Source organism: Acidocella aromatica (assembly GCF_014201825.1).
GTDB lineage: Bacteria > Pseudomonadota > Alphaproteobacteria > Acetobacterales > Acetobacteraceae > Acidocella > Acidocella aromatica.
In genome coordinates, this window is record NZ_JACHFJ010000001.1 from 445,559 (window position 1) to 503,229 (window position 57,671).

Consider the following 57,671-nt stretch of genomic DNA (forward strand, 5'->3'; position numbering starts at 1 on the left):
GCGGAGGCCACCTCGGCCACCAGCGAGATCTGCGCGCTCTGGCGGGCATAGACGTCGCTCAAATAGGTCTCCTGCGCCGCCTTGGCCTTGCTGCGGATATTGCCGAACAGGTCGAGCTCCCAGGAGACCGCGCCAACGCCAAGGCTGTATTCGCGCAGATCACTGGCGGCGGAGGTGCTGCCCTGGCTGAAGTCCATCCCGGCCGGGGTATGGGTACGGTCGAGTCCGGCGGTGGCGTCAAGCGTGGGGAACAGGCTGGCACGGGAGGAGAGATACTGCGCTTGGGCCGCTTGCACATTCAGTATGGAAACACGCAGATCCCGATTATTCTGCAAGCTGAGCGCGATGAGCTGCTGCAACGCCGGGTCGGTGAAGAAATCCCGCCAGCCGAGATTCGCGGCAGCGGGGCCCTTGGCGCCGCTATCGGCCACCGGGTATTGCGCCGCCACCGGCAAAGCCGGGCGATGGTAGTCGGGGATGAAGCTGCACCCGGTGAGCCCGATCAGGGCCGTGCCGAGTGCCGCCAGACGGCGGATATTCATGCGTTGCCTCCCGCCGGCGCGTCGTCGTCCGGCTTGCGCGGCTGTACCTTGAAGAACTTCAGCACGCCGATAAAGAACACCGGCACGAAGAAAATAGCCAGCACCGTGGCGGTGACCATGCCACCCACCACGGCCGTGCCAATGGCGACGCGGCTGGACGCCCCCGCCCCGGTGGCGATGGCCAGCGGAAAAGTGCCGAAGACGAAGGCGATGGACGTCATCAGAATCGGGCGCAGGCGCTCCTGCGCCGCGTGCAGCGCCGCCTGCGCCAGGGTCTCCCCCTGCTCGTAGAACGCCTTGGCGAACTCCACGATCAGGATGGCGTTCTTCGTCGCCAGCCCCATGGTGGTGAGCAGGCCCACCTGGAAATACACGTCGTTGGCGAGACCGCGCAGCAGCGTGGCCATGATGGCGCCGAGAATGCCGAGCGGCACCACCATCATCACCGCCGCCGGGATCGCCCAGCTTTCATACAGCGCCGCGAGGCAGAGCAGCACCACCACCACCGAGATGGCGTAAAGCCGGCCGGTCTGCGCCCCCGCCTTCACCTGCTCATAGGAGAGGCCGGTCCACTCCATGTTCACCCCCGGCGGCAGCTTTGCCACCAACTTCTGGATTTCGGCCATGGCGGCGCCGCTGCTCACGCCTGGCGCGGGCTGGCCCTGGATCTCAAAGGCGTTCTGGCCGTTATAGGTCTCCACCTTCTCCGGCCCAGTGGTCCAGCTACCGGAAACGAAGGCGTCGAACGGCACCATATTGCTGTTGCTGTTGCGCACATACCAGAGCCCGAGGTCGGAAGGCAGCATGCGCGAGTCCACCGCGCCCTGCACATACACATGCTTCACGCGCCCCTGATACATGAACTGGTTCACATATTCCGAGGCCAGCGCGCCCTGGATGGTGGTGTTGACGTCACTGATCGACAGGCCCAGCGCCTCGGCCTTCTCGCGGTCCACGTTGAGCTGGAATTGCGGCGCATCATCCAGACCGTTGGGGCGCACGGCGGTGAGGAGCTTGTCCTGCATCGCCATGCCCAGGAACTGGTTGCGCGCGGCCAGGAAGTCCTGGTGGCTGAGATTGCCGACGTTTTCCAGCTCCAGGTCGAAGCCCGTGGCATTACCCAGTTCCAGCACCGGCGGGGGCTGGAAGACGATGATCCGCGCATCGCGGCTCCCGGCGAAATGCGCGTTCACCCGCGCCGCCAGGGCGGAGACGGACTGCCATGCATCCGGGCGCTGGTCCCAGGGCTGCATGCGGATCACCGCCAAGCCCTGACTCTGCTCCTGCCCGGCAAAGTTGAAGCCGGCGACTGTGAACACCGCCTTGAGGATGGAACCGTCATTCTTCTGCAGGTAGTCGCGCAACTGCTTGTTCACCGCGGTGGTCTGCGCGGCGGTGGAGCCGGGCGGCAGAATGATCTGGCCGTACAGCATGCCCTGGTCCTCATCGGGGAGGAAGCCCGTGGGCATCTTGCTGAAGAGCAGCACGGCAAGTCCGGTGATGATGATGAACCCCACCATGGACCAGCGCAGGCGCCGCGCCATGTGGCCAACGCCGCTAAGATAGCGCCGGCGCGTGGCGTCGAACCCGCGGTTGAACCAGCCGGCGAAGCCCTTAGCGCCGTGCGAGCCATCCGCCGCCGGGGGCTTGAGCAGTGTGGCGCACAAGGCCGGGGTGAAGATCAGCGCCACCAGCACCGAGAGCGTCATCGCCGTGATGATGGTGACGGAGAATTGCCGGTAGATCACGCCCGTGGAGCCGCCGAAGAAGGCCATGGGCAGGAACACCGCCGAAAGCACCAGGGCGATGCCGACCAGCGCGCCGGAGATTTCGTCCATCGACTGGCGCGCCGCCTCCTTGGGCGACAGTCCGCGCTCGTGCATCAGCCGGTCCACGTTCTCCACCACCACGATGGCGTCGTCCACCAGCAGGCCCACGGCCAGCACCATGGCGAGCATGGTGAGCGTGTTGATGGAGTAATGCATCGCGGAGAGCACGATGAACGTGCCCAACAGCACCACCGGCACGGCGATGGTGGGGATCAACGTGGCGCGGAAATTCTGCAGGAAGATCAGCATCACCACGAAGACCAGGGCGATGGCCTCAAGCAGCGTCTTCAGCACTTCCTCGATGGAGAGGAGGATGTAGGGCTCGGTGTCCATCGGGTAGATCACCTTGAGCCCCGGCGGCAGGTTCTTGGCCAGCACGTCCACCTCGGCCTTCACCGCCGCCTCGGTGGTGAGCTGGTTGGCGCCCGGCGCCAGCTTCAGCGCCAAACCGCTGACGGGCTCGCCATGCGTGAACTTCGCGACGATGGAATAGCTGTCCGCGCCCAACTCCACGCGGGCGACATCCTTCAGGCGCACCTGCGCGCCGCTCTGCTCCACCTTGAGCAGGATATTCTCGAATTGCTGCGGCGACTCGAAGCGCGCAGGGCCGATGATCGTGGCATCCAGCCGCTGCTCTCCGGTGGCGGGCAGCCCGCCTAGCTCGCCCGCCGGAACCTGCACGTTCTGTTCCGCGACGGCGTTCACAACATCGGGGACGGTTAGGCCGTAATTATACAGCTTGCCCGGATCGACCCATATGCGCATCGCGTATTCCGAACCGAACTGCACGTAATCGCCAACGCCGGGAATGCGCGTCAACGAATCGCGCATCTTCGAGGCGATGTAGTCGGAGATGTCGTAGGAGGACATGCTGCCATCGGTGGAGACCACGCCGATGATGAGCATATAGTTCTTCGTCGCCTTGACGACCCGCAACCCCTGGCTTGAAACTTCGCTGGGCAGGTTCGGCTCGGCCAAAGAGAGCTTGTTCTGCACCTGCACCTGGGCGATGTTCGGGTCCGTGCCTTGCACGAAGGTGAGATCGACCTCGAACGCGCCGCTGGATTGCGTGCTGGCGGAGATATATTCCAGCCCATCCAGCCCGTTCATCTGTTGCAGGATCGGGCGGACCACCGTGTCCGTCACCGTTTGCGCCGAAGCACCGGCATAGGTGCCGGTGATGGCAATCTGCGGCGGCGCGATGCTCGGATATTGCGCGATGGCCATCGTCACCGCCGCGATGGCGCCGCCGAGCATGAGAATGAGCGCCAGCACCCAGGCGAAAACCGGGCGGTCGATAAAGAAGCGTGACATAAGCTGGTTCCGCCTTCGGGTTCAGTTACCGCCGCCGGACGCGGCGCTGAGGTCTTCGGCCACGGGGGTGATGGTCATGCCGGGCTGCACGTTGAGCAGGTTGTCCACCACCACGCGGTCTCCGGGGGCGAGCCCGCCATTCACCACCCAGTTCTGGCCGATGGCCGGACCGGTCTGGATCACGCGCTGCGAGACCTTGTTATCCTTGTCCACCACCAGCACCGTGGCGTCGCCATGGGTATTGTGGGAGACGGCCACCTGCGGCACCAGGATGCCCTGGGTGTTCACGCCCTCCACCAGCTCGGCATGCGCGTACATGCCCGGCAGCAGCAGATGCTGCGGGTTGGCGAAGATGGCGCGCAGCATCACCGTGCCGGTGCTCTCATCGGCATAAACCTGCGAGAATTCCAGCTTGCCGGTGAGCGGGTAGGTGCTGCCATCCTCAAGCTGCAACTTCACTGTCGCGGTGCCGTCGCCCTGGGTTTGCAGCTGGCCAGAGGCCATCTCCTGCTTCAGGCGCAGCAGCGTGGCGGTGGGCTGGTTCACGTCCACATAGATCGGGTCGAGCGTCGTCACCGTGGCCAGGGCGTCGGTCTGGCCGTCGGTGACCAGCGCGCCCTCGGTATAGCTGGAGGCGCCGATGGTGCCGGTGATGGGCGAAAGCACCTTGGTGTAGCGCAGATTGACCTGGGCGGATTCAACCGCCGCCTTGGCGGTGGCGATGTCGGCCTTCGCCTCCAGCGCCGCGGCCAACGCATCGTCGTAATCCTGCTGGCTCACAGCCTGGGCGGCGGCCAGGGGCTTGTAGCGCTCGGCCTTCGCGTTGTCGGTGGCCAGGGCCGCCTCGGCGTGGGCGAGCTGGGCCACGGCGGCATCGTAGGTGGCCTGATAGGGGGCGGGGTCGATCTGGTAGAGTTGCTGGCCCGCCTTCACCTCGCTTCCCTCCACGAACATGCGCTTGAGGATCACGCCATTCACCTGCGGGCGGACCTGGGCGATCATTACCGAGGAGGTGCGGCCCGGCAGATCCGTGGTGCGGGTGACGGGCTGGGTATGCACGGTGATCACCCCCGCCTGCACCGGCGGCGGCGGCGGCGGTTGCTTCTTGCCGCACCCGGCCAGCGCCGCGAGCCCAAGTAGCCCCGCCACCGCGATTTCCCTACCGCTCCGCGGCATGCGGAGCATTTTCGGCGCAGCAAAAAAACGGGGTGAAGCAACCCTGGCCCAAAGAGACATGTACTTATCCGGAATATTATGGTACTTGATGGTACCATTATCTGGAGGACACGCAAGAAATGTCAAGATGGTTGGCCGGAACACATCGTAACCAAGCCTGTTTTTAGCCCAGATGACACAATGCACCGAACGCAAGCGCGGCAGGCCGAAGACCGCGCCGGACGACCAGCAGCGCGCCTGCATCGTGGAAACCGCGCGCCAGCTCTTCGTGTCCAACGGCTATGGCCGGACCACGACCGAGGATATCGCCACTGCCTGCCATATCTCCAAGCAAACGCTCTACCGCCTGTTCGAAGGCAAATGCGGACTGTTCACCGCCGTGGTGGAGGCGCACCGGCAGGCGATGCTGGATTTGCAGGAGAGCTACCACACCCTCCCCTTGCCCGAGGCGCTGGAGAAGGTGTTCCGCATCGACATCGACGACGAGGCCGACCGCGAGCGCATGGCACTAATCCAGCTCGCGCGGCTGGAGGCCCCGCAATTCCCAGAGCTCGCGGCCATTACCCACCAATACGGGCGGGACAAACTGCAAGCAGAGCTGGCCGAGTGGCTGCGCTATCATTGTGAGCGCGGCGACATCGTCAGCAGCGACCCGGCAAGTGCGGCCAGCATGCTCATGGACATGGTTTTTGGCCCGATGGTCAGCCGGACGGTGGCGGGCATCAAGTGGCCCTGCGGCGATGAGCGCAAAGCCCATATCCGCCGCTGCATCAACCTGTTCCTCTATGGCGCCTGCCCGCGCTGAGGCGGCTTAAGCCGCCTCGAACAACTCCCGCCCGATATAACCGCCAGGGCGCACCCCCGGCGGACAGGCGAACACCGCGCTGCTGACATGGGTGGTGAACTGGTTCAGCGCATCCATCTTCGAGAGCTTGTCGAAAATGGGCATGAAGCCGGTGCGCGGGTCCTGCTGGTAAGCCTGGAAGAACAGCCCGGCATCATACTCGATGCCCTGGTGCCAGGGCGGCCAACGCTCGGCGGTGAAATTGGCGCCGTCGTTATAAGAGTAGGAACGGCGCAGGATCTGCGCGCCGTCGTTATTCGCGGCGGCGGCCAGGCGGGCGTGAGCGGTCTCGGGGATCACATAATCGCCATTGGCGTCGGTGGCGTTGAAATCCGGCGTGTCGAACTCATGCCGGCCGCCGAGCGGCGCGCCCGAGGCCTTCTCGCGCCCGAAGGTCTTTTCCTGGAAGGCGACCTGCATGCGGTCCCAGTGCTCGAGCGCGATGCGGATGCGCCGTGCCACCATATAGCTGCCGCCCTGCATCCAGCCCGGCTGGGTAACCCATACCGCCTTGTCCATCGCGGCTCCGGCGGGATTCATGGTGCCGTCCTTGAAGCCCATGAGGTTGCGCGGCGTGCCGGGCGATTGGCGCGCGGTGGCAAAGCCGCTCTGCACCCATTTGAGCTGCACGGCGCCATAGCCCAGCCTTGCCAGCTGGCGCACGGCGTGGAATGCGACCTGGGCATCGTTGGCGCAGGCCTGGACGCAGAGCGCCCCGCCGGAAATGCCGGGCACAAGCTGATCGCCAGGATAGCGCGGCAGATCCACCAGCGCGGCCGGGCGCTTGGCGGCCAAGCCATAGCGATCCTGCCCGTTCTGGACGAACAATTCCGGCCCAAAACCAAAGGTCAGGGTGAGGCCGGAAGGCGGCAGGCCATCGGCCTCGCCGCTATCCCCCGCCTGCACGGGCTGCCCGGCGGTGAGCCGGGCCGAGGCGTCGGTCCAACTCTTCAGCAGCGCCACGACATCCTCACGCTTCGTCGCCACAAGGTCGAACGAGGCGAAATACAGCTGATCCTGCATCGGCGTGGTGATGCCCGCCTGATGCGCGCCATGGAACGGCACGGTCTGCGCCGCCACGGGGGCGGCGATGGCGGCAGTGGCGAGGCCTCCAGCCACGCCCCCCGCCAGACCGAAAAACGTGCGGCGCGAGGCCCCAGATGAATTGGCGCCGCTCACCGCGCCTCGGCGATCGTGTTCACATCGTCCTCCACATAGTAAAAACCCTTGCCATCCGGGGCCAGCGCGAGGCCAAACAGATCGCCGCTGCCTGGCGGGGTCTGCGCCTCATCCTTGTCGATCCACTGCGCCCCGACCTGCTTGCCACTCACGGGGTCTATCTCGACCGCCTGGCCATTCAGCCCATTCACCGTCAGCAGATTGCCGTTGGGTGCCGTGGCCAACGCCAACGGGCGCTTGAGCAGCCCGTCCTGCATCACCACCGTGCCGGTGCCGGCGCTATCCGTGCGGGTCGCGGCATTGGGGATGGAGACGATGCGGTTGCCGATGGCGTCCGAGACATACAGCTCGCCGTTCTTGCCCAGGGCCAAACCGGTCGGGCCGACCAGGAACACGCTGGCATCGGCCTGCGCGCCAAAGCCGTTGGCAATGACGGTGCGGCTGGCCACCTGCGGTTTGCCTCCAGCAGGGATGCTAAGATTCAGTCGCAGCACGGTGGCGGTGTTCTGCACTGGCTGACCAGGCACGCCGATGCCGAACCCGGCATTGCTGAGGAACAGGATGGCGGTCTCGCCATTGTCGATCCAGGCCATGTTGCCCCACGGGTCGGCGATGTCCGGCCCGGTGATGGTGTCGGCCACCTTGCCCGAGGAATCGAGCACGACCAGGCAGCCTTTGCCCAATGTCTTGGTCGTTCCATCGGTGCTCGGCGCGCTGCCCACAATCACCCAGCCGGATTTCAGCATCACCATCGCGGTGGAAAGGCCAATGCCGCCAGGGCAGCCCGGCAAATCGTGCGGGATGGTGGCGAAGGTGGTGAGCTTGCCGGTCGAGGGCCGGTAATCGACGATGGTGCTGCCCGTGCCCTGGAAATTGCCCTGGTTGTTGAAATTATCGACGAGGACGTCCCCCACCTGCACGGAGCCCGCGGAAACCGGCGCCACCAGAATTGCATAGGGGTTCTGGTCGCCATTGGCGGGCTCGGTCGAGGTCAGCACATGATGCTTGTGCAGCGTCCCAAGAAACCCCGAGCCGCCGCCCTGCTCCGCCGCCGCAGCCGGAGCCGCCAGCGTCAGGCAGGAGAGCGCCGCCAGGGTCTTGAATGTCGTATGCTTTATCATGGTGCAGCCTTTCCTATGCCGTCAAAATTGTTAATGCAACTCATTCGCATTATCTGGGTAAAAAGAGGTTCTTTCAGTCCATCGGGTAGGTCATCACCGGCCCTTCCACCGTGACCCAGACCTTGCCACCCCGCTCCGGTACCGCATGGCCGCAGATACGGGCCGAGACCGCCGCCTCGGCAGCCTCCAGGCGCAGCGCCACCATCGCATCCGGGCCGTAATAGGTGATGTCCGCCACATCGGCCCGCGCTGCCTCCGGCATGGGTGCGGTAGAAAGTCGGATCTGCTCGGGGCGCAGCATAACCCGCACCGCGCCCAAGGCAGCGGGCGCGGCCAGGGGAAATACGCCCAGCGCCGTATGGGCCGAGCCGCCCAAGGCTTGGCCAGGGAGGAAAACCGCCTCCCCCACGAAGGCCGCCAGTTCCGGCGTGGCCGGGCGGCGGTACAGTTCCATCGGCACGCTAAGCTGCGCCAGCACGCCGCGCTGCATCACCCCCACGCGGCTGCCCATCGCCAGCGCCTCGGGCTGATCATGCGTCACCAGAATCGCGGTGGCATTGGCGGCGCACAGGGCGCTGGCCACGGCGGCGCGGGTTTCGGCGCGCAAACCTGCATCTAGGGCGGAGAAGGGTTCATCGAGCAGCAACATGCGCGGATGCGGAGCCAAGGCGCGGGCCAGGGCCACCCGCTGCTGCTCTCCGCCCGAAAGCTGCTGCGGCGCGCGGTTGGCGTAATGCTCGGGCAGGCCGACAAGTTCCAGCAACTCGGCCACCCGCGCCTTGGCCCGGCGCTGCGCGCGCGGCAGGCCGAACACGATGTTCTCCGCCACGGAGAGATGCGGGAAAAGCGCCCCCTCCTGCGCCACATAGCCGATGCCCCGGCGCTCGGGGGGGAGGCTCTGGCGGCCATCCGCGAGCAGATGCCCATCCAGCCGGATAGTACCGGAATCTGGGCGCAAGAACCCGGCGATCAGCCGCAGCAGCGTGGTCTTGCCGCTGCCCGAAGCACCGAGAATGGCCACCAGCTCGCCCGCCGCGACGCTGAAATTGATCCCGCGCAGCACCGGGATGGCGGCGAAATTCTTGTCCAGGCCGGAGATGTTAAGTTCAGACATGATCTTTAAGCCTCCACCCGCGAGGCCCCGAAACGCTGCGCCAACAGCCAAGAGGCGCTCATGGAGAGCAGCGCCGTGGCGGCGGCATAAGGAGCGGCGGCGGCAAAGGCGATGGTCGAGGTATCGGCCCAGATCTGCGTCGCCAGCGTGTGGGTGCCGATCGGCGCCAGCAGCAGCGTGGCGGTGAGTTCGGTGGACACGCCGATGAACACCATGGCGGCGGCGGCCCCCAGTCCGGCGGCGGTCAATGGCAGGGTGATGCGCCAGAGCACGGCGAAACCGTTGAGCCCGAGCGTGCGCCCGGCTTCCTCCAGCCGCTGCTGCGCCTGGGACAAAGCGGCACGCACACTCACCAGCGCCACCGGCAGAAACAGAATGGCATAGGCGAAGAGCAGCGACAGACGGCTCTGATACAGCGGGTGCAGATGATGCACGGTGAGCGAGATAAGCGCCAGCGCCACCACGATGCCCGGCACGCTCTGGCCGAGATAGGCGCAGCGCTCGACCAGCGCCACCGCCCAGCCATGATGCCGCGCCGCCAGCAACGCCAAAGGCAGCGCCAGCAGCAGCGTCAGCACCGCACCTTCCAGCCCCAGCCCCACGGAACTCCAAAGCGACAAGAGCAGATCCGTCCACGCCCCGCCCGCCACCGTGTTGGCGGCGCTGTTGGCGCGGGTCAACCAAAAGCCGATCACGCCCAGCGGCACGCCGGTGGAAATGAGCGCAAACAGCACCAGCCCCGGCAGGGCCACATGCCGCCAGCGCCCCAGCGGATAACGCGCCGCACTCCGCCGCGCCCCGCGCGCGAGGCGGCCATAGCGCGCCGTGCCGCGCACAAGCTGCTCGGCGGCTAGGCAGGCAATGCAGAGCAGCACCAACACCATGGCCAGCAAGGCGGGCTCGGCACCGGAAAACCCGGTGCGGTAAAGGGCGTAGATGGCTGTGGTAAAGGTGCGGAATCGCAACAATGCGAAGGCGCCGAACTCCACCAGCGTGTTGGCCGCCACCAGCAGCATGCCGCCCAGCAGGGCCGGGCGTAGCTGCGGCAACACCACACGCCAGAAGATGGCGCACGGGGAGAGCCCCAGCGTACGCGCGGTTTCCTCCAGCGCCGGGTCCATCTCGCGCAATGCCGCCGCCACAGGCAGGTACACCAGCGGATAATAGGCGATGGTCACGACCAGCAGCGCCCCCCCGAAGGTGGCGAAGGCGGAACTCATGGAAAGCCAAGCATAGCTGCTGATGAAGGAGGGGATGGAGAGCGGCACTACCATCAGCGGCGCCCATACGCGCCGCCCCGGCACATCCATGCGCTCCATCAGCCACGCCGCCGCCGTGCCGATGACGGCGCACAAGCCCGTCACGCAGGCAATCAGCAGCAGCGTGTTCACCAGCAACTCGCCCACAAGCGGCCGCCAGAGGAGCATCACAGCCCTGCCCCAGCCAATGCTGGCGGCGTTGAACGCCGTTACCGCCAGCGGCAGCAGCACGAGGAGAGACACCGCCCCGGCCGCCAGCAGCAAAGCCGGGCGGGGGGCGTCCTCATGCGCCGTCATGTTGGCCAGGGCAGACACGGATCAGATCAGCCCGGCCTGTTGCAGCAACTGCCCGGCTTCCTGGTCGTCGCCCAGGTCGGACGGCGCGATGGCGGGAGGCTGCAACTCGCTGAACGGGGTGAGCTGGGCGTTGGGGGCGATGCCGGGACGCAGCGGGTATTCGAAGTCGATCTCGCTCTTGCCCAGCAGCTCCTGCGCCTTGGGGCCGGCGAGGAAGGCGAGGAATTTCTGCGCCTCGGCTTGATTCTTCGAGGATTTCAGCACCGCGGCACCAGAGACGTTGACCAGACCGCCGACATCGCCGTTGCGGAAGTGGTAGAGTTTGCTGTCGATCTTGCTGGCACCCAGCTCGGTGCGCAGGCGGTACCAGTAGTAGTTGTTGATGAGGCCGGAGGCGACATCGCCATGCGCCACGGCGGCGGCAACGCCCTCGTCGTCGTCATAGATCTTGGCGTTGTCCTTCAGCCCCTTCAGCCAGGCGAGCGTGGCCTCGGTGCCGTGGAGCTTGGTCATGGCGCTCACCAGGGGGAGGAAATCGCCGTCGCTGGGGGCGACGCCGATTTTGCCCTTCCATTGCGGCTTGGCGAAGTCGAGCAGCGAGACTGGGAGTTCCGCATCATTGAGCTTGGCGGGGTTGTAGGCCAGCACGTTCTCGCGGGCCAGCAGACCGAGCCAGTTGCCATCGGCGGCGCTGTATTTGGCCGGGACCAGGGCCAGCGTGGCGGTAGCAACCGGGGCGAGCAGGCCCTTTTCGTCCAGCAGGTTCAGCTCGGGCGAGTTCTCAGTGAAGAACACATCGGCTGGGGAGTCCGCACCTTCCTGGATGAGCTGGTTGGCGATATCCGGCCCCTCCCCTTCATGGAGCAGCACCTTGATCCCCGTCTCCTTGGTGAATTCGGCGGCCAGCATGGCGTCCACCTGCGGGTGCTGGGCGCTGTAAACCGTGAGCGGCACGGATTGCGCAAAGGCGGGACCAGAGGCCAGAACCACCACGCCAGCCGCGGCGGCGAGCAGGAAACGGGACTTCATCACGATGCACTCCTTCATGCAAATGCGAATTATTCGCAGTACGAAGGCGCGGTGGTACGGAGAATGACGGAGTAAGTCAAGGGGGGGTGATCGTGGAGGGCTAACTTGGCGGGATTTCGCCGGTCGAATTTTGGTAAATCCCGGCCCTGTAGCCAACTCAGTTCAACCGCTGTGCTCCTAATCACGCCTTCTCTGACGACAAAGAGCTTTAGTACGTGTCACCATTATTAGAATCTGCTATTAGAGCACATCATAAATTGAAATAGAATTGTCTCTGCCATGAACATGAAGAAGGATACTCGACGCCAGCATCATGTATGGCGCAGCTACCTTGAAGCGTGGAGCACGAATCAGACCATTTTTTGTTTAATGGACAGTCTGATTTTTCCGTCGAACGTTAGTGGAGTAGGAGTAGAAAGGGATTTCTATAAGCTCTCGCCCTTAACCAGTACTGACATTCAAGGCATTCGATGGCTTTTTGAAGGCAAGATGCATCCAAGTGGGAAGCGCGTGCGGGAGAATTTTCTAACTGCCTTTGGCTTCCCTGGGTGGCTGCTTTCCAACCCGCCGCCGCATCTGGCAGGAAACGCCAAATATGAAGCCCAATTACGGCATCAGATCATTAATGTCGAGGAAGATTGGCACGCCGCTCTCGAGAACAAAATGACGCCAGTCATCGCTGCCCTCCGAAGGCGCGAGACATCCGTCTATACTGACGACAAAGAGTGCATCCCATTTCTGCATTTCCTATGCTTGCAGATGTTGCGTACAAAGGGAGTGCGCGACAAAATTGCTGCACGAACAAGCGAAATGAATGGGTTTAGCATCGTACGTTGCTGGAATATTCTCCGACATATTTTTGCTGTGAATGCAGGACTTAGCCTCTACCTAGAACGAAAAAAGCGTTCTCTTTTGTTGTTAGAAAATAACACGGACGTCCCATTCATAACCGGCGATCAGCCTGTCGTTAATCTCTTTTCAAATTCTGCCTCCGACAAGCCGCCAGAACTATTCGCTCCCTATTATCCACTCAACCCATCTACCGCGCTTATCATCGATGAGGTGGAACATAGATGCGGCTATACCAGCGGCTCGACCTCAGTTGAGCAAGTCAGGACCCTAAATAGACGAATTAGGGAGGCATCGTATCGTCAGGTATTTAGCAATTCAAAGGAAGTTCTTCAGGACATAATTGCCTCTTCGTAAACACAAAAAATACTCATTAGATATATCACTTAGAGCCATTTTCCATGCCTGCACGTCTGTTGCAAGAGGGAGCTTTGTAGTTCACCAACGCCGACAGTGGGACGAAACCAAAATCGAGACACTACCAAATCGATGCAACAATCGCCTGAGCAGGTTGGCTGGTCAACAAGACCACAGTCTCATTCTCGGCAATCAGGCAATCATCCATCGCCAGAGCAACGATCTCATCATCACTCAGCACCTCACAACCACCAGACAAACACAAGACAAACCCAGCAGAAACGGAAACCTGCTCCCCCGCCGCCAGCTCCACGCGCCGCACCTCGTGACGAAAAGCCCCGCGCCTTGTCATCACGTTCAAATCCGTCACCGCACCGCCCAGCAAAGCCGCACTGGCGGGGGCATCACCCGGAAAACGCAACGGCGCGCTTTCCGGGGTAAGGAGATGCTCCACGCCATCGACAGTGAGGCGGAAGCCCACGCCCTCCAGCACCGTCAGCGTGCGCTCGATGCCGGGGAAGCTGGAGAACGGGCCATCCGCCGCCACGCGCGCCATGCTCAGCCGCCAGCCGAAATCCTCCAGCCCTGCCCCGCGCGGGAACACGGCGATCTCCGCCGTCTCCCCGCCGCCATTCTTCCAGGGCATGGATCTGAACGCATCGCGCTTAAGGCGGCGCATGGTCAGCCGAGAATCCCCGGCAGATCCAGCCCCTTTTCGCGCGCGCAGGTGAGCGCGATGTCGTAGCCCGCATCGGCATGGCGCATCACGCCGGTGGCGGGGTCGTTCCACAGCACGCGCTCCAGCCGCTTGGCGGCCTCTGGCGTGCCATCGGCGCAGATGACCATGCCCGCATGCTGGGAGAAGCCCATGCCCACGCCGCCGCCATGGTGCAGCGAAACCCAGGTGGCGCCCGAGGCGCAGTTGAGCAGCGCGTTCAGCAGCGGCCAGTCGGAGACGGCGTCGGACCCGTCGCGCATGGCCTCGGTCTCGCGGTTGGGCGAGGCGACGGAGCCGGAGTCGAGATGGTCGCGCCCGATGACGATGGGGGCGGAGAGTTCGCCCGAGGCCACCATCTCGTTGAAGGCGAGGCCCAGGCGGTGGCGGTCACCCAGCCCCACCCAGCAGATGCGCGCTGGCAGGCCCTGGAAGGCGATGCGCTCCTTGGCCATGTCCAGCCAGTTATGCAAATGCTTGTTGTCGGGCAGCAGCTCCTTCACCTTGGCGTCGGTCTTGTAGATATCCTCCGGGTCGCCCGAGAGCGCCGCCCAGCGGAACGGGCCGATGCCCTCGCAGAAGAGCGGGCGGATATAGGCGGGCACGAAGCCGGGGAAGGCGAAGGCGTCCGCCACACCTTCCTCGAAGGCGCGCTGGCGGATGTTGTTGCCGTAATCGAAGGTCGGCACGCCGAGCGCGTGGAAACCGAGCATCGCCTTCACATGTTCGGCCATCGAGGCACGGGCGGCCTTTTCCACGGCAGCCGGGTCGCTCTCGCGCTTGGCTTCCCACTCGGCAACGGTCCAGCCCGCGGGCAGATAGCCGTTCACCGGGTCATGCGCCGAGGTCTGGTCGGTGAGCATGTCCGGCTTGATGCCGCGACGGAGCAGCTCGGGCAGGATTTCCGCCGCGTTGCCCAGCAGGCCGACGGAAACAGGCTTCTTCTCGGCGCAGGAGCGTTCGATGATCGCCAGCGCCTCGTCCAGCGTGTCGGCGCGCTGATCGACATAGCGGGTCTTCAGCCGCATCTCGATGCGGCTGGCCTGGCACTCGATGGCCAAACATGAAGCGCCCGCCATCGTCGCCGCCAGAGGCTGCGCGCCGCCCATGCCGCCAAGCCCGGCGGTGAGCGCCCATTTGCCGGAAAGATCGCCCCCGTAATGGCGGCGTCCGGCCTCGACGAAGGTTTCGTAAGTGCCCTGCACGATGCCCTGGGTGCCGATATAGATCCACGAGCCAGCGGTCATCTGGCCGTACATCATCAGGCCCTTGCGATCCAGCTCGTTGAAATGCGCCCAGTTGGCCCAGTTCGGCACGAGGTTGGAGTTGGCAATGAGCACGCGCGGGGCATCGGGGTGGGTGCGGAACACGCCGACGGGCTTGCCGGATTGCACGAGCAAGGTCTCATCCGCTTCCAGCCGCTTGAGCGTGGAGACGATACGGTCATAGCTCTCCCAATCGCGCGCCGCGCGGCCGATGCCGCCATACACCACCAGCTCCTCCGGACGTTCGGCCACCATCGGGTCGAGATTATTCATCAGCATCCGCAGCGGCGCCTCGGTGAGCCAGGATTTGGCGGAGAGTTCCGCACCGTGCGGGGCGCGGATGACACGGGCATTGTCGAGACGCGTCATGGGCAGAGTCCTTTCAGGATGTCCTGCAAAACCGGCAGGATGGGAGCGGAAGGATTGAAAGCGGTGGGCCAGTTTTCCGGCGTGGGCGCGGCGGGCTCATCCATATAGCCGCGCATGGCGAGCTCCATCTGGATGGCATGCACGCCGTTCTGGGGCTGGCCGTAATGACGGGTGATCCAGCCGCCCTTGAAACGCCCGTTCAGCACCCAGGAGAAACCGGAACGGGCGCAAATCACTTCGACGCGCGCTTGATAGTTTGGCGCGCAGGAGGCCCCGCCATTGGTGCCGATGTTGAATTGCGGCAGCTCATCTGGAAACAGACGCGGGATTTGGCTGCGAATGGAGTGGCAGTCATAGAGCACAATGTTGTCGTGCCTTGCCCGCAGGCGGGTGATCTCGTCTTCCAATGCCGCGTGATAGGGGCGGAAATAATGCTGCACGCGCCTTGCGGTTTCCGCTTCGTCCGGCGGAATGGCGGCGTAGAGCGGCTCTCCGCCGAAACTCTCAACGGGGCAAAGCCCGGTGGTGGCTTGCCCCGGATAGAGCGAGGCGCCGGAGGGATCGCGGTTGAGGTCGATGATTGCGCGGGAGATATTGGCGGCGATGATGGTGGCGTCCAGCGTCTCGGCGAAGGCGTAGAGCGTGGGGATATGCCAGTCGGCATCCTTGCGCGCCAGCCAGTCCGAGATAAAAACGCCTGCAAACTCCTTGGGGATTTCGGTGCCCGCATGGGGCATCGAAAGGATCAGCGGCGCATTGCCCCGGCGCAGGGTGAAGAGGCTCATGCCAACCCCGGCAGGGTAGGCTCGTCCAGCGCGCCCCCGGCCAGCAGGGCGATGGCGGCGTCGATATCGGGGGCGAAATAACGGTCGTCGTCGAGATGCGGCACCTTGGCGCGCAGCGTGGCGCGGGCTTGCTCCAGCGGCGCGGAGGACGGCATCGGCCAAAAATCGCAGCCTTGCGCCGCCGCCAGCCACTCAATGGCCAGCACCGCGCGCAGATTGTCGTTCATCTCGGCAAGGCGGCGCGCGCCATGCGCGGCCATGGAGACGTGATCCTCCTGATTGGCTGAGGTGGGGATGGAATCCACCGAAGCCGGGAAGGCGCGCGTCTTGTTCTCGGAGACCAAAGCCGCAGCCGTGACCTGCGGAATCATGAAGCCGGAATTCAGCCCAGGCTTGGGCGTAAGAAAGGCGGGCAGGCCCGAAAGTGCCGGGTCCACCAGCATGGCGAGGCGGCGTTCCGCCAGCGAGCCGATCTCGCACACCGCCATGGCGATCATATCCGCCGCGAAGGCCACGGGCTCGGCGTGGAAATTACCGCCCGAGAGCGCCTCGGTGGGGTTGGTGAAGATCAGCGGGTTGTCGGTCACACCATTGGCTTCCGTCTCCAGCGTGGCGGCGGCTTGGCGCAGCACGTCCAGCACCGCACCCATCACCTGCGGCTGGCAGCGCAGGCAATACGGGTCTTGTACACGCGGGTCGTCCGCCCGGTGCGAGGCGCGGATGGCGCTGCCCGCCATGAGGTTGCGCAGCGCCTCGGCCACTTCCGCCTGCCCCTTATGGCGGCGCACGGCGTGGATGCGCGGGTCGAATGGCGCGTCGGTGCCCTTGGCGGCATCGGTGGAGAGCGCGCCGGTGATCAGCCCGGCGCGGAACAGACGCTCGGCTTCGAACAGCCCGGCGAGCGCGTTGGCGGTGGAGAATTGCGTGCCGTTGAGCAAGGCCAGCCCCTCCTTGGGGCCAAGCTCCAGCGGGGTGAGACCGGCCTCGGCAAGCGCCTGAGTTGCAGGCACGCGCTGGCCGTTGACGAAGAACGCGCCAACGCCCAGCATCGCGGCGGTCATATGCGCCAGCGGCGCGAGATCGCCCGATGCACCCACCGATCCCTGCGCCGGCACCACGGGGATCAGGTCTTTTTCCAAAAGTACGGCCAGCATGTGCACCGTTTCCACCCGCACGCCGGATGCCCCTTGCCCCAGCGAGCCGAGCTTCAGCGCCATCATCAGCCGCGCGATGGCAACCGGCATGGCCGGGCCAACACCCGCCGCGTGCGAAAACACGAGATTGCGTTGCAGCGTGGCTAGATCGTCAAGCGCGATGCGCACCGTAGCCAGCTTACCGAAGCCGGTATTGATGCCATAGGCAGGCTCGTTACGGGAAAGAATCTCCTGCACCGCCGCCGCACCCGCCGCGATGGCGGGCAGCGCGGCATCATCCAGCGTCAGCGCCGCACCGCGATAGATCGCACGCCATTGCGCCAGGCTGATATCGCCGGGGGTGAATTTCATGAGGCACTCCAGATTCGTTTATAAAGCGGATTAAAGCCAAGCCGGTAAACCAGTTCGGCAGGTTGTTCGATATCCCAGATCGCCAGATGGCATTTCGCCCCCGCCCGCAGCACGCCGACATCATCGCGCCCCAGTGCGGCGGCGGCGTGGCGTGTGACACCGAGTAGACACTCGGTGACGGTGAGACGGAACTGCGTGGCGGCCATGTTCATCGCCAGTAGCAGCGAGAACATGGGCGAGGTGCCGGGGTTGAGATCGGTGGAGACGGCCATGCGCACGCCATATTGGCGCAGCGCCGCGATCGGCGGCAGGCGCGTCTCGCGCAGCATAAAGAACGCGCCGGGCAGCAGCACCGCAACAGTTCCGGCCTCGGCCATGGCGCGCGCGCCATCTTCATCGGTACATTCTAGATGATCGGCTGAAAGTGCATGATGGCGCGCAGCCAGGGCGGCTCCATGCAGGTTGGAAAGCTGGTCGGCATGCAGCTTCACCCGCAATCCGGCCTTGGCAGCTGCGGCGAACACCATTTCGGTCTCAGCTGGAGAAAAAGCAATACTCTCGCAAAACGCATCCACCGCGTCGGCCAGATGATGTTTGGCCACATGCGGTATCATCTCCTCGCAAAGCAGACGCAAATATTCCGTGCGCGGGCAATCCGGCGGGACGCTGTGTGCGCCGAGAAAAGTCCTGGAAATATCAGCGGTATTACCAAGACCATAGGCAACTTCGAGGCATTTATACTCGGCTTCGGGCGCAAGCCCGTAGCCGGATTTGACCTCTATTGTCGTCACCCCCTCGGCCAGCAGCGGGGCAAGACGCTTGCGGGCCAGCATGTCCAACTCGGCGGGGGAAGCGGCGCGGGTGGCTCGCATGGTGCCGAGAATGCCACCGCCCTTGCGGGCGATCTCCTCGTAGCTCGCCCCCTCCAGCCGCGCCTCGAACTCCGCCGCGCGCTCACCCGCATAAACCAGATGCGTATGGCAATCGATCAGCCCCGGCGTGATCCAGCGATTTTCGCAATCAACCACCTCGTCCGCCGCCATCTCCTTCGCTGGACCAGCATAGACAATCCGCCCTTTCTCCTCAGCCACCATGCCGTTCTCGACCACGCCGAGACCGGGCAGCTCGGGATTCATCGTGGCAAGATGGGCATGGGTGAAAACGCGCATCGCAAGTTCGGCCTTGGCGGATGGAGTGCTTCAGTTGTATATACAATATCGGAGATCGACAGGAGCTGTCCAGTGCCAGATGCATATTTGTTCCGCCACGCTTTACTGCCAACCGGCTGGACCGAGAATGTGCGGCTGATTGTCGAGAATGGCGTGATCGCCAACCTGGAAACCAAGATGCCGGGCGGCAAGGAGATCGCACTACCGGGCATGCCCAATCTGCACAGCCACGCCTTCCAACGCGCCATGGCCGGGCATGTGGAACGCCGGGGCACGGGGCAGGATAGTTTCTGGACGTGGCGGACACTGATGTACAAGCTCGCCCTCTCGATGTCCCCAGAGGATGTGGAAGCGGCGGCGACGCTTGCCTTTATCGAGATGCTTGAAGGCGGTTTCACCTCCGTTGCCGAGTTCCATTATCTGCACCACGCGCCCGATGGCACGCCCTATGCCGATATCGGCGAGATGGCGGCGCGCATCGCCGCGGCGGCGGAAGCGGTGGGGATCGAACTGCTGCTACTGCCCGTGTTCTACGCCCATGCTGGTTTCGGCGGCACAGCGCCCGCGCCCGAGCAGCGGCGCTTCCTCTCCTCGCTCGACAATTACACCAAACTTTACGAGCGCTGCGCTGCACTAGCTCCTTCCGGTGTTGCACCGCACTCGTTGCGCGCGGCCACATTGCCCGAGGTGAAGGCGCTGGCGGAACTGGCTGGCGGTAGGCCGGTGCACATCCATATCGCCGAGCAGACTGCCGAAGTTGACGCCTGCATCAGCTTCTCCGGTCAGCGCCCGGTGGAATATCTGTTGGCCAACGCGCCGGTCGGGCCGAACTGGTGCCTTGTGCATGGCACGCACATCACGCCGCAGGAGGGTGCCGCGATGGCGGCGGCAAACGCGGTTGCCGGGCTGTGCCCGATCACCGAGGCCAATCTGGGCGACGGCATTTTCCCCATCCAGCATTTCTCCGGCGCCTGGGGCGTGGGGTCGGATTCCAATGTGCTCATCGACGCCGCACGCGAATTGCAGATGCTGGAATATTCCCAGCGCCTTGCCCAACGCGCCCGCAACGTCATGGCCTCGCCCGCGGCACCCTGCACCGCCACCGCCTTGTATCAGGCCGCCGTGGCGGGCGGAGCGCAGGCGCTGGGGCTGCAAGGCGGGCTGCGCCCTGGCGCACCGGCCAGCTTTGTCACGCTCTCGGGCGAGAACCCCGAACTTGCCCTTTCCCAATCCGTATTCTGCGCCCGCCAGCCTGCGGTGCGCGGCGTGTGGGTGAATGGCCGTCAGGTTGTGGAAGATGGCCGCCACGCCCTTGCACAAACCACCCGGCTGCGGTTTGACACTATGATGGACCGATTGATCTGAGATGAACACGAAACCACCCAAACTCTACGAGCAGGTGAAGACCTATCTGCTGGAAGGCATCGCCGCGGGACGCTGGACCGAGGGCGGCAAGATCCCTTCCGAATTCGAGCTGATGGAAACGCTCGGCGCCTCGCGCATGACGGTGCATCGGGCACTGCGTGAAATGTCGGCCGACGGTTTGCTGCTGCGCGTGCAGGGTGTGGGCACCTTCGTGCAGCCCCGTGCCCCGCGCGCCACACTGCTGGAGGTGTATGACATCGCCGAGGATATCCAGGCTCGCGGCCATACGCACCGGGCCGAGGTGCTGCGGCTGGAGGCTCTGCGCGCCGACGTTGCCCTCGCCACCGAGTTCCGCCTCTCACCACGCGGACGGATTTTTTATTCCGAGATCGTGCATTACGAGAACGACGACGCCGTGCAGCTGGAGGAACGCTTCGTCTCGCCGGATTTCGCGCCGGGCTATCTGAAGCAGGATTTCACCGCCATCACCACCAACCGCTACCTGCAATCCATCGCCCCTCCAATGGAGGTGGAACACATCATCCACGCCATCACACCCGACGCACATATCCAGGCGCGGCTGAATGTGGGGGTGCACGAACCATGCCTGCGCCTGCTGCGCCGCACCTGGGCGGAGAGCGGCCCGGCCACGCGCTCGGTGCTGACGCATCCAGGCAGCCGATACTCGCTGGGCAGCCGCTACCGCCCGGCCAACTGGTCGCCCAAGCCCGGCTGAAGCGCCGCCAGGAACGGGGCGGTGAGGTCGATGGCGGCGGGGGCGTCCACCGGCGCGGAGCCCGCCATCATCGCCACAGCGAAGCCAATGGCCGAGGACACCGGGTTGTGCCGCCCCATCCCAGCGCACAGGTCCATCACCAGCGTGGGACAAAGGAATAGTGCGAGGCGCAGAACCTCCCGCCAATCCTCGGGCAACATGTCACGCGTATGCAGCGTGTTCAGGAACGGACGCCAGAATCGCTCCGCCTTCACCTCCAGCAACGCCCGGCGCAGCGCCGTCGGCGCCCAGTCAGTCTCGATATGCAGAGCGCCATTCTCAACCCGCACGCTGGCCTTGTAGCGCGAAGCTGTCTCCTCCGGGTCGTACAACCAAAACGGATGCGCCAACATGTTGTGGAAGGTGGACTTCACCTCGGCCAGCAGCGAGGGCACGTTCTCACCCGCGAAGGCAGGGTCGAAAAATACCAGCCCGTCCAGCGTATCCCACACATTGGCGTTATGCGCGTCGCCATGCGCGGTCACGCCGCCCGCATCAGCCAAGCGCAGCGGGTTCAGCCGTTCCGCCGCACGGACGAACAGCTTGTCCAGCGTATGACGGTAGCGCGCGCCGTTGATGACGAAGGGCAATGCGGCGAAGTCTTCCCAAGGCAGCGTCAGGCCGGGGAGGTCCACGCTCTGACGGAGATAGAAGCGCTTGTAGCGCCCGCCGGGGAAGTGCCCGTCATCGACTAGCCTGTTATGGAAAAGCTGGTGCAGCGGCTCGGCGGCGGCCTGTTCGGGCGTGATGACGTGCAGCGTGCGTTGGGCCACTGCCAGCAACGCCTCGTCCAGCCCGGCCTCGGCGGCCAGGGCGCGGGGGCTGGTTTCGCCCAAGGCGTCCAAGGCGCGCAGCGTGTCGGCAAAGCGCGGTTCATGGCGGCGGCGATAGACGAGGATCTGCTCGCCCGGCAGGCGCGAGACATGCGCAGGCATGTCCACCGGCAACCCGGCGGCGGCCAGCAGCCCGGCGCGGTAATACTCGCCGGCCATCGTCTCCTCGCCGTCCTCCTGGTGGAATTTGAAGAAGAACTCATCGCCCCCGGCAGAGAAAAACCCGTTCAGCGAGTTCAGGCTGTACTGGTCACTGTTGATGCGCAAGCCTTGCGCATCCAGCCCGAACAGATCTGCCAGCAGCGCCACCACGCCTGCCACAGCCTCGTCGATCCGCCCCGCGGCCGCGAGTTGGCGCAGCGCCGCCGTGCGGCTCTCAGATACTGGCAAGATACCCGCCATCGACATACAACACCTGCCCCGTGATGTAGGAGGACGCGGGACTGCACAGGAACACCGCCGCCCCGGCCAGGTCCTCCAGCTCGCCGAAGCGCGCCAGCGGGATCTTCGCCAGCATGGCCTTGGCCCAGGCCTCGTTCTCGTAGAACACTTCCGTCATGCTGGTGCGGAAATAGCCCGGCCCGATGCCGTTCACGCGGATGCCCAAGGGTGCCCATTCCGCCGCCAGCGCGCGGGTCACGCCCACCAGCCCGGATTTGGAAGCACCATAAGGTGCTGCGGTCGGCACCCCGACCTCGGAGGTAAGCGAGCAGAGATTCAGGATCGCCCCGCCCTTGGACATCATCCGCGCCGCCGCCTGGGCGCAGAAGAACGCGCCCTTGAGGTTGGTGTTGAGGATCTTGTCCCACAGCGCCTCGTCCACATCGAGCGACGGGCAGACATCCTCGACCCCGGCATTGTTCACTAGAATGTCGAGGGTCGGCGTCATCCCGGCCAGGGCGGCGAAGCACTCGGCCACGGCGGCGGGGGTGGAGACATCCAGCTTCACCGCCGTGGCAGCATAGCCAGCCTCACGCAGCCCCGCCGCCACGGTCTCCAGCGCCACGAGATCGCGCCCCGCGCAGAACACCTCCGCCCCCGCCTCGGCCAGCGCCAAAGCCAGCGCCCGGCCAATGCCGCGCGAGGCCCCCGTGACCAAAGCCTTGCGTCCCGCCAGCGAGAAACGGTTCATGCCAATGCCTCCAAAGCCGCATCGAGCGCGGTGAGGAACATCTCCTGCATCGCCTCAGTCCCCACGCTCACCCGGAACCAGCTTTCGTAACCCGGCTCGGTCCAGGGTTTCACGATCACGCCACGCGAGAGCAGCACCTCGGCCAGTGCCGTGGCCGGGTGCTTCGTGGAGACATACAGGAAATTCGCCGCCGAGGGGGCGCAGCGCAGGCCGCGCGCCTCCAGGGCTTCACGCAAAGCGGCACGGTTTTGCAGCGTCTGCGCCACCACGTAGGCCAGATGCGCGTCATCCCCCAGCGCCGCCAGCGCCGCGCGCTGCGCCGCCACATTCACCGGAAAGGGTGTTCGCACCTTGTTGAGCTGCCCAGCCAGGGCCGCCGAACTCGCCATCGCATAGCCCACGCGCAACCCCGCCAGCCCATAGGCCTTGGAGAACGTCCGCAGCACCAGCCAGGGGCGCTCCTGCGCCGCCAGCAGGCGCAGGCTATCCGGATAGCCCGGCTCATGGCGGGCATATTCGTAATAGGCTTCATCCAGCACCAGCAGCGCGTCTTTGGGCGCGGCGTCGATCAGCGCGGCCAGCCCCGCCTCATCCAGCAGGCAGCCCACGGGGTTGGAGGGGTTGGATATCATCACCACCCGCGCCCCCTGCCCCAAGGTCTCGCGCCAAGCCGGGACATCAAACTCCAGCACGCCGGTGACGGGGATCTTGCGCACATGCGCGCCCATCATCAGCGGGTAGATCTCATGCAGCCCGAAGCACGGCCCCAGCGTGAGCACCGTGCTGCCAGGGGTGAGGAAGGCCTCGGCGATCATCTCGATGATATGTTCGGAGCCGTTGCCGCAGATAATCCGCTCCGCCGCCACACCCGTGCGCGCGGCCAGAGCCTCGCGCAGCGGAGCGCAACTCGCATCGGGGTAGAGCCATGTCTCGGCGCTCAGGCCCGCCAGCGCCTCGCCCACAGCGGGGCTCGGGCCCCAGGGGTTCTCGTTGCTGCCGAGCTTGGCAACCTGGGTAAGCCCGTAGCGGGCGCGCACGGCGGCCTCGCCCAGCCCGGCATTGTAGAGCGGCATCGCGGCCAGTTCGGGCCGCGCCAGTGCCGCGCTCATTTGGCCAGCAGCTTATCGCGCAAGGGCGAGACAGCACGGGCATGGCCGTCGAACCCCTCATAGCTGGCGAAGCGGTGCGCGTGTTTGGCCAGCGCCGGATAGGCGGCACTGGTGACATGCGCGATGGAGGCGCGCTTCATATAATCGAACACGCAGAGCGGTGAGCCGGTGCGCGCCGCGCCATTGGTGGGCAGTACGGCGTTGGGGCCGAGCAGGTAATTGCCAAGCGTCACCGGCGTATAACGGCCGAGCAGAATCTCGCCCGCATTACGTATCTGCCCGAGCGTGGCGAAAGGCTCGGCGGTGAGGATCTCCAGATGCTCCGGCGCGTAGCCGTTCACGAACTCCACGGCGGTGGCGAAATCCTTGACCAGCACGATGCCGCCATGCGGGCCGCACAGCACGGCGCGGGAAAAGCCCGCGCGCTTTTCGTCCATCTCGGCCCAGTAGCCGGGCAGAGCGGCGCGGGCTTCCTCGGCCACGCGGGCGCTGTTGGTGACGAGGTAAGCCGAGGAATCCGGCCCGTGCTCGGATTCGATGATGAGATCGAGCGCCGCCAGCGCACCATCTGCGCTGTCATCGGCCAAAATCAGCGCCTCGGACGGACCGGCCGGGGTGCCGGGGTCGATCACCTGCGCCAGCAGCCGCTTGGCCGCCACCACATAAGGGCTGCCAGGGCCGACGATCTTCTCGCATCTCGGCACGGTCGGCGTGCCATAGGCCACCGCCGCCACCCCCTGCGCGCCGCCACATTTGTAAATCTCGGTCACGCCGATCAGCTTGGCCGCCACCAGCGTCCCGGCATCCACGCGGCCATCCGGCCCCGGCGGGGTGATGATGACCACGCGCTTCACCCCCGCCACAATCGCCGGGATGCAGGTCATGTTCACGACGCTCGGGAACGCGCCCTTGCCGCGCGGCACGTAGCAGGCCACGGAATCGATGGGCAGCATGCGGTCGCCCGTCCACACCCCGGGGCTAATCTCCTTCATCCACATTTCCTCGGGCTTCTGGGCCTCGTGGAAGCGGCGGATATTGTCGATGGCCAGCTTCAGCGTCTCGATCATTTCAGGATCGAAGCTGGCGAAGGCGGTCTCGAACTCCTCCTCGGTGGCGCGCAGCGTCATGCTGTCCGCCGTCACGCCGTCGAACGCCTTGGCGAAGCGCAGCAGCGCCGCATCCCCTTCCTCGCGTACCGCCACGATGATCGGCTCCACCTTGGCCATGATGCCGGAGAGATCCGTCTCGGTGCGGCGGTACAGCGCGGGCGGAATCACGCCCGTCATACGCAGGTCGATGAAGTTGACGCTCTCGGTCATGGGCAATCCTTCAGGCTTCGTCGGAGACAAGATCTTCGCGGATGGTGGCGAGCACGCGCTTCTGCAGCGCCATGAATTCCGGCGTGGAGATGATCTCCTGCGTGCGCGGGCGCGGTAGATCGACCTTGAACTCGGTCTTGATCCGCCCCGGCCCCACCGTCATCGCCACGATGCGGTCTGAGAGATACACCGCCTCCTCGACATCATGCGTGACGAACAGCACGGTCAGCTTGTGCTGCTCCCACACGCGGGTGAGGAGCGTCTGCATCTCGTGGCGGGTCATCGCGTCCAGCGCGCCGAAGGGCTCGTCCATCAGCAGCACTTTCGGGCGGTAGGAGAGCGCGCGCGCAATCGCCACGCGCTGCTTCATCCCGCCGGAGAGTTCATGCGGATAGGAATCCGCGAACTTGGCAAGCCGCACCAGGGCCAGATGCTCATCGGCGATGCGCCTGCATTCCGCCCCCTTATGTCCCGCCGCCTTCAGCGCGAACTCGATATTCTTGCGCGCGGTGAGCCAGGGCAGCAGCGTATAGGACTGAAACACCACGCCGCGATCCAGCCCCGGCCCGGTCATCGGCGCGCCATCCACCAGAATGTCGCCCTCATCGTAATCCAGCAGCCCGGCCACGATGGAGAGCAACGTGCTCTTGCCGCAGCCCGACACCCCCACCAGCGAGACGAACTCATTCTCCCGCAAGGTCAGCGAGACATCCGAAAGTGCCCGTGTGCGCTTGAAGCTTTTGTTGACGCTCTTAATCTCTAATTTCGGCGCCATAATCAGCCACGCCTCTTCGCATAGGGGAACAGCACACGCTCCAGCGCCTTCATCATCTGGTCGCAGAGCAGGCCAAGCACACCGAGCACCAGGATATAGCCGATGGTCACGTCGGTCTCGAAATAACGCTGCGAGACGGTGATGCGGTAGCCAAGCCCGCTATCGGCGGCTACCAATTCGGCCACCACCAGCCAGGTCCAGGCCCAGCCGAAGGTGATGCGCAGCGTGTCCCAGATCCCCGGCAGGGCGGAGGGGATAACGATCTTCATCTGCAATTTGAGTTCAGAAAGCCCCAGCGTACGCCCCAGCCCGATGAAATCCGGCGGCACGCGCTTCACATTGTCCATCACCATCAGCACCTGCTGGAAGAACGTGCCGATCCAGATGATCAGGAATTTCTGCAAATCCGTGGTGCCCGCCCATAGAATGGTGAGCGGCAGGAACGCCACCACCGGCATGTAGCGGATGAAATCGGCCAGCGGCTCAAGGGCCGCCTCCCAAAACCGGCTGGTGCCGATGAGTACGCCGATGGGCACGGCCATTGCCGAGGCGATGACGAACCCCGCCACCACGCGATAGACCGAGACCTCGACATCGCCCCAGAGCGTGCCGTCCAACGCCAAACCGGCGAGCTTGTCCCAGATCGCCCCTGGTGCTGGCAGGAAAAGCGGCGGCACCAGCCCGGCGCTGGTCACTGCCCACCAGATGGCGAGCAGGACCAGGAACACCGAGGCTGAGATGACAAGATACGTGCCCCGCCCGATCTCTCCACCCGTGGTGAAGAGACCGCGCCAGAGCGCCTTGGCTTTACTGCGCCGCATTGAGGAAATCGGCGTCCAGAACCTGAGCGGGGGTAACCGGCTTGGTCACGAGCCCGGCCTGCGTGGCGGCCTTCAGCACGTCGTTGAAGGTCTTGTCGCGGAATGCGCCGTTAAACGCCTCACGGGCGGCGGGCACGGTGTAGTAGGTCACGCCGTCGAAGGCCGTGTTCAGGCTGGCGAGGTCGGAGCTCACCGATTTGGCGATGATCGCGCGGCCATCGGCAGTGTTGGCGTTGTAGTAGGTGATCGCATCCTGCCAGGAACGCACCAGCGCCAGGATCTGGCCGGGATGCTCCTTGATCATCTTGTCGCTGACGATCAGCACATCCGAAATCAGGCCCGGATTCACGCCCGCCGTGAACAGGCGGTGATAGCCCTTTCCGGCGGCAAGCGCTGCGGAGATGTACGGCTCATACGTCACGGCCACGGGCACGCGGCCCGCCAGCATGGCGCTGCCGGCGCTGTCGGCGGGCATGGGCACCTTGGTCACGTCGCTCATGCTCATGCCGGCCTGGGCCAGCGCGTAGTGCAGCAGCACGTCGGAGGTGGAGCCCTCCTCATACGCCACCTGCTTGCCCTTGAGCTGGGCGATGCTGGTGATGGAGGACGGGGCGAGAATGGCGTCGGCGGTGTTGGAGAAATCCATCAGCAGCACGGCCTTCACCGGCAGCCCGGCGGAGACCATGGCCATAGCGGTGTTGGTGGAGACGCAAGCGGCATCGACCTTGCCACCGGCCATGGCGGCGTTCAGCTCCTTATCCTCGTCGAAATTGACGAGGGTGACATCCTTCAGCCCTTCCTTGGCGAAGAAGCCTTTATCCTGCGCCACCGCCCACTGGCCGTAGCCGAGCCAGGGCTCCAGCGCGATCTTCACCGGGCCGGGCTCGGGCGTGGTGGGGATGGTGGCGGCGCGAGACTGCGCTCCCGCGAACAGCGAACCCGCCAGAGCGAGCGAAAGAAGCAAGCGTTTCTTCAACATGAATAACCTCCTGTTACCTTTCACGGGGCGTTTTCGGCGCTGCTCATCTTTTTGGCGCAACCCGCGATGCGCCCTGTCCATACGCCCGCATTGCAGCAGTTCCTAGTATCCGGGTCAACGTGTTTGTATATACAATAGGCATGTATGTATATACATCTTGCTTGCCACGGCAAGCTGCCGCTTTTATGGTCATGCGCATGAAAGCTGTCCGCCTGCATGGCATCGCCGATCTGCGTTACGAGGACATCGAAGCCCCCGGCGAGGCCGGCAGCCTGAAAACCCTGGTGCGCCCCTGACCATGCTCCTGCTCAACACCGAGGACGCCCGCGCCGCCGCCCAGCGCCGCCTGCCGCGCATTTTCTTCGACTACATCGACGGCGCGGCCTCCACCGAAGCCACCGCCCGCGCCAACGAGGCCGATTTCGCCCGCTGGCGGCTGGAGCAGCGGGTGATGACCGGCGCGCCCAAGCCGAACCTCGCCACAACCTTCCTGGGCGAGACGCACGGCCTGCCCTTCATGCTCGGGCCGGTCGGGTTTCTTGGGCTGTATCGGGGCAATGGTGAGGTGCAGGCCGCCCGCGCCGCCGCAGCAGCCGGGGTGCCGTTCTGCCTCTCCAGCTTCTCTATCGCCTCTATCAACCGCGTAGCGCGCGAGGCTCCGGGGCGGAACATGTTCCAGCTCTATGTCCTCACCGACCGCGCCTTGGGTGCCGAGATGCTCGCCGCCGCGCGCCAGGCCGGAGTGGAGACGATCTTCCTCACCGTGGATTGCGCCATCACCGGCATCCGCGAGCGCGATGTGCGCAACGGCTTCCGCAGCCTCACCAGCCTCACCCCCAGCCTGCTGGCGCGCCTCGCCCGCAAGCCTGGCTGGTGCCTGGATATGCTGCGCCACGGCAAACCGAGAGTGGAGGCCCTGGCCACCCACCCGGAATTCGGCAACTCCGTGCTGGCCCAGGCGGCGGCCCTCTCCAGTCGCATCGACCAGAGCCTAAGCTGGGACGACCTCGCCTGGGTGCGGGAGAACTGGCCAGGCAAGCTGGTGGTGAAGGGCTTGCTCTGCGCCGATGACGCCCGCCGCGCGGCTGATGCGGGCGTCTCCGCCATTGTCATCTCCAACCATGGCGGCCGCCAGCTCGATGGCGCCAGTTCCACCATCGACCGCCTGCCCGAGATCGCCGCCGCGGCACATGGGCTGGAACTGCTCATCGATAGCGGCTTCCGCCGGGGCGCGGATATCGTGAAGGCGCTGGCGCTGGGGGCCTCCGGCGTGCTGCTCGGGCGCGCCTATGCCTACGCCCTGGCGGCCAATGGCGGGACGGGGGTGAACCAGATCATCTCTGCCCTGAAAGCGGAGATAGAAATCGCTTTGGCGCTGATGGGCTGCCCCGACATCCCCACCCTACGCGCTGACGGCGCCCGCTACGTGCGCCCAGCCTGAGGCCCGCCGCCCCAGCAGATGGCACAGCGCCTGGGTCATCGGCGCGCGATTGAGGGTGTAGAAATGGAATTGCCGCACGCCCTCTTCATATAGCCCACGACACAGACCCGCCGCCGCCATCGCCGCGACCAGCGGGCGCATCTGCGGGTTGTCGTCCAGCCCGTCCAGCAGGCGGTCCAGCGCCGGGGGGATTTGCGTGCCGCATTGGGCGGCGAATTTGCGCGTCTGCGCCGCGTTGGCGATGGGCAGGATACCCGGCACCAGCTCCGCCGATATCCCTGCTGCCGCCGCACGGTCGCGGAAGCGCAGAAACACCTCCGGCGAGAAGAAGAATTGCGTGATGGCGCGGTCCGCCCCGGCGTCGATCTTGGCTTTCAGATTGTCGAGATCAGCCTGCACGCTCGGTGAATCCGGGTGGCATTCCGGGTAAGCGGCCACCGAGATCTCAAACGGAGCGAGGCGCTTGAGCGCCTCCGTCAGCTCCGTGGCATTGGCGAAGCCGTCTGGGTGCGGGGTGAAGCGCCCCGCGCCCGCCGGCGGATCGCCGCGCAGCGCCACGATATGCCGCACGCCCGCTGCCCAATAGCCGCGCGCGATGTCCAAAATCTCCTCTCGGCTCGCCCCCACGCAGGTAAGATGCGCCGCAGCGTTCAACCCGGCCTCATGCACCAAGCGTGAGACCGCCGCGTGGGTACGCTCGCGCGTGGTGCCGCCAGCGCCGTAAGTCACCGAGACGAAACGCGGGCGCAGCGGGGCCAAGGCCTGCACCGTCTCCCATAATTCGGCGTCCATCTTCTCCGTCTTGGGCGGAAAGAACTCGAAGGACAAAGCGAGATCGTCCGCCGGGGGGAGAGGGGTGATCTGGTTCATGGGGATATCCTCGGTTAGTCGGTGGCGGGCTTGCGGCCCAGCCAGAGTTTCACGGTCAGCTCGCCGCCCTCCAGGGCGCGGACGGCTTCGGTAGTCAGGTTGGCGGCGACGAACCAATGCGCCATCTGCTCATCGGAAAAGCCGAGCCGCACATGGGCATGACGCGAGCGCAGTTCCTCGCGCTCATGCGGGGCGAAATCCACCACCAGCAGCCGTCCGCCAGGGGCAAGCAGGCGTGCGGCCTCGGCCAACGCCGCCTCGGGCAGTTGCGCGTAATGCAGTACCTGGTGCAGCAGCACGGTGTCGGCGGCGCCATCGGGCAGCGCCAGCCCGTACATGTCGCCCTGGCGCAGTTCCACATGCTCCAGCCCCTTGGCCGCCAGCTTGGCGCGGGCGAGGCGCAGCATCTCCGGGCTGCGGTCGATACCCGTGGCACCGAGGGCCTGGGGCGCAAAGAGTTCCAGCATGCGCCCGGTGCCAGTGCCGATATCGACGAGCCTGCCAATCGGCGCATCGGCCAGCAATGCGGTGATCGCCGCCTCTACATCGCTCTCGGCCACGTAGAGCGAGCGCATCTCGTCCCAGGACCCGGCATGGGCGTTGAAATAAGCCTCGGCGGCGCGAGCGCGGTCGGCTTGCACGGCGGAGAGGCGGGCTTGGTCGGCCACCGTCCAAGGGTCGGGCGGGCCTTGCGCGGCCCAGGCATCGATGGCGGCCAGCAGCGGGCGGACCAGGGCTTCATCGCCCAGGCCGAGGAACACCCACGCCCCCTCCTTGCGCCGCCCGATTAGCCCGGCCTCGGCCAGAATTTTGATGTGCCGGGAGATGCGCGGCTGGCTCTGCACCAGCACCTGCGCCAGCTCGCCCACCGAAAGCTCCATGGCGCGCAGCAGCGCCAGGATGCGCAAGCGTGTGGGGTCGGCCAAGGCGCGGAAGATGGTGAGCGGCAAATCCATGGTGATATTCATCACATAAAGATATGTTTATGTCCATATATAAAATGCTTGACAAAGCCGTCTGGCTGGCGCCTGTTGCGCGGGCCAATGGTTCCGCCCCGCCTCTTCCGGCGCGGTGCGGCTAAGAGGGAAGCCGGTGCAAGACCGGAGCTGCCCCCGCAACTGTCAGCGGCGAGTCTCTGCCCATTCAAGCCACTGGGATGCATCCCGGGAAGGCCGGACAGGGACGACGACCCGCAAGCCAGGAGACCTGCCTTGGCAACATCACGTCACCCGGCGGGGTTCTCCGGGCTGGCCGCGGACCCGCCGTGCGGCGCCCCCTGGCCCGCGCGCTGCTGGTCCGCGCCCTGCCCGCTCTTCTCCGCCTGATTGAAGAGAGGCTTGCATGACCGTCACCGTCGCCACACTTGGCTTTCCCCGCATCGGCCCCCGGCGCGAACTGAAGACCGCGCTCGAATCCTACTGGGCGGGCAAGAGCCACGCCGAGGCCCTGCTCGGCACCGCCGCCGCCCTGCGCGCCCGCGCCTGGGCGTGGCAGCGCGAGTTGGGGGCGGACATCATCCCCAGCAATGATTTCTCGCTCTACGACCATGTGCTGGACACCAGTGTGATGCTTGGGGCGATTCCCGCCGCCTATGGCTGGCGCGGCGGCCCGGTGGAACTGACCACCTATTTCGCCATGGCTCGCGGTGGCCGCCCCACGGCGCATGAAGAAAGCTGCGACTGCGGCGCCAAGCACGGCACCGAGGGCGTGCCGGCGATGGAAATGACCAAATGGTTCGACACCAACTACCACTACTTGGTGCCAGAGTTTGCGTCGGGGCAGAGCTTCACCCTCGCCTCCACCAAAGTGCTGGACGAATACCGCGAGGCCAAGGCCCTGGGCATTGAAACCCGCCCGGTGCTGCTCGGCCCGGTGAGCTATCTGCTTCTCGGCAAGAGTAAGGATGCAGACTTCGACCCGCTGACCCTGCTACCCAACGTGGTGGCGGTGTACGCGCAAGTGCTGCAAGCCCTCGCGGCGGAAGGCGCGCAATGGGCGCAGATCGACGAACCCTGCCTGGTGCTGGACCTCGATGACGCCGCCCGCTCAGCTCTGCACGGTGCCTATGCCGCACTGCACGAGGCCGCCCCCGGCCTGCGCCTGATGCTCACCACCTATTTCGGCGGGCTGGGCGAGAACCTCGCCACCGCGCTGGCGCTGCCGGTGCAGGGGCTGCATCTGGACCTCGTCCGCGCCCCGGAACAGCTCGGCGCGGTGCTGGCCAAGGCGCCGACGGGGCTGGTGCTGTCGCTCGGCGTTATCGACGGCCGCAATATCTGGCGCGCGGACCTCGCCGCTCTGCTTGAGAAACTGGAACCGCTGAAGGGGCGCGAGATCGTGCTCGCCCCGTCCTGCTCACTGCTGCATGTGCCATTGGACCTGACACGGGAAACGGCGCTGGATGCGGATGTGCGCTCCTGGCTCTCCTTCGCGGCCCAGAAGATCGGTGAGCTGGCGGTGCTGGCCAAGGCACTGAACGAGGGGCGCGAGGCGGTTACCGTGGAATTGGCTGCGTCCTCGGCGGCAGCCGAAGCCCGGCGCGGCTCGCGCAAGATCACCGACCCCACGGTGCAGGCCCGGCTGCTGGCGGCTGGGCCAGACCTCGCCCGGCGCGCTTCGTCCTTCCCCATCCGCCAGGCGGCGCAACGGCGCAAGCTGGCTTTGCCGCTCTACCCAACCACCACCATCGGCTCCTTCCCGCAGACCGCGGACGTGCGCCAAGTCCGCGCCGCACATGACAAAGGCGAGTTGGACGATGTCGCCTACGAGGCCTTCCTGAAGCAGGAGACCGCCAGAGCCATCCATTGGCAGGAGGAGGCCGGGCTCGACGTGCTAGTGCATGGCGAGTTCGAGCGCAACGACATGGTGCAATATTTCGGCGAGCGCCTCACCGGCTTTGCCTTCACCAAGCATGGCTGGGTGCAGTCCTACGGTTCGCGCTGCGTGCGTCCGCCGATCATCTATGGCGACGTCTCCCGCCCCGCGCCGATGACTGTGGCGTGGTGGGCCTACGCGCAATCCCTCACAGCCAAGCCGGTGAAGGGCATGGTGACCGGGCCGGTAACCATCCTCAACTGGTCCTTCGTGCGCGACGACCAGCCCCGCGCCGCCACCTGCCGGCAGATCGCGCTCGCCATCCGCGACGAGGTGGTGGATCTGGAAGAAGCCGGTGCCGCGATCATCCAGATCGACGAAGCCGCTCTGCGCGAGGGCTTGCCTCTGCGCCATGCCGATTGGGCGGCGTATCTGGCCTGGGCGGTGGAGTGCTTCCGCATCTCGGCCTCCGGCGTACGCGACGAGACACAGATCCACACCCATATGTGCTACTCGGAGTTCAACGACATCATGGCCGCGATCGGCAACATGGATGCCGATGTGATTTCCATCGAAACCGCACGCTCGCAGATGGAACTGCTGGATGCCTTCAACGCCTATCGCTACCCCGCCGAGATCGGGCCGGGCGTGTACGACATCCACTCCCCGCGCGTGCCGGACGTGGCGGAGATGAGCGCCCTGCTCACCGCCGCCGCCGCCAAACTGCCCGCCGAGCGGCTCTGGGTTAACCCGGATTGCGGGCTGAAGACCCGCGGCTGGCCGGAGGTGAAGGCGGCCATCGCCAATCTGGTTCTGGCCGCGAAGGCCGCCCGCGCCGCCTGATCAGAACTCGTCCCAATCCTCGGTGCCCGCGGGCACCGGGGTGCGGGAGACGGGCTTGGGCGCGACGGGCGGGCGAGGCGCATGCACGGGGATGCGGCTCTTGGCCGGTTTGGTGGCTTGGCGGGGCGCTTCCGTGTGGCCAATCTGGAACTCGCCGACCAGGCGGGAGAGCTCCTCGGCCTCTTCGGTCAGCGAGTGGCAGGAGGCATTGGCCTGCTCCACCATGGCGGCGTTCTGCTGCGTCACCACGTCCATCTGGCTCACGGCCTCGTTCACCTCGTTCAGCCGCACGGCCTGCTCCTGCGCCGAGCCCGCGATCTCCACGATCAGCTGGTTCAGCCGCGCCACCTGCCCCACGATCCGCTCCAGCGCCTTACCGGTTTCACCCACCAGCTTCACGCCGTTCTCCACCTCGGTGCCCGAGGCGGCGATGAGCACCTTGATCTCCTTCGCGGCATCAGCCGAACGCTGCGCCAGAGCCCTCACCTCGGTCGCCACCACGGCAAAGCCGCGCCCGGCATCGCCCGCGCGCGCGGCCTCCACCCCGGCGTTCAACGCCAGCAGATTGGTCTGGAAGGCAATCTCGTCGATCACACCAAGGATCTTTCCGATCTCCTTGGAGACGCTCTCGATCCCCGCCATCGCCTTGACGGTGCTGCCCACCACCGCGCCGGATTGCTCGGCATCGCCCTTGGCGTCCTGCGCCAGCTTGCGCGCCTCGTTCGCGCCGTCCGAGGTCGTCTTCACCGTGGCGGTGATTTCGCTCAGCGCGGCGGCGGTCTGCTCCAGGCTGGCGGCCTGCTGCTCGGTGCGGCGGGAGAGATCGTCCGAGGCCTGGGCCATCTCGGCGGACCCGGCGCGCACGCCCTGGGTGTTCACGGAGATCGCCTTCATCGCCTCCTGCAACTTGGCCACGGCCAGATTGAAATCCGTGCGCAGCACCTCGTATTCCGGGGCGAAAGCCTCGTTCAGGCGGAAAACGAGGTCACCCGCGGAGAGACGGGACAGCCCGCTGCCCAGCGCTTCGACAACCTGGCCCTGCTCCGCCGCCACGGCCATGCGCGAGGCTTCGGCCTCGGCCCGGGCCTGCTCGGCTTGGCGGCGCTCCTCGGCGGCGGCGGCTTCGTGGCGCTGCCCTTCCGCCAGGGTGTGGCGGAAGCCTTCCAGCGCCACGGCAATGGTGCCGGTCTCGTCATGCCGCTCCTGCCCAGGCACCTGGCGGCCGTAATCGCCACGGCGCAGCGTTTCCACCGCGCCCAGCAGCCCGGTCATCGGGCGGCGGACCAGCAGCAGCACCGTGGCGTAAAGCGCGCCCAGCACCAGCAGCAGGGTAAGGATGCCGCCAGCGATCATCGCCCAGGTGGCGTGACGCACGGGGGCGGCCAACGCTTCTTCCGGCACATCCACCACCAGCGCCCAAGTCGCATTCAGGTTGGGCACCGCGAAGGGATAAATGATCCGCTCGGTCCGGCCGTTGTCGAATTTGTTCAGGATGCGCGGCTGACCATCTGCCAGAGCAGCATTCAGCACATCGGCACCCTCACCGGCATAGGGCTTCATCAACTCGGATTGATCGGGATTAGCGATCCAGGCGCCACTGCCAGAAACCAGCATGACCCGCCCCGCGCCAAACGGGCGGATCCCCGCCAGCTTGTTCGACAGCCAATCGAGACGGACATCAACGCCGGTGACACCGATCAGCGTGCCACTCACGATCACCGGGTAGGCAATGGAGACCATCATCTTGTGATTCCCCGAATCCGCATAAGGTTCGGTAATCGCGCCTTTGCCAGACTTGGCGGCCAGCGTGTACCAGGACTGCGTGTAATCCACTGCGGTTGCGGTGTATTGCAGGTTGCCCCCGTCTCCTTTGGTCCAATACGGATTGAAATCACCCTCGGCATTGCTACCCGGCGCCTTGGGGGCATGCTTACCGTCGAAACCGCCCGGCGCCTCCTGCATCCAGGAGCCGAAAACGTCTGGATAGCGAGTTTCATTCATCCTCAGCATCTCCACCACCATGGCACGGTTGCGCACACCGCAGTTAAACGCCGCGGTAATCGTGCCCGCCATGGTGTTCACGCCTGAAGTCTGTTCGGCCAGCTTGGCGCTGATGGCGTTGGCTATGCTCTCGGCCTGCGTTTTGGCCTGGGTTTCGACCGTGGTTTCCACACGCTCCTGGGTCGCCCAGGCGGCCAGAAGGATCGCCCCAGACAGGATGAGGGCGAATGCCGCGCCTGCCACGCCTATGAGCTTTGTGGAGAGGGAACCGAAGACGACGTTCCGGGAAAGAGGGGCCATGAAGCTTGCTTCCTGCTGTCTGGACAATACCTCCGGCAGGCTAGGGCTTGCGCCTTAAGGCCAGCTTAATTGGCGTATAACCGCAACAAAGCCATGACCTGCGCCAGCACCCCGGACAATGCCTGGCTCTGTGCCTGGACCCGCGCCGCCGGGTCATCGGCGGACAAGGGCACGGCAGCCCGCAGCAGCGCTTGGCGCAGCGGCACCGCCACTCCGCCCGCGCCGGGCTTAATTACCACCAGCGTGAGCGCCGCGCGCGCCTCGCCATGGGCGGGGTCGGCCAACAGCTCGGTCAGCTCGCCCTCCACGATCAGACCGGGCTGCAAGCGGCTGCCCGGCGTGATGACGGCGGAGAAGGCCCCGCTCGCCTCGCTCCAGCCCAGCAACGCCTGGGTTACCGCATCCGCTGGGGGGACGGCCCAGAGATTGTAGTAATCCACGCGCAGGCTGCCATCGGCGGCAAGGCTTTGAAGCCCCCGCGCCTCCAGCCCTGGCGCGGCGGAAATGGGCCGCACCAGCAGCACCGGCGCCCCCGGTGCCGAGGCCACGCCAGCGGGAGGCTGGGGCTGCAACGGCCAGCTGACACGCGGGGTGTATTTTTGCGCCGGCAGCAGCGAGGCACAGGCGCTCAGCGCCAGCGGGGCAGCGAGGAGAAGACGGCGGTGCGGCATCTATTGGCTCCCTTGCGGCGGCGGCCCGGCCAAAATCCGCCCCGGATTGGCAGAGAGTTCGGCCGAGAGGTCACGCAGATTATCGGTGGTGGTCTTCATGTCACGCAGGATCGGCAAAAGCTGCGTCTGCAAATCCGCCGTGGTCTCGTTCGCCTGATTCACGGCCGATTGCGAGGATGCCACCAGCGCGGGCAGCGCGGTGCTCACCTTGGCCAGCTGCATGGTGGTCTGGTCGAGCTGGGTGAGGAGCTGGCGCGTCTGCGGCCCGCCCGCAAGGTTGCGGATGCTCGCCGCCGTACCCGGCAGGTCGCTCTGCTGCACCACTTGGTTCAGCGTGGCCAGCAGCGCGTTGGCATTGGCCACGGCCTGGTGAGCATCGCCGCTGCTCGCCTCCTGGTTCAGGGTCGAGATCAGCTGGCCGAGTTGGTCCGCCACCTTGCCGATATCGGCCTGGTTGAGCGAGGCGACGAGGTTCTGCAGCGTGCTCTGCACCTGGGCGAGTGTGCTGGGGCGCGAGGGGATGAGCGTCTCGTTTGGCTTCCACGGCACCGTCTGCGCCGGATAGATTTTCGGATCGACGAAGCTAAGGTCTATATAGGAGAGCCCTGTGATGCCCTGCGGCACGATCTGGGCGCGCAGCCCCTGGGCGATGGCCGTCTTGATCCCCTGGGTCGCGCCCACCTTGTCGGGGTCCATGCGGAAGCGCACCATCACCTGCTGGTACACCGGCTCTCCGGCGGCGGTGGCGTCCGGGGGCGGGTACTCCGCCGCCGCCAGTTCCATCTCGGTCACCCGCCCCACCGTCACGCCACGATATTTTACCGCCGTGCCGACATCCAGCCCCTGTACCGATTCCCTGAAATAGGTCTCGTACAGCACCCCATGGTTGAAGCGCCCGCCGGTAAGAAAGAACAGCAGCGCCAGAAGCGCCACCGCCCCGGCCAGCACGAAAGCCCCCACCCGAAAGCCCGCGGAACTTGTACCCATCACAGCGTCTCCCGGTGAAAAAAGGCCCGTACCATCGGCTGAGCGGGATGATCGCGCAATTCCCGCGGGCTGCCCAGGGCGATCAGCCCTTGCGCCTTGGCGTCCAGCATGGCGCAACGGTCGGCGATGGCCATGATCGAGGGCAACTCATGCGTCACCACCACGCAGGTGGTGCCCAGCGTGTCGCGCAGTTGCAGAATCAGCTTGTCCAGCCCGGCGGAGGTCACCGGGTCCAGCCCGGCGGAGGGCTCGTCCAGCATCAGGATCGGCGGGTCCAGCGCCAGGGCGCGGGCGATGGCCGCGCGCTTGAGCATCCCGCCCGAGATCTCGGAGGGCAGCAGCGCGGCGGCATCGCCCAAGCCCACCAGCCCCAGCTTGAGCCGGGCGATCTCTGCACAGGTGGCGGCGGGCAGGTCGGTAAACACGGAGAGCGGCAGCGAGACATTCTCCAGCAGCGTCATCGAGCCCAGCAGCGCGCCGGACTGGAACATCACGCCGATCTGGCGGCGCACCTGCTCCACCTCGGTGCGCACGCTGTGTCCGGCAACGGTGATCTCCCCCGCAGTGGGCGGCAGCAGCCCGATCATCTGCTTGAGCAGCGTGGATTTGCCGCAGCCCGAGCCGCCGAGGATGACGAACACCTCGCCTGCCGCAATGTCGAAGCTGACATCGCGGAAGATGGTGCGGCTGCCGAACACCTGGGTGGCGCCGCGCACGGTGATGACGGGCGCGCTCACAGATGCAGCCTGTACGTGATCACGGCGAAAATCCCGTCCAGCACCACGGTGGCGACGATGCCGCCCACCACGGCGGCGGTGGCAGCCTCGCCCACGGCGCGCGGCCCACCGTTGGCGGTGAGCCCCGCCCGGCAGCCTATGAGCGCCACGGCGGCGGCAAACACCAGCCCCTTGCCTAGCCCTTGCAGGAAATCCCCCGCCGCACCGTTGATGGCGATATGCGTGGCGATGGCCGAGAGCGGATAGCCGAAGGCGGCCAGCACGGTGGCCATGCCGGCCAGCCCCGCGGCGTCCATGGCCACGGTGAGCGCGGGCATCACCAGCATCGCCGCCCCAATGCGCGGCAGTACCAGCATGGTGGCGGGGTTGACGCCCATGGTGGTGAGTGCGGCGATCTCGTCGTTCACCTGCATGGTGCCCAGCTCGGCGGCATAGGCCGAGCCGGTGCGCCCAGCCAGGATCACCGCCACCAGCAGCGGCCCCAGCTCGCGGCAAAGCGCCAGGGTGACGAGGTCGGCGACATACAGATCCGCGCCGAACTGGCGCATCGGCACCGCCGACTGGAAGGCGAGGATCATGCCAATGAGAAAGCCGAGGACAAGCACCAGCAGCAGCGCCTGCTGCCCGGCGCGCTCGGCGATGCGCCAGAAATCCGCCCGGCGCAGCATGCGCAGCTGGGCCGGCAGGGCGGCTAGGGCCAGCAATGTGTCGCCGAAAAACGCGATTTTTGTCCGCAGGCCCGCGAAGAGCGGCGGGCGCTTTGCGGGCTTGGCGCGAACCGGCGCCTGGGCGGGTGCTACCGCGCGCAGTTGCGCCAGCAAGGGAGCCGCCTGCGTACTCGCCCCGCTGATACGCACCTCGCCCCCGTGGCGGCGCTCCATGGCCAGGATCAGTGCCGCGCCGGAACTGTCCAGCCGCTCGACGCCGGAAAGCTCGATCTCCAGCGCACTGCCCGCCGCCTCGCCCGCCGCCCGCACGGCGCGCGGCCATAGCGGGCCCAGCCTGCGCGCCGTCAACGCGCCGCGCAGGGTAATCCGGCCAGGTGTGGTTTCCAGCTCAGCGGGCATCGTATCCTTAGCTTCGCCCGCACACGCTCTGGTTGGCAAGAGCCGAAGCCATGCGGTGGCGCTTCTTCCCGCCCGTGCTTAAGTTCCCCATAACGGAGGATGATCGATGGCGAATGACAAGCAGAAGACTTACTGGAGCGAGGTCGCGGGACCGAAATGGCTGAGCCTGGAAGGGGCGATGGAAGCGCGCCTCGCGCCGGTCAGCACGGCGGTGATCGCAGCGGCGGGTCTTAAGCCCGGCCAGCGCGTGCTCGATATAGGCTGCGGCGCGGGCCGCACCAGCCAGGAGGCCGCTCAGGCCGTGGGGGAGACGGGCTATGTGCTGGGCATCGACATCGCCCCGCCGATGATCGAGGCCGCGCGCACCCACGCCGCCGCCGAGGCCCAGCCGGGCATGGCCCCGGTTGAATTCGCCCTCGCCGATGCGCAGACCGAGCGCTTCACTCCGCCCTTCGACATGCTGATCTCCCGCTTCGGCGTCATGTTCTTCGAGGATCCCGTCGCCGCCTTCGCCAATCTTCGTGTCAGCGTGACGCCCGGCGGCAGGCTGGCCTTCGCCGCCTGGGCGCCGCTTGCCGCCAATCCGCATTGGGAAATCCCACTGCGGCTGGTCGAGGCGCTGGTCGGCCCCGGCGCGCCCCGCGTGCCGCACGCCCCCGGCCCTCTCGCCTTCGACGATGCCAATTACGTGCGCGGCCTGCTCGAAGCCGCTGGCTGGCGGGGCGCCGAAATCCGGGTGGAACCGGTGTTTCTACACGGTGCCTCGCTGGACGACGAGGCAAGGGTTGCCTGCTTCATGGGGCCCGCTGGAGCGCTGCTCGACGAGAAGAAAGCCAACGACGCGACCCGCGATGCTGCCCGTGAAGCGGTGCGGGGGGCCTTGCCCGGCTTCGCCACCGTACTGCCAGATGGCAGCCTACGCCTACCCGCCGCCATTCATCTGATCACGGCATCGGCGCCATGAACTAGCGCCGCTCCTCGCGCAAATAGGGCCGGCCAAGATCCACTGGCTGGGCATCCGCCCCGTTGGCGAACATGCCCGCCAGCAGGAGATAAGCCAGCGTGGCGAGATAGGGTGACATTTCGATGAAATAGACCGGCACGTTCAGCCCCGAGGAGAGCAGCTGCGGCACCAACGCCTGGATCGCCCCGAACAGCAGCGCCGCCGCGATGGCCCTGAGCGCGTTCCAGCGCGCCAGCGTGACCATCGCCACCGCGATCCAGCCGCGCCCGGCGACCATGCCGTCCACCCATAAATGGCTGCCCACCAGGCTGAGATGCGCCCCCGCCACGGCGCAAAGCACGCCGCCCGCCAGCACCGCGCCCAGGCGGTAGAGCGCCACGTTCACCCCCGCCGCATCGGCGGCCGGGGCGTCCTCTCCCACCGCGCGCAGGCGCAGGCCAAGATCGGTGTGTTCAATGATATACCAGACCAGAACGGCGATGCCGAAAGCGACATAGGTCAGCACATCCTGGTCCAGCACCCCGGCCAGGGTTTTGGGCATCCAGCCGAACAGTGAGGTTGGCAACGCCGAGAGGCCGGGGATGGTCTGGTTGTCGTACCCATCGCCCACATAGCCCGAGATGCCGATACCGAGCGCGAAGGTGACCAGCCCGGCCAGTACCTGATCCACTCGCAGCAACACGGCCAGAACGGCGAACACCGCCGTAAGCACCAGCCCCGCCGCCACGCCGCCGAGCAGGGCCACCCCCACACCGCCGCCGTCCAGGCTGATGAGCACCGACACCACGGCGGCGATGGCCATGATACCCTCGGCGCCCAGATTCATCACCCCGGCGCGCTCGTTGATGATGAGCCCCACCGTGGCCAGCAGGAAGGGCGCGGCGAATGCCGGAATGGTGGCGGCCCAGGCCGCGAGCAAAGTGGCGATCATGCGCGCACCTTCACGGTTTTCACCCAATCCATCCGGTAGCGCAGCAGGAACTCCCCGCAGCACACGCAGAGCAGCAGAATGGCCTGGATGGTGAGCACGGTCGCCCCTGGTAATTGGTAGAACGCCTTCAGCGAATCCCCCGCCGTGTAGAGCGCCGCCACCGCCACCGCCGCCACCACCACGCCGAGCGGGCTGGTGCGGGCGAGATAGGCGATGACGATGGAGGGGAAGATATAGTCATTGCCAATGAACTGGGTGAGCTTGTGCTCCTCGCCACAGACGATGGTGAAGCCCGCGAGGCCGGAGAGCGCGCCGCCCAGCGTCGCCATCAGCAGCACCACCGCCGCGGCGGGAACGCCCACCGCCCGCGCCGCCAGCGGGTTGGCCGCCACGGCGCGGGCCATGTAGCCCACCCGCGAGAGGCTGCACAGCCACCAGCAGAACAGCGCCGCCGCCAATGCGAAGAAAATGCCCGCATGCACATGGCCGAAGCCGAGCAAGGCCAGGGTTTCATCGGGCGAGAAGGCGCGCGAGACGGGGAAGGAATCCTCCGGGTTGCGCCATGCGCCGTAGAGCAGCTGCTGCGCCAGCATATAGGCCACGTAGTTCATCAGCAGCGTCGTCACCACCTCATTGGCGCGCAGCTTCAGCCGCGCCAGGGCGCACACGCCGCACCACGCGCCGCCGCCCAGCATCGCCGCCAGCGCCATGATCCACAGATGCACGGGCTCCGGCCCGATATGGTAGAGCGGCACGGTGGTGGCAGCCAGCGCCCCGGCCCAGAGTTGGCCCTCCACCCCGATATTCCAGAACTTCACCCGCAGGCACACCGCCACCGAGAGCCCCACCAGCGTCAGCGGAATGGCGCGGGTGAGCGTCTGGTCCAGCCCGGCGGGGTCGGTGAAGGTGTAGCCCAGGAACTGGCTGGCGAGGTCGGAGAGCCCCAGCCCCTGGGTGAGCAGGAAGATGGCCGAGATCAGCATCCCCGCCCCCAACCCGCCCAGCATGGTGAACGCCGCCAGACGCGGCGGCGCGGCAAGGCGCGGCGAGACGATGAGTTTGCCCATCAGTGCAGCTCCAGCATCAGCCGCCCGATGCGCGCGCGGTCCACCTGCGCCACCGGCTCGGCCGGGCTGATGCGGCCATGACTCATCACCGCCACGCGGTCGGAAAGCTCCATGATTTCGTCCAGATCCTCGGAAATGAGCAGCACGGCCACACCAGCCTCGGCCGCCGCGCGCAGCCGCGCCTGCACCGCCTGCACGGCGCGGATATCCAGCCCGCGCGTGGGCGAATGCGCGATCAGCACGGACATCTCGCCCGCGAACTCCCGCGCCAGCATCAGCTTCTGCGCGTTGCCGCCCGAGAGCAGGCGCACCGGCAGATCGGGAGCGGCACCGGCCACCTCGTAATCGGCGATGGCCGCGCGGGCGAGCTGGTTCATCCACCCCTTACGCACCAACCACTTCCGCTCGGCCTTCTCGCCTAGCAGGCGCGGCAAAGCGATGTTCACCGCCAGCGGCAATTCGCCGAACAGCCCCATGCCCATGCGGTCGGCGGGGATGTAGCGCAGGCCTGCCTCGCGCCGACCCTCGGGCGTGGGCGGCGCGTCCACGCCGTCGAACAGAATATCGCCGCCAGAAAGCTGACGGATGCCGATCAGCGCCTCCACCAACTCGGCTTGGCCATTGCCGCCAATGCCCGCGAGGCCGAAAATCTCGCCGCCCTTCACGTCGAGGTCGATCTCGCGCAGCGCCACGCCATGCGCGCTGGCGGGAGCGGAAAGTTTCATCACCCGCAGCATGTCGGGCTTCAGCCTGTGCGCGGTGCGCGGCGCGATTTCCCCCTGGGGGGCGGTGCCCACCATCGCCTCGGAGAGGGAGGCGGCGGTCATCCCGGCGGCGGGGGCGGCGTCGATCACAGTGCGCCCGGCGCGCATCACGCTCACGCGGTCGGAAAAGCCCAGCACGTCGCGCAGCTTGTGGGTGATGAGCACCACGGCCCGCCCGCCGCGCGCCAGGGTGCGGACAAGGCCCAGGGCGGCCTTCGCCTCCTCCTCGGTCAGCACGGCGGTCGGTTCGTCCAGGATGAGGATGCGCGCGCCCGCGAGCAGCACCTTCATGATCTCCAGCTTCTGCTGGTCGGAGACGGCCATCTCATCCACCCGTGCCTGCGGGTTGAGATGAAACCCCAGCTCAGCGCCGAGCGTCTGCATCGCCGCCAGGGCCTCGGCCTTGGTCTTCCACCCCGCGCGCTTGGCGCAGGCGAGGCGGATATTCTCCAGCACCGAAAGCGGGCCTACCAGCTTGAAATGCTGATGCACCATGCCGATGCCCGCCTCAGCGGCGGCGGCGGGAGTCTCGAAGCGGGCTGGCGCGCCATCCACCGCCAGCGTTCCGGCATCGGCGGTGTAGAACCCCGCCAGCACGTTCATCAGCGTGGATTTGCCAGCCCCGTTCTCGCCGAGCAGGGCATGCACCTCGCCCCATTCCAGCACGAAATTCGCGCCCAGCAAGGCCGGGCGCGAACCAAAGCTTTTCTCGATGCCCGAAAGGCGAACAGCCGTCACGGTTACTTCATCGAGCCTTTCACGTTGGCCACAAGATAGTTCATGTTCCACAGATCATCCTCGGAGATGGTCTGCCCGGCGGGCTCCTGCACCTTGCCGGACTGGTCGGCGATCGGGCCGGTCCAGGGGCTGAACTTGCCGTCGATCATCTCCTGGCGCACGGCCAGGATCTTGGCGATGTCATCGGCCGGGATGTGCTGGAAGGTGGCGTCGTCCACCACGCCTTCCTTGATGCCGTAAAGCGGGGTGCCGCCGCTCTTCCAGCTGCCCTTCTCGATCTCGGCGACCATCGGGATCAGACGCTTCTCCCAATGGAACTCAACCGAGGTGAGGATGCCGTTGGGCGCGCTCTTGGCCATGTCCACCTGATAGCCGACGGAGTATTTGCCCGCCTTCTCGGCCACCACCAGGGCGGCGGGGCTGTCCATGTCGGTGGCGATGACATCCGCGCCCTGCTGGATCATCGCGGCGGAGATTTGCGCTTCCTTCACCGGGTCGGACCAGGAATTGACGAAGGCGACATGCACGACCGTGCCGGGATTGGCGGCCTGCGCACCGAGGGCGAAGGCGTTCACGTCCCACAGCACGTCGGGGATCGGAAAGCCCTCGATCATGCCGAGCGACTTGCTCTTGGTGGCGTAACCGGCGGCCATGCCCGCGAGATACCAGCCCTCGAAGGTCTTGCCGTAGAAGCTCTCCAGGTTCGGGGTGGAGGAAATGCCCGCCATGTTCACGAACACATCGTTGGGGTGCGCCTTGGCCTCGGCGGCGAAGGCGTCCGAATAGCCATAGGAGCCAGCGATGATGATGTTGGCGCCATGGTTGAGGAACAGGTCGATCTCCTGCTCCACTTTGGCGGTCTGCTCGGGCACGTTGTCCACATACGGGATCTTCTGGCCATAGGCCTTGGCCAGCGCCAGACGCGCCGCGTTCTGCGACTGCGACCACCCGCCATCGGTGGCGGTGCCGAGGAAGAGGAAGGCGATCTTCGGCTTGCCGTCGAGCTTCACCTGCGCCTGGGCGGCCGGGGCGGCGGCGCAAAGGGCGACGAGCGCGCAAGCGGCAACGTTCTTGAGCTTCATGATATGTCCTTGCTGTTTCAGGATTCAGTCTGGCGGTAGCCGTAAGTGGCGTCGAACCGGCTTTGCACGTAATCGCCCGCGATCACGGGTTCGTATTTGCGCGGATGCTCGGCGCTCACGCAGCCGGGCAGCACGTCGATCACCGTGTCGTAATTCGTGCCGAGGAAGAACGGCGCCGAATAGCGCGCCCGCCCGGTGGTGTTGATGGCGCGGTGCAGGGTGGATTTGAAGATGTCGTTGCTCCAGCGGGCCATCTGGTCGCCGATATTGATGACATAGGTGCCCGGGATCGGCGGGGCTGCGATCCACTCCCCGGCAGTGTTGAGCACCTGCAACGCCGCGACCTCGTGCTGGGCGAGGATGGTGAAGCATTCATAGTCGGAATGCGCTCCGATGCCGATCAGCTCCTCGTCGATCGCCCCATCCTGCGACGGGTAATAGATGATCCGCTGGGCGCAGGTGGGCTTGGTGATCATCGGCTCGAAGAAATCCTCCGCCTGCCCCAACGCGAGCGCGAAGGCGCCAAACAGGCGGCGGCCAAGCTTCAGCACCTCGAAATGGTAAGCCAGCATCGCCTTGCGGAAGCCGGGCATGCCCTCGGGCCAGATATTCACGCCATACAGCCCCTTGCCCTCGGCCAAGGCAGGATCATCCGGCGGCAGCTCGGCGGCGATGTCATAAGCCTCGTGCAAATCCCCCTTGGCCTGGGGGTTCACGTTCTCCTCCAGCAGCGGCGTGTAGCCGGAATTGTTGGTGGAGGTCTTGACGTGCACCTTCATCTTCTCGTCGAGCGACAAAGCGAAGAAAGCCGGACCGGCATCGAACATCGCCTTGATGATCTCTTCCGGCACGCCATGGTTCTTGATGTAGAAGAACCCCACCTTGGTCGCGGCCTCGCGCAACGCGTCGGCCACAGTCTGCTTGGCCACCGGGTCGTTGCCCAGCATCGGGCCGAAATCGATCACCGGAATTTCATGGAACGGCACCTCGCGCGCGGAAAGCTCCGCCGCCGCCTGCCTAACGCCGTTGCCCGTCTTGACCAGATCCACCTGAACACCCTCTGGAAAAATTAATTCCCAGGCAGCAAAGCAAATTCAATGCCACGGATATGCACGGGGTCGTTCCGGCTTATCCGGGCCACGCGCCCAAAATTCAGGCAAAATCCGCCCGCAAGATGCATATACATCTTCCCCTTGCGCGCCCTGCCCTCCAGTCCCGATATTACACTCAGCAAGACAAGGAATATCGACGTGCCCAGCACACAGACGGATCTGGACCATTTCATCACCCACCTGCCCAAGGCGGAGCTGCATCTGCATATCGAGGGCTCGCTGGAGCCTGAGCTGATGTTCTCCCTGGCCAAGCGCAACAGGCTGGACCTGCCGTTCAAATCGGTGGAGGAGATCCGCGCCGCCTATAATTTCTCCAATCTGCAGGACTTCCTGGACATCTACTACGCGGGCGCCCAGGCGCTGCGCACGGAAGAAGATTTCCGCGACCTCACCACCGCCTATTTCGACCGCGCCGCCGCCGATGGCGTGCTGCATGCGGAGATCTTCTTCGACCCGCAAACCCATACCGACCGCGGCCTGCCCTTTTCCGTCGCGATCGAGGGCATCCTCGCCGGGTTGGCGGAGGCCAAGGCGAAACATGGCATCACCTCCGAGCTGATCCTGTGCTTCCTGCGGCATCTGGACGAAGAGGCCGCCTTCGCCACCTTCCGCGCCGCCGAGCCTTGGCTGAACCACATCAAGGGCGTGGGGCTGGATTCCTCCGAACTCGGTCACCCGCCGCATAAATTCGCCCGGGTCTTCGCCGCCGCCGGGGCCGCCGGGTTGAAGCGCGTGGCCCATGCGGGCGAGGAAGGCCCCGCCGCCTATGTGCGCGAGGCGCTGGATGTGCTGCATATCGACCGGCTCGACCACGGCAACCACGCGCTGGACGACGATGCCCTGGTACGGGAACTGGCCGAGCGGCAGATAACGCTGACCGTCTGCCCACTCTCCAATGTGCGCCTCTGCGTGGTGCCGGATATTTCCGCCCATCCCATCGACACCATGCTGGCCAAGGGGCTGCGCGCCACGGTAAACTCCGACGACCCCGCCTATTTCGGCGGCTATGTCGGGGAAAACTTCAAGGCCGTGGCGCGAGGGCGCAAGTTGAGCCGCGAGCAACTCGTCACTCTGGCGCGCAACAGCTTCCTCGGCGCGTTTCTGGACGACGCCACGCGGCAGGATTACCTGAACAAGCTGGACGCCTACGCCCAGCTTGGCTGAGCCCTCTTATTCGAGCACGTCGTCCTCGTCATCGCCATGGTCGATCTGCTTCATGTTATCGAGCAGCTTGATCATGTAATGCAGCGCGTGGGTCATGTCGCTGATGGAGAATTCCTTCAGCGCCTGCTCGTAATACGCCTCGATCTTGGGCTGGGCGCGGCTGAGCCAGATCTCCCGGCCGAAATGGGTGATCTGCACGATGCGCGCCCGACGGTCGCGCGCATCGGGGCTGATGCGGATATGTCCGGCGGCCTCCATGCGCTTGAGCACGCCGGAAAGATTCTGGCGGCTGACCATCAGGTAACGCGAAAGTTCCGTCACCGCCACGCCCTCTTCCGCGCTGGGGCGGGAGAGCGCGCCCATCACCGCCCATTGCTGGGTTGTCAGCCCTTCCTCCTGCACCGCCCTAGTGCCGGTTTTATGCAACATGTTTGCACATTGGTAGAGCCGGAAGAAAAAGCGGTTGGCCAGTTCGAGCCGGGCGGTGGAAGCGGCTTTATCGGAAGGTGCGGTCATCGGTCGGGTTGGAAATCCATGTAACTGGCTCCTTCTTGGCGGAAAAAATCTGGCCTGGGTAGCTTTTTCTTTTTCACACTAAAATAGGGAATTCTGGCTTTTTCGACACAGCGGGGATGCCACGTGAAGATCAAGACGCCCAGGCGCGCAAGGAGCTTCCGCAATCAGAGCAAGACGTTGCGGCCCGCGCCGCGATTCGGTCAGCCCCGCTCACGTTAATAAGTAAATATATTGACGTATATTTCCCGCTGGCGTATGTACGGTAGCGAAAACACACCAATTGCCGGGAGCAGGAAATGGACGGTCTGAAGGGTAAAACCGTAATCGTGACGGGTGGCGGCGGCGGCATTGGCGGGGCAACCTGCCGGTTGTTTGGCACACGCGGCGCCAAGGTGGCGGTGTACGACATGAACCTGGAGGCCGCGCAGAAGGTGGCGGCGGATATCGCGGCTCAGGGCGGGATCGCCGAGGCGTTCCGCGCCGACATTACCGACCGCGCCGCCGTGGACGCCGCCGTGGCGGCCACCGAGGCGAAGCTCGGGCCAATCGACGTGCTGGTGAACAATGCCGGGTGGGATATCTTCAAGCCCTTCACCCAGACTGTGCCCGCCGAGTGGGAGAAGCTGATCGCCATCAACCTGACCGGCGCGCTGCACATGCACCACGCCGTGCTGCCGGGCATGGCGGCGCGCAAATACGGGCGCATCGTCAACATCGCGTCGGACGCCGCGCGCGTCGGCTCCTCGGGCGAGGCAGTGTACGCCGCCTGCAAGGGCGGGCTGGTGGCGCTGACCAAGACGCTGGCCCGCGAACACGCTCGCCACGGCATCACGCTCAACGTCGTCTGCCCCGGCCCGACGGACACCGCCCTGCTGGCTGGCGTGGCGGAAGGCGCCTCGAACCCGGAGAAGCTGATCGAGGCCTTCACCCGCGCCATTCCGCTGGGCCGCCTGGGCCAGCCGGACGATCTCGCCAAGGCCATCGTGTTCTTCGGCTCCGACGAGGCGGCTTTCATCACCGGCCAGGTGCTGAGCGTCTCCGGCGGCCTGACGATGAACGGCTAATCAGAGGAAACAACCATGAGCTACGAAGACATTCTCTACGAGGTCCGCAATGGTGTGGCCTGGATCATCATCAACCGCCCGGACAAGATGAACGCCTTCCGCGGCACCACCTGCGACGAGATCATCAAGGCGATGAACCGCGCCGGGTACGACAAATCCATCGGCGCCATCGTGCTCACCGGCGCGGGTGAAAAAGCCTTCTGCACCGGCGGCGACCAATCCGCCCATGATGGCAATTACGACGGGCGCGGGACCATCGGCCTGCCGATGGAAGAACTGCACGCCGCCATCCGCGATGTGCCGAAGCCGGTGATCGCCCGCGTGCAGGGCTACGCCATTGGCGGCGGCAATGTGCTGGCGACGATCTGCGACCTCACCATCTGCTCCGAGAAGGCGATTTTCGGGCAGGTCGGACCGAAGATGGGCTCCGTCGATCCGGGTTACGGCACCGCCTTTCTCGCCCGCATGGTGGGCGAGAAAAAGGCCCGCGAGATCTGGTATATGTGCCGCCGCTATTCCGGCAAGGAAGCCGAGGCGATGGGGCTGGCCAATCTCTGCGTGCCGCATGAGCAGTTGGACGCCGAAGTACAGAAATGGGGCGAGGAGCTGTGCGAGCGGTCTCCCACCGCGCTCGCCATCGCCAAGCGCAGCTTCAACATGGATACCGCGCATCAGGCGGGCATCGCGGGCCTGGGCATGTACGCGCTGAAGCTTTATTACGACACCGATGAATCCCGCGAGGGCGTCAACGCGCTGAAGGAAAAGCGCAAGCCTGAATTCCGTAAGTACGCGAAGTAAGCGAGGCATGGCGATGAACCCGTATATCACCGAGGAACTTGAGGCCCTGGCCGAGCAGGCGCGCCGCTTCGCGACCGACCGCGTGGCGCCGGGCTTTCTGGAGCGCGACAAAACCCGCGTGCTGGACCGCACGCTGATGCGCGAGATGGGGGAGATGGGGTTCATCGCCCCCGAGCTGCCAGAGGAATTTGGCGGGCTGGGGATGAGCCGCATCGCCGCCGGCGTGATCCATGAAGAGATCGCCCGCGGCGACCTCTCCATCTCCTACATCAACCTGCTCGCCTCGTTGAATGGGCAGATCCTGGCCGAGCATGGCCAGAAGGAAGTGGTGGAACCGTGGCTGACCAAGCTCGTGGCGGGCGAGGCGTTGTTCGCTATCGCGCTTACCGAGCCGCGCGGCGGTTCGGATGCCGCCAATCTGCGCCTGCGCATCGAGCGCGATGGCAACTATTACGTGCTGAACGGCGAGAAGACCTCGATCTCCGCAGCAGACCAGGCCGATGCCGCCGTGGTGTTTGGGCGCACCGGCACGGTGGAATCCGGCGCGCATGGCGTGACCGCGCTGCTGGTGCCGATGGACCTGCCCGGCATCACCCGCAACCGGTTCGACTGCCATGGCCAGCGCGCCATCGGGCGTGGCTCCATCTTCTTCGAGAATGTGCGCGTGCCGGTGGACCACCGCCTGGGCGCCGAGAACAAGGGTTTCGTGCAGGTGATGCAGGGCTTCGACTTCTCCCGCGCGCTCATCGGGCTGCAGGTGCTTTCCGTCGCCCGCGTGGCGCTGGAGGAAACCTGGGACTACGTGGCCCAGCGCGAGGCCTTTGGCAAACCTCTGGCCGCGTTCCAGGGTGTCTCCCACCCGCTCGCGGATTTCGAAACGCAGGTCGAGGCCGCGCGGCTACTCTGCCTGCAGACGCTGTGGCTGAAGGACCATCATCTGCCCCACACCGCCGAGGCCGCGATGTGCAAATGGTGGGGGCCGAAGCTGGCCTATGACGTGATTCACCAATGCCTGCTCTGCTTCGGCCATGGCGGTTACGACCGCGGCGTTATGGAGCAGCGGCTGCGCGACGTTCTGGGCTTCCAGATCGGCGATGGCACGGCTCAGATCATGAAAACAATCATCGCCCGCGCACATGCGGGGCGCAAGGCGGTTCCCGCCTGAGCCAAAACAAGGCAAGACAAGAACAATAAGAACCATGACAACGAGGAAAATGTTCCATGCAGTTCGACGCTGTATTGCTGCCGTCCCGCCGTGCCGCCATGGTCGCCCAAGGTCATTGGCGCGACCGTACCATCAACGACTCTCTTGACGAGTGCCTTCGGACCTGCCCGGACAAGGTGGCGCTGACCGCCTACCGGGTAGAGGTGGGCGATGTAAAACGCTTCACCTATGCCGAGATGGCACGAATGGCGGACCGTATCGCCGTGGGCCTCACGCGCCTTGGCATCGGCAAGAACGATGTCGTAGCCTGCCAACTGCCGAACTGGTGGCAATTCTCGCTGCTCTACCTTGCCTGTTCGCGCATCGGCGCGGTGATGAACCCGCTAATGCATATTTTCCGCGAGCACGAGCTGCGCTTCATGCTCGGCCATGCCGAGACGAAGCTGATTGTCGTGCCGCGGCGGTTCCGTAATTTCGACTACGAGAGCATGGCCAAGGGGTTGCAAGCGGAGCTCCCCGCGCTGCGTCAGATCGTGGTGGTGGATGGCGAAGGTCCTGACAGTTTCAACGCCCTGCTCAGCGGCCCGGCTTGGGAGACCGAACCGGATGCGGCTGCGATCCTCACCGCCCATCGCCCCAACGGCGATGATATCACCCAGCTGCTCTACACCTCCGGCACGACGGGCCAGCCCAAGGGCGTGATGCACAGCGCCAACACGCTGTTCTCCAACATCATTCCTTATTCACAACGGCTGCGCCTGGGTACCGATGACATCATCCTCATGGCCTCGCCAATGGCGCACCAGACCGGCTTCGCCTACGGGCTGATGATGCCGATCATCCTGCACGCCAGCGCGGTGCTGCAGGATATCTGGCAGGTGACGAAGGCGGTGGAAATCATCAGCGCCGAACATGTGACCTTCACCATGGCCTCCACGCCGTTCCTCACGGACCTCACGCGCGAGGTGGCGGAGACAGGCAAGACTGTGCATTCACTGCGCAGCTTCCTCTGCGCTGGCGCGCCCATCCCGAGTCCGCTCGTGGAGCAGGCGCAAAAAGTGCTGGGGCTGAAGATCGTCTCCGCCTGGGGGATGACCGAGAACGGCGCGGTGACGCTGATTGATCTCGACGACGCTGACGAACGCGCCGTCAACACGGATGGCAAGCCGCTGCCAGGTGTGGAGATCAAGATCGTCGACACCACAGGCGCACAAGCGCCTGCCGGCACCGAGGGTAAACTGCTGGTCCGCGCCTGCTCGAATTTCGGCGGCTATCTTAAATCCTCGCATCTCAACGCCATGGATGAAGATGGATGGTTCGATAGCGGTGATCTCGCGAGGATGGATGAGCGCGGCTATATCCGTATCACCGGGCGCAGCAAGGATGTGATCATCCGCGGCGGCGAGAACATCCCGGTCGTCGAAATTGAGGCGCTGCTCTACAACCACCCAGACATCGCCGCTGTCGCCATCGTCGGCTACGAAGATGCGCGCATGGGCGAACGGGCCTGCGCCTTCGTGGTGCAGCGCCCCGGCAGCCAGAAGCTGACACTCGCGGATATCGTTGCTTACCTGCGTGAGAAGAAGGTGGCCATGCAGTACATTCCAGAGCGTCTGGAAATCCTGGATACCATGCCGGCCACGCCCTCGGGAAAGATCCAGAAATTCAAGGTCCGAGAAGTGCTGCGCCAACGTCTGGCCGCGGAACAGACAAGCTGAGGGGAGAGGCCAAAATGTCGGAAGTGCTGGTCCGCACCGAGGGACGCGTTGGGGTGATTACCCTGAATCGCCCTGCGCAGATGAACGCCCTGAACAGCGCGCTGATGGATGCACTCGGCGCGGCGTTGCTGAAATTCGATGCTGATCCGGAGATCGGCGCCATCGTTATCACGGGGAACGAGAAAGCTTTCGCCGCCGGGGCGGATATCGCCGAGATGGCGGATTTCTCCTACAGTGATGTTTACGCAAACAGCTTCATCACACGAAATTGGGAAACCATCCGCCAAATACGCAAGCCGGTGCTCGCGGCGGTGGCGGGCGTGGCACTGGGCGGCGGCTGCGAGTTGGCGCTGTCCTGCGACATTATCATCGCCGCGTCGTCCGCGCGCTTTGGCTTGCCGGAGGTTAAGCTCGCTTTGCTGCCCGGTGCGGGTGGCACGCAGCGTCTGCCGCGTGCCATCGGCAAGGCCAAGGCGATGGACATGTGCCTCTCCGCCAGGCTGATGGACGCCGAGGAAGCCGAGCGCAGCGGCCTCGTCTCCCGCGTGGTGCCGGAGGCCGAGCTGTTGACGCAGACTTTGGCTCTGGCGACGAAGATTGCCTCTTTCTCCCTGCCCGCGTTGATGGTGATGAAGGAGGCCGTCAACCGCGCTTATGAGAGCAGCCTGGCCGAAGGCATTCTGTTCGAGCGGCGTGAACTCTATGCCCGCTTCGCCAGCGAGGATGCGCGCGAAGGCATGCACGCCTTCTTGCAGAAGCGCCCCGCCATCTTCACACATCGCTAAGATTTTTTGGGATAAAAACCATGGCCCTGGACACTGAATCGTTTGACATCCTGCTGGATACGGTGCGGCGCTTCATCCGCGAGCGGCTGGTACCGGCGGAGAATTATGTCGAGGAGCACGACGAGGTTCCGCAGGAAATCGTGCAAGAGATGAAGGACATCGGCTTGTTCGGCCTCTCCATTCCCGAGGAATATGGCGGCACTGGCCTGTCCATGAGCCAAGAATGCCAGGTGGCGTTCGAGCTTGGCCGCACCGCCCTCGCCTTCCGTTCCGTGTTCGGCACGAATGTCGGCATCGGCTCGCAGGGCATCCTCATGGACGGCACGCCGGAGCAGAAGCGCGACATTCTGCCGCGCGTGGCCAGCGGTGACTTGATCATGTCCTTCGCCCTCACCGAACCCGATGCGGGCTCCGATGCGGCATCTCTGAAGACGCGGGCTGAACTTGATGGCGATCACTATGTGCTCAACGGCACCAAGCGCTTCATCACTAACGCGCCACGCGCAGGTGCCTTCACGCTGATGGCGCGCACCGGCGGGCCGGGCGCCACCGGCGTTTCCGCCTTCATCGTGCCCGCCGACACGCCCGGCCTGCGCCTGGGCAAGCCCGACAAGAAAATGGGCCAACGCGGCACCAAGACCTGCGACGTGATCCTGGAAGATGCGCGCGTGCCTGCCGCCAACATCATTGGCGGCGTGGCCGGCCAGGGCTTCAAGACCGCGATGAAGGTGCTGGACCGTGGCCGCCTGCACATTTCCGCTGTTTCCTGCGGTACCGCACAGCGTATTATTGAAGAGTCCGCCGCCTATGCGCGCGAGCGCAAGCAGTTCGGCAAGGCGATTGGCGAGTTCCAGTTGATCCAGGCCATGCTTGCCGATTCCCAGGCCGAAATGCTGGCCGGTTGGGCGCTGGTGCAAGATGTAAGCCGCCGCTTCGACCTCAAGCCACCGCATATGAGCGACCCCGATGTGAGCATGCGCGCCTCTTGCGCCAAGCTATTCTGCACCGAGATGGTCGGCCGTGTAGCGGACCGCGGCGTGCAGATCCATGGCGGTTCTGGCTACATCAACGAATACAAAGTAGAACGTTTCTACCGTGATGTTCGCCTGCTGCGCCTCTATGAAGGCACCACGCAGATCCAGCAACTCATCATTGGGCGCGAAGTTCTGCGCGCGGGCTGAACCAACATGGACACGCTGCAAACAACAATCCGCGACGGAGTGCTGATCATGGAGATCAGCAACCTGCCTGTGAACGCGCTCTCCCAGCCGGTGCGCGCGGCGCTGCTCGCCGCCGTGGAACGGCTGACCTCCGAACCGGAACTGCGCGGCGGCGTGATTCTTGGAGCGGGCCGCACGTTTGTGGCTGGCGCCGATATCAAGGAGTTCGGCAAACCGTCGCTGGCACCGCTGCTGCCGGATATATTCGCGGCTATCGAATCCTGCCCCAAGCCCGTGGTGGCGGCGCTGCATGGCGCGGCTTTGGGCGGCGGGCTGGAGCTGGCGCTGGCCTGCGATGCGCGCATCGCCCTGCCCAGCACGGTGGTGGGCCTGCCTGAAGTCACGCTGGGCATTATCCCCGGTGCGGGCGGCACACAGCGCTTGCCGCGCCTGACCGGCCTGACCACAGCCATTCGGCTGATTTGCAGCGGCGAGCAGCTGAAAGCCGAAGCCGCGCACAGACTGGGCATGCTGGACGAGGTGGTGGTGGAGGATCTGCAAGGTGCTGCCATTGCCTGGCTGAACAGCGCCCAGGCGGGCAAACGCCCCGTTAGCGCCATGCGCGTGCCGGAAGAGGCGCCGGAGGACATCGCCAAGGCTGAACAAGCGGCGCTGCGTGCTGGCAAATCCCGCCCTGCCGTGGTCGCGGCCATCACCGTGGTGAAGGAGGCCTCATCCACGCCATTCGCCGAGGCGCTGGCGCATGAGCGCGCCGCGTTCCTGACCCTGCGCGCCAGCCCCGAAGCCGCCGCTTTGCGCCATATCTTCTTTGCCGAACGCGAGGCCGCACGCCTGCCCGCGGACTTGCAGCAGACACCGCGCCCCATTCGGACCGTCGCCGTGATTGGCGCTGGAACCATGGGCAGCGGCATTGCGCTCAGCGCGTTGGAGGCAGGGTACACCGTCATCCTGCTGGACCAGAATACGGAACTGCTGGCCAAATCCGGCGACAAGCTCCGTACACAGCTGCAGGAACGCGCCCAGGCGGGAAAGATCAGCACCGCCGTGGCGCAGGAGGCGCAGGCGCGGCTCACTCTGGCCGATGGCTGGGCAGGTATCGCCCTAGCGGATCTCGTGATCGAGGCGGTGTTCGAGGATCTGGCCGTGAAGCACGAGGTGTTCCGGCAGCTCGACACCCACGCCAAGCCCGGCGCCGTGCTGGCGACCAACACCTCCTATCTCGACATTGACGCCATCGCCGCCGCCACCAAGCGGCGGGAAGATGTGCTGGGGCTGCATTTCTTCAGCCCCGCGCATGTGATGAAGCTGCTGGAAGTGGTGCGTGGCGCGCATTCGGCATCGGATCTGGCCGCCACCGGCATGGCCTTCGGCAAGAGCCTTAAGAAACTTCCTGTGCTGTGCGGCAATGGTTTCGGCTTCATTGGCAACCGCATCTACAACGCCTATCGAACCCAATGCGAATTCATGCTGGAAGATGGCGCTTGGCCCGAAGAGATTGATGCCGCGCTTGAAGCATTTGGCTTCGCCATGGGGCCATTCAGCGTGGCGGATTTGTCTGGACTCGATATCGCTTGGCGGATGCGCCAGGCCCGTGCCTCCACGCGCGATCCGCGTACGCGTTATGTACCGGTGTTGGACGAGCTGTGTGAGCGCGGACGCTTCGGCCGAAAAACTTGCGCTGGATACTACAACTATGCCGATGGCAAGCGCAGCGCTGGCAGCGACGACGTTGTACGGGCCATCATCAGCGAGGCTTCAGCTAAGCGTGGTATCGCCCGTCATGTGTTAACAACCGAGGACATCCAGCGCCGTGCGCTGATCGCCATGGTGAACGAAGCCGCACAGATTCTGACGGAGGCGATCGCCCAGCGTGCATCGGATATCGATGTCGTGCTCGTGCATGGCTACGGCTTCCCGCGCTGGGTAGGCGGCCCGGTACAATGGGCACGCGAGCAAGAACGCAAATACCTGGAACGCGATCTCGACATCATAGCCGCCGCCACCGGTTTTGGCTTTGTCCGTGGTGATCTTGACATTTTATTAAAGAAAACTAACGAGGATAACGCGTCATGAAACAGGCTTTTGTTTGCGACGCCATACGCACGCCATTTGGCCGCTATGGCGGTGTGCTGAGTGGCGTCCGTACCGACGATCTTGCCGCCTACCCCATCAAGGCATTGATGAGCCGCAATCCCGGCGTGGACTGGCAGGCGGTGGATGATGTGATTCTCGGCTGTGCCAATCAGGCGGGCGAGGATAACCGCAACGTGGCGCGCATGGCGGGACTGCTGGCTGGGCTGCCCATCGATGTGCCGGGCGCAACGCTCAACCGGCTCTGCGGTTCGGGGCTGGATGCGATTGGCACTGCGGCGCGCAGCATCCGCGCTGGCGAGACCGCGCTGATGATCGCTGGTGGCGTGGAAAGCATGAGCCGCGCGCCCTTCGTAATGCCGAAGGCTGACAGCCCGTTTACCCGTAATACCGCGGTGTATGATTCCACCATCGGCTGGCGCTTCGTGAATCCGCAGATGCAGAAGGCCTATGGCATCGACTCGATGCCCGAGACGGCTGAGAACGTCGCGGCGGATTTTAATATCGACCGCGCCTCTCAAGACGCGTTCGCGCTGCGCAGTCAGGAGCGCGCCGTTGCCGCGCAGGCTGCCGGGCATCTGGCACGCGAGATCGCCCCGATTGTCATTCCACAAAAGCGCGGCGAGGCGGTGACCGTGGAGTACGATGAGCATCCGCGTGCCACCAACCTGGAAGCACTGGCCAAGCTCAAGCCGATCGTACGTGCTGACGGCACAATCACGGCCGGCAATGCCTCCGGTGTGAATGACGGCGCAGGCGCCGTGCTGCTCGCCGATGAAGCCACGGCCTCCCGCCACGGCCTGACGCCGAAGGCCCGGATCGTCGGGATGGCGGTCGCGGGTGTTACGCCGCGCATCATGGGCATCGGCCCCGTGCCTGCCACGCAGAAGCTTCTGGCGCAGACCGGAATGAACATGGAGCAATTCGACGTCATCGAATTTAACGAGGCGTTTGCAGCGCAGGCCCTGGCGGTT

The 57,671-nt window shown here is 65.3% G+C and carries 49 protein-coding genes and 1 riboswitch (2 of these 50 running past the window's edge); of the genes, 16 read left to right on the forward strand and 33 right to left on the reverse strand.

Annotated features, from left to right (window positions below; translation table 11 throughout):
• The 3 genes in view from HNP71_RS02260 to HNP71_RS02270 are tightly spaced (at most 21 nt apart) and all read right to left on the reverse strand, a layout consistent with a single transcriptional unit that may run on beyond the window.
• Positions 1–542: the 5' end (the start) of an efflux transporter outer membrane subunit gene (locus HNP71_RS02260; protein ID WP_183265202.1), read on the reverse strand. 898 nt of this gene lie to the left of the window's left edge; 542 of the gene's 1,440 nt are visible here — the first part of the coding sequence; the start codon lies at positions 540–542; the stop codon falls past the left edge of the window.
• Entirely contained in the window at positions 539–3,685 is a 3,147-nt protein-coding gene (locus tag HNP71_RS02265) for an efflux RND transporter permease subunit (protein WP_183265203.1), read from the reverse strand. Before HNP71_RS02265 ends, HNP71_RS02260 begins: the two co-directional genes overlap by 4 nt.
• A 21-nt stretch (positions 3,686–3,706) precedes the next feature.
• The gene (locus tag HNP71_RS02270; protein ID WP_343062179.1) at positions 3,707–4,834 is read right to left on the reverse strand and encodes an efflux RND transporter periplasmic adaptor subunit; all 1,128 of its coding nucleotides are present in this window, start codon (positions 4,832–4,834) and stop codon (positions 3,707–3,709) included.
• Positions 4,835–5,033: 199 nt separating this feature from the next.
• Here HNP71_RS02270 and HNP71_RS02275 point away from each other — a divergent pair, with 199 nt between their 5' ends.
• Positions 5,034–5,666: a TetR/AcrR family transcriptional regulator gene (locus tag HNP71_RS02275; protein WP_183265205.1), complete on the forward strand. Its 633-nt coding sequence runs from the start codon at positions 5,034–5,036 to the stop codon at positions 5,664–5,666.
• Positions 5,667–5,672: 6 nt separating this feature from the next.
• Here HNP71_RS02275 and HNP71_RS02280 read toward each other — a convergent pair whose 3' ends face one another.
• The 5 genes from HNP71_RS02280 to HNP71_RS02300 form a co-directional block, all read right to left on the reverse strand.
• Positions 5,673–6,824 (reverse strand): Dyp-type peroxidase, encoded by a 1,152-nt coding sequence (locus HNP71_RS02280; protein WP_343062180.1) that lies wholly within the window; start codon positions 6,822–6,824, stop codon positions 5,673–5,675.
• 56 nt (positions 6,825–6,880) lie between these two features.
• Entirely contained in the window at positions 6,881–8,005 is a 1,125-nt protein-coding gene (locus HNP71_RS02285) for an NHL repeat-containing protein (protein WP_183265207.1), read from the reverse strand.
• A 73-nt stretch (positions 8,006–8,078) separates the two neighbouring features.
• Positions 8,079–9,119 carry an ABC transporter ATP-binding protein gene (locus tag HNP71_RS02290; protein WP_183265208.1) on the reverse strand — a complete coding sequence of 347 codons (1,041 nt, stop codon included), beginning with the start codon at positions 9,117–9,119 and terminating at the stop codon, positions 8,079–8,081.
• Between the two features lie 5 nt (positions 9,120–9,124).
• Positions 9,125–10,693: an ABC transporter permease subunit gene (locus HNP71_RS02295; protein ID WP_221246571.1), complete on the reverse strand. Its 1,569-nt coding sequence runs from the start codon at positions 10,691–10,693 to the stop codon at positions 9,125–9,127.
• 3 nt (positions 10,694–10,696) lie between these two features.
• The gene (locus HNP71_RS02300; RefSeq protein ID WP_246344038.1) at positions 10,697–11,704 is read right to left on the reverse strand and encodes an iron ABC transporter substrate-binding protein; all 1,008 of its coding nucleotides are present in this window, start codon (positions 11,702–11,704) and stop codon (positions 10,697–10,699) included.
• 279 nt (positions 11,705–11,983) lie between these two features.
• Between HNP71_RS02300 and HNP71_RS02305 the strand changes: the two genes are divergently transcribed.
• Positions 11,984–12,910 carry a DUF4238 domain-containing protein gene (locus HNP71_RS02305; protein WP_183265210.1) on the forward strand — a complete coding sequence of 309 codons (927 nt, stop codon included), beginning with the start codon at positions 11,984–11,986 and terminating at the stop codon, positions 12,908–12,910.
• Between the two features lie 121 nt (positions 12,911–13,031).
• Here the strand turns inward: HNP71_RS02305 and HNP71_RS02310 are convergent, their stop codons facing one another.
• From HNP71_RS02310 to hutI, 5 genes are read right to left on the reverse strand one after another with little or no spacing between them, the layout of a single operon-like run.
• Complete coding sequence (locus tag HNP71_RS02310; RefSeq protein ID WP_183265211.1) at positions 13,032–13,589, reverse strand: HutD/Ves family protein; 558 nt, start codon at positions 13,587–13,589, stop codon at positions 13,032–13,034.
• A 2-nt stretch (positions 13,590–13,591) separates the two neighbouring features.
• Complete coding sequence (gene hutU, locus HNP71_RS02315; protein WP_183265212.1) at positions 13,592–15,259, reverse strand: urocanate hydratase; 1,668 nt, start codon at positions 15,257–15,259, stop codon at positions 13,592–13,594.
• Complete coding sequence (gene hutG / locus HNP71_RS02320) at positions 15,256–16,044, reverse strand: N-formylglutamate deformylase (protein ID WP_183265213.1); 789 nt, start codon at positions 16,042–16,044, stop codon at positions 15,256–15,258. Before hutG ends, hutU begins: the two co-directional genes overlap by 4 nt.
• Positions 16,041–17,549: a histidine ammonia-lyase gene (hutH, locus tag HNP71_RS02325; RefSeq protein ID WP_183265214.1), complete on the reverse strand. Its 1,509-nt coding sequence runs from the start codon at positions 17,547–17,549 to the stop codon at positions 16,041–16,043. Before hutH ends, hutG begins: the two co-directional genes overlap by 4 nt.
• Complete coding sequence (hutI, locus tag HNP71_RS02330; RefSeq protein WP_183265215.1) at positions 17,546–18,718, reverse strand: imidazolonepropionase; 1,173 nt, start codon at positions 18,716–18,718, stop codon at positions 17,546–17,548. Before hutI ends, hutH begins: the two co-directional genes overlap by 4 nt.
• Positions 18,719–18,790: 72 nt before the next feature.
• Here hutI and HNP71_RS02335 point away from each other — a divergent pair, with 72 nt between their 5' ends.
• Both HNP71_RS02335 and hutC read left to right on the forward strand, forming a co-directional pair.
• Positions 18,791–20,083 (forward strand): formimidoylglutamate deiminase, encoded by a 1,293-nt coding sequence (locus tag HNP71_RS02335; RefSeq protein WP_343062181.1) that lies wholly within the window; start codon positions 18,791–18,793, stop codon positions 20,081–20,083.
• Between the two features lies 1 nt (position 20,084).
• On the forward strand, positions 20,085–20,819 hold the full coding sequence (gene hutC, locus HNP71_RS02340; protein ID WP_183265217.1) for a histidine utilization repressor: 735 nt from the start codon (positions 20,085–20,087) through the stop codon (positions 20,817–20,819).
• On the opposite strand, the gene HNP71_RS02345 is transcribed toward hutC, so the two are convergent.
• Genes HNP71_RS02345 through HNP71_RS02375 form a run of 7 tightly spaced genes read right to left on the reverse strand, consistent with a single transcriptional unit; the run spans position 20,783 to position 27,826 of the window.
• Positions 20,783–22,081 (reverse strand): hypothetical protein, encoded by a 1,299-nt coding sequence (locus tag HNP71_RS02345; protein ID WP_221246573.1) that lies wholly within the window; start codon positions 22,079–22,081, stop codon positions 20,783–20,785. The genes hutC and HNP71_RS02345 overlap by 37 nt on opposite strands.
• Positions 22,068–22,823, reverse strand: coding sequence for an SDR family NAD(P)-dependent oxidoreductase (locus tag HNP71_RS02350; RefSeq protein ID WP_183265218.1), 756 nt, complete (start codon positions 22,821–22,823; stop codon positions 22,068–22,070). Before HNP71_RS02350 ends, HNP71_RS02345 begins: the two co-directional genes overlap by 14 nt.
• Positions 22,820–23,932 (reverse strand): histidinol-phosphate transaminase, encoded by a 1,113-nt coding sequence (hisC, locus tag HNP71_RS02355; RefSeq protein WP_183265219.1) that lies wholly within the window; start codon positions 23,930–23,932, stop codon positions 22,820–22,822. Before hisC ends, HNP71_RS02350 begins: the two co-directional genes overlap by 4 nt.
• On the reverse strand, positions 23,929–25,251 hold the full coding sequence (gene hisD / locus HNP71_RS02360; RefSeq protein ID WP_183265220.1) for a histidinol dehydrogenase: 1,323 nt from the start codon (positions 25,249–25,251) through the stop codon (positions 23,929–23,931). Before hisD ends, hisC begins: the two co-directional genes overlap by 4 nt.
• Positions 25,252–25,261: 10 nt before the next feature.
• A complete protein-coding gene (locus HNP71_RS02365) occupies positions 25,262–26,026 on the reverse strand; it encodes an ABC transporter ATP-binding protein (protein WP_221246574.1) in 765 nt (254 codons plus the stop codon).
• Between the two features lie 2 nt (positions 26,027–26,028).
• The gene (locus HNP71_RS02370; RefSeq protein WP_183265221.1) at positions 26,029–26,847 is read right to left on the reverse strand and encodes an ABC transporter permease; all 819 of its coding nucleotides are present in this window, start codon (positions 26,845–26,847) and stop codon (positions 26,029–26,031) included.
• Positions 26,834–27,826 (reverse strand): ABC transporter substrate-binding protein, encoded by a 993-nt coding sequence (locus tag HNP71_RS02375; RefSeq protein ID WP_183265222.1) that lies wholly within the window; start codon positions 27,824–27,826, stop codon positions 26,834–26,836. The genes HNP71_RS02370 and HNP71_RS02375 overlap by 14 nt, the downstream gene beginning before the upstream one ends.
• 298 nt (positions 27,827–28,124) lie before the next feature.
• Between HNP71_RS02375 and HNP71_RS02380 the strand changes: the two genes are divergently transcribed.
• Positions 28,125–29,267: an alpha-hydroxy acid oxidase gene (locus HNP71_RS02380; protein WP_183265223.1), complete on the forward strand. Its 1,143-nt coding sequence runs from the start codon at positions 28,125–28,127 to the stop codon at positions 29,265–29,267.
• On the opposite strand, the gene metF is transcribed toward HNP71_RS02380, so the two are convergent.
• Positions 29,229–30,137 (reverse strand): methylenetetrahydrofolate reductase [NAD(P)H], encoded by a 909-nt coding sequence (gene metF, locus HNP71_RS02385; protein WP_183265224.1) that lies wholly within the window; start codon positions 30,135–30,137, stop codon positions 29,229–29,231. The genes HNP71_RS02380 and metF overlap by 39 nt on opposite strands.
• Positions 30,138–30,151: 14 nt before the next feature.
• Entirely contained in the window at positions 30,152–31,105 is a 954-nt protein-coding gene (locus tag HNP71_RS02390; RefSeq protein WP_456304177.1) for an ArsR/SmtB family transcription factor, read from the reverse strand.
• Positions 31,106–31,164: 59 nt separating this feature from the next.
• A riboswitch (cobalamin riboswitch) is annotated at positions 31,165–31,365 on the forward strand.
• A 113-nt stretch (positions 31,366–31,478) separates the two neighbouring features.
• On the opposite strand from HNP71_RS02390, the gene metE reads away from it, so the two are divergent.
• Positions 31,479–33,794, forward strand: a complete 2,316-nt coding sequence (gene metE / locus HNP71_RS02395) for a 5-methyltetrahydropteroyltriglutamate--homocysteine S-methyltransferase (protein ID WP_183265225.1) — start codon at positions 31,479–31,481, stop codon at positions 33,792–33,794.
• Here metE and HNP71_RS02400 read toward each other — a convergent pair whose 3' ends face one another.
• From HNP71_RS02400 to HNP71_RS02420, 5 genes are all read right to left on the reverse strand, one after another.
• Complete coding sequence (locus HNP71_RS02400) at positions 33,795–36,095, reverse strand: methyl-accepting chemotaxis protein (RefSeq protein ID WP_183265226.1); 2,301 nt, start codon at positions 36,093–36,095, stop codon at positions 33,795–33,797.
• A gap of 65 nt (positions 36,096–36,160) precedes the next feature.
• Entirely contained in the window at positions 36,161–36,766 is a 606-nt protein-coding gene (locus HNP71_RS02405; protein ID WP_183265227.1) for an ABC-type transport auxiliary lipoprotein family protein, read from the reverse strand.
• Positions 36,767–37,753 carry an MlaD family protein gene (locus tag HNP71_RS02410; RefSeq protein WP_183265228.1) on the reverse strand — a complete coding sequence of 329 codons (987 nt, stop codon included), beginning with the start codon at positions 37,751–37,753 and terminating at the stop codon, positions 36,767–36,769. It abuts the gene before it with no gap.
• A complete protein-coding gene (locus HNP71_RS02415) occupies positions 37,753–38,490 on the reverse strand; it encodes an ATP-binding cassette domain-containing protein (RefSeq protein WP_183265229.1) in 738 nt (245 codons plus the stop codon). Before HNP71_RS02415 ends, HNP71_RS02410 begins: the two co-directional genes overlap by 1 nt.
• Positions 38,487–39,557 (reverse strand): ABC transporter permease, encoded by a 1,071-nt coding sequence (locus tag HNP71_RS02420; protein ID WP_183265230.1) that lies wholly within the window; start codon positions 39,555–39,557, stop codon positions 38,487–38,489. Before HNP71_RS02420 ends, HNP71_RS02415 begins: the two co-directional genes overlap by 4 nt.
• Positions 39,558–39,663: 106 nt before the next feature.
• On the opposite strand from HNP71_RS02420, the gene HNP71_RS02425 reads away from it, so the two are divergent.
• Positions 39,664–40,521 (forward strand): class I SAM-dependent methyltransferase, encoded by an 858-nt coding sequence (locus tag HNP71_RS02425; protein ID WP_183265231.1) that lies wholly within the window; start codon positions 39,664–39,666, stop codon positions 40,519–40,521.
• A gap of 1 nt (position 40,522) precedes the next feature.
• Here HNP71_RS02425 and HNP71_RS02430 read toward each other — a convergent pair whose 3' ends face one another.
• From HNP71_RS02430 to HNP71_RS02450, 5 genes are read right to left on the reverse strand one after another with little or no spacing between them, the layout of a single operon-like run.
• On the reverse strand, positions 40,523–41,452 hold the full coding sequence (locus tag HNP71_RS02430; protein ID WP_183265232.1) for an ABC transporter permease: 930 nt from the start codon (positions 41,450–41,452) through the stop codon (positions 40,523–40,525).
• Entirely contained in the window at positions 41,449–42,519 is a 1,071-nt protein-coding gene (locus HNP71_RS02435) for an ABC transporter permease (protein ID WP_183265233.1), read from the reverse strand. The genes HNP71_RS02430 and HNP71_RS02435 overlap by 4 nt, the downstream gene beginning before the upstream one ends.
• Positions 42,519–44,021, reverse strand: coding sequence for an ATP-binding cassette domain-containing protein (locus HNP71_RS02440; RefSeq protein ID WP_183265234.1), 1,503 nt, complete (start codon positions 44,019–44,021; stop codon positions 42,519–42,521). Before HNP71_RS02440 ends, HNP71_RS02435 begins: the two co-directional genes overlap by 1 nt.
• A 2-nt stretch (positions 44,022–44,023) precedes the next feature.
• The gene (locus HNP71_RS02445) at positions 44,024–45,103 is read right to left on the reverse strand and encodes a BMP family ABC transporter substrate-binding protein (RefSeq protein WP_183265235.1); all 1,080 of its coding nucleotides are present in this window, start codon (positions 45,101–45,103) and stop codon (positions 44,024–44,026) included.
• 17 nt (positions 45,104–45,120) lie between these two features.
• On the reverse strand, positions 45,121–46,152 hold the full coding sequence (locus tag HNP71_RS02450; RefSeq protein WP_183265236.1) for an isopenicillin N synthase family oxygenase: 1,032 nt from the start codon (positions 46,150–46,152) through the stop codon (positions 45,121–45,123).
• A 201-nt stretch (positions 46,153–46,353) separates the two neighbouring features.
• Here HNP71_RS02450 and HNP71_RS02455 point away from each other — a divergent pair, with 201 nt between their 5' ends.
• The gene (locus HNP71_RS02455) at positions 46,354–47,379 is read left to right on the forward strand and encodes an adenosine deaminase (protein ID WP_408840471.1); all 1,026 of its coding nucleotides are present in this window, start codon (positions 46,354–46,356) and stop codon (positions 47,377–47,379) included.
• Between the two features lie 6 nt (positions 47,380–47,385).
• On the opposite strand, the gene HNP71_RS02460 is transcribed toward HNP71_RS02455, so the two are convergent.
• Positions 47,386–47,895: a MarR family winged helix-turn-helix transcriptional regulator gene (locus tag HNP71_RS02460; protein WP_183265238.1), complete on the reverse strand. Its 510-nt coding sequence runs from the start codon at positions 47,893–47,895 to the stop codon at positions 47,386–47,388.
• Positions 47,896–48,191: 296 nt separating this feature from the next.
• Here HNP71_RS02460 and badH point away from each other — a divergent pair, with 296 nt between their 5' ends.
• The 8 genes in view from badH to pcaF are tightly spaced (at most 56 nt apart) and all read left to right on the forward strand, a layout consistent with a single transcriptional unit that may run on beyond the window.
• Positions 48,192–48,959 (forward strand): 2-hydroxycyclohexanecarboxyl-CoA dehydrogenase, encoded by a 768-nt coding sequence (badH, locus tag HNP71_RS02465; protein WP_183265239.1) that lies wholly within the window; start codon positions 48,192–48,194, stop codon positions 48,957–48,959.
• Positions 48,960–48,974: 15 nt separating this feature from the next.
• On the forward strand, positions 48,975–49,757 hold the full coding sequence (gene badI / locus HNP71_RS02470; protein ID WP_183265240.1) for a 2-ketocyclohexanecarboxyl-CoA hydrolase: 783 nt from the start codon (positions 48,975–48,977) through the stop codon (positions 49,755–49,757).
• 7 nt (positions 49,758–49,764) lie between these two features.
• Complete coding sequence (gene aliB / locus HNP71_RS02475) at positions 49,765–50,922, forward strand: cyclohexanecarboxyl-CoA dehydrogenase (RefSeq protein WP_221246575.1); 1,158 nt, start codon at positions 49,765–49,767, stop codon at positions 50,920–50,922.
• 56 nt (positions 50,923–50,978) lie between these two features.
• Complete coding sequence (gene aliA, locus HNP71_RS02480) at positions 50,979–52,640, forward strand: cyclohexanecarboxylate-CoA ligase (RefSeq protein ID WP_183265241.1); 1,662 nt, start codon at positions 50,979–50,981, stop codon at positions 52,638–52,640.
• A gap of 14 nt (positions 52,641–52,654) precedes the next feature.
• Positions 52,655–53,425 carry an enoyl-CoA hydratase gene (locus tag HNP71_RS02485; protein ID WP_221246576.1) on the forward strand — a complete coding sequence of 257 codons (771 nt, stop codon included), beginning with the start codon at positions 52,655–52,657 and terminating at the stop codon, positions 53,423–53,425.
• 20 nt (positions 53,426–53,445) lie between these two features.
• Positions 53,446–54,606 carry an acyl-CoA dehydrogenase family protein gene (locus tag HNP71_RS02490; protein WP_183265242.1) on the forward strand — a complete coding sequence of 387 codons (1,161 nt, stop codon included), beginning with the start codon at positions 53,446–53,448 and terminating at the stop codon, positions 54,604–54,606.
• 6 nt (positions 54,607–54,612) lie between these two features.
• Entirely contained in the window at positions 54,613–56,679 is a 2,067-nt protein-coding gene (locus HNP71_RS02495; RefSeq protein WP_183265243.1) for a 3-hydroxyacyl-CoA dehydrogenase NAD-binding domain-containing protein, read from the forward strand.
• Positions 56,676–57,671, forward strand: the 5' portion of a protein-coding gene (pcaF, locus tag HNP71_RS02500) for a 3-oxoadipyl-CoA thiolase (protein WP_183265244.1). 207 nt of this gene lie beyond the right edge of the window; 996 of the gene's 1,203 nt are visible here — the first part of the coding sequence; it begins with the start codon at positions 56,676–56,678; the stop codon falls past the right edge of the window. The genes HNP71_RS02495 and pcaF overlap by 4 nt, the downstream gene beginning before the upstream one ends.

Excerpts from the sequence above, each read along its gene's own strand:
- HNP71_RS02380 (WP_183265223.1), top strand. The coding sequence starts at position 28,125 with ATGCTCCTGCTCAACACCGAGGACGCCCGCGCCGCCGCCCAGCGCCGC.
- hutI (WP_183265215.1), bottom strand. The coding sequence starts at position 18,718 with ATGCGCGTTTTCACCCATGCCCATCTTGCCACGATGAATCCCGAGCTG.
- HNP71_RS02390 (WP_456304177.1), bottom strand. The coding sequence starts at position 31,105 with ATGAATATCACCATGGATTTGCCGCTCACCATCTTCCGCGCCTTGGCC.
- metE (WP_183265225.1), top strand. The coding sequence starts at position 31,479 with ATGACCGTCACCGTCGCCACACTTGGCTTTCCCCGCATCGGCCCCCGG.
- HNP71_RS02485 (WP_221246576.1), top strand. The coding sequence starts at position 52,655 with ATGTCGGAAGTGCTGGTCCGCACCGAGGGACGCGTTGGGGTGATTACC.
- HNP71_RS02430 (WP_183265232.1), bottom strand. The coding sequence starts at position 41,452 with ATGATCGCCACTTTGCTCGCGGCCTGGGCCGCCACCATTCCGGCATTC.
- HNP71_RS02400 (WP_183265226.1), bottom strand. The coding sequence starts at position 36,095 with ATGGCCCCTCTTTCCCGGAACGTCGTCTTCGGTTCCCTCTCCACAAAG.
- hutG (WP_183265213.1), bottom strand. The coding sequence starts at position 16,044 with ATGAGCCTCTTCACCCTGCGCCGGGGCAATGCGCCGCTGATCCTTTCG.
- HNP71_RS02435 (WP_183265233.1), bottom strand. The coding sequence starts at position 42,519 with ATGGGCAAACTCATCGTCTCGCCGCGCCTTGCCGCGCCGCCGCGTCTG.
- HNP71_RS02310 (WP_183265211.1), bottom strand. The coding sequence starts at position 13,589 with ATGCGCCGCCTTAAGCGCGATGCGTTCAGATCCATGCCCTGGAAGAAT.
- aliB (WP_221246575.1), top strand. The coding sequence starts at position 49,765 with ATGGCGATGAACCCGTATATCACCGAGGAACTTGAGGCCCTGGCCGAG.
- HNP71_RS02405 (WP_183265227.1), bottom strand. The coding sequence starts at position 36,766 with ATGCCGCACCGCCGTCTTCTCCTCGCTGCCCCGCTGGCGCTGAGCGCC.
- HNP71_RS02265 (WP_183265203.1), bottom strand. The coding sequence starts at position 3,685 with ATGTCACGCTTCTTTATCGACCGCCCGGTTTTCGCCTGGGTGCTGGCG.
- badI (WP_183265240.1), top strand. The coding sequence starts at position 48,975 with ATGAGCTACGAAGACATTCTCTACGAGGTCCGCAATGGTGTGGCCTGG.
- HNP71_RS02490 (WP_183265242.1), top strand. The coding sequence starts at position 53,446 with ATGGCCCTGGACACTGAATCGTTTGACATCCTGCTGGATACGGTGCGG.
- HNP71_RS02300 (WP_246344038.1), bottom strand. The coding sequence starts at position 11,704 with ATGAAGTCCCGTTTCCTGCTCGCCGCCGCGGCTGGCGTGGTGGTTCTG.
- HNP71_RS02375 (WP_183265222.1), bottom strand. The coding sequence starts at position 27,826 with ATGTTGAAGAAACGCTTGCTTCTTTCGCTCGCTCTGGCGGGTTCGCTG.
- badH (WP_183265239.1), top strand. The coding sequence starts at position 48,192 with ATGGACGGTCTGAAGGGTAAAACCGTAATCGTGACGGGTGGCGGCGGC.
- HNP71_RS02420 (WP_183265230.1), bottom strand. The coding sequence starts at position 39,557 with ATGCCCGCTGAGCTGGAAACCACACCTGGCCGGATTACCCTGCGCGGC.
- HNP71_RS02445 (WP_183265235.1), bottom strand. The coding sequence starts at position 45,103 with ATGAAGCTCAAGAACGTTGCCGCTTGCGCGCTCGTCGCCCTTTGCGCC.
- hutC (WP_183265217.1), top strand. The coding sequence starts at position 20,085 with ATGAACACGAAACCACCCAAACTCTACGAGCAGGTGAAGACCTATCTG.
- HNP71_RS02275 (WP_183265205.1), top strand. The coding sequence starts at position 5,034 with ATGACACAATGCACCGAACGCAAGCGCGGCAGGCCGAAGACCGCGCCG.
- HNP71_RS02285 (WP_183265207.1), bottom strand. The coding sequence starts at position 8,005 with ATGATAAAGCATACGACATTCAAGACCCTGGCGGCGCTCTCCTGCCTG.
- hutH (WP_183265214.1), bottom strand. The coding sequence starts at position 17,549 with ATGAAATTCACCCCCGGCGATATCAGCCTGGCGCAATGGCGTGCGATC.
- HNP71_RS02350 (WP_183265218.1), bottom strand. The coding sequence starts at position 22,823 with ATGAACCGTTTCTCGCTGGCGGGACGCAAGGCTTTGGTCACGGGGGCC.
- HNP71_RS02425 (WP_183265231.1), top strand. The coding sequence starts at position 39,664 with ATGGCGAATGACAAGCAGAAGACTTACTGGAGCGAGGTCGCGGGACCG.
- HNP71_RS02365 (WP_221246574.1), bottom strand. The coding sequence starts at position 26,026 with ATGGCGCCGAAATTAGAGATTAAGAGCGTCAACAAAAGCTTCAAGCGC.
- hisC (WP_183265219.1), bottom strand. The coding sequence starts at position 23,932 with ATGAGCGCGGCACTGGCGCGGCCCGAACTGGCCGCGATGCCGCTCTAC.
- aliA (WP_183265241.1), top strand. The coding sequence starts at position 50,979 with ATGCAGTTCGACGCTGTATTGCTGCCGTCCCGCCGTGCCGCCATGGTC.
- HNP71_RS02290 (WP_183265208.1), bottom strand. The coding sequence starts at position 9,119 with ATGTCTGAACTTAACATCTCCGGCCTGGACAAGAATTTCGCCGCCATC.
- HNP71_RS02370 (WP_183265221.1), bottom strand. The coding sequence starts at position 26,847 with ATGCGGCGCAGTAAAGCCAAGGCGCTCTGGCGCGGTCTCTTCACCACG.
- hutU (WP_183265212.1), bottom strand. The coding sequence starts at position 15,259 with ATGACGCGTCTCGACAATGCCCGTGTCATCCGCGCCCCGCACGGTGCG.
- metF (WP_183265224.1), bottom strand. The coding sequence starts at position 30,137 with ATGAACCAGATCACCCCTCTCCCCCCGGCGGACGATCTCGCTTTGTCC.
- HNP71_RS02410 (WP_183265228.1), bottom strand. The coding sequence starts at position 37,753 with ATGGGTACAAGTTCCGCGGGCTTTCGGGTGGGGGCTTTCGTGCTGGCC.
- HNP71_RS02305 (WP_183265210.1), top strand. The coding sequence starts at position 11,984 with ATGAACATGAAGAAGGATACTCGACGCCAGCATCATGTATGGCGCAGC.
- HNP71_RS02460 (WP_183265238.1), bottom strand. The coding sequence starts at position 47,895 with ATGACCGCACCTTCCGATAAAGCCGCTTCCACCGCCCGGCTCGAACTG.
- hisD (WP_183265220.1), bottom strand. The coding sequence starts at position 25,251 with ATGACCGAGAGCGTCAACTTCATCGACCTGCGTATGACGGGCGTGATT.
- HNP71_RS02495 (WP_183265243.1), top strand. The coding sequence starts at position 54,613 with ATGGACACGCTGCAAACAACAATCCGCGACGGAGTGCTGATCATGGAG.